Source organism: Mycobacterium sp. DHQP2018-32-09 (genome assembly GCF_058148405.1).
Window position 1 is genome coordinate 55,254 of record NZ_JBYVYK010000007.1, and the last position, 56,717, is coordinate 111,970.

General features: G+C 71.2%; 57 protein-coding genes (2 of these 57 cut by a window edge). 31 read left to right on the forward strand and 26 right to left on the reverse strand.

Annotation, left to right across the window (positions count from 1 at the left end; genetic code table 11):
• The 5 genes in view from AC30CM_RS05405 to AC30CM_RS05425 are tightly spaced (at most 20 nt apart) and all read left to right on the forward strand, a layout consistent with a single transcriptional unit that may run on beyond the window.
• Positions 1-123 carry the final stretch of a glycosyltransferase family protein gene (locus tag AC30CM_RS05405; protein WP_490115801.1) on the forward strand. It extends 933 nt beyond the left edge of the window, so only the last 123 of its 1,056 coding nucleotides appear in the window; the start codon falls outside the window, past its left edge; the stop codon is at positions 121-123.
• 20 nt (positions 124-143) lie between these two features.
• Positions 144-1,211, forward strand: a complete 1,068-nt coding sequence (locus AC30CM_RS05410; RefSeq protein WP_490115875.1) for a glycosyltransferase — start codon at positions 144-146, stop codon at positions 1,209-1,211.
• Positions 1,208-2,200: a glycosyltransferase gene (locus AC30CM_RS05415; protein ID WP_490115802.1), complete on the forward strand. Its 993-nt coding sequence runs from the start codon at positions 1,208-1,210 to the stop codon at positions 2,198-2,200. The genes AC30CM_RS05410 and AC30CM_RS05415 overlap by 4 nt, the downstream gene beginning before the upstream one ends.
• Positions 2,197-3,009, forward strand: coding sequence for a glycosyltransferase family 2 protein (locus tag AC30CM_RS05420; RefSeq protein ID WP_490115803.1), 813 nt, complete (start codon positions 2,197-2,199; stop codon positions 3,007-3,009). Before AC30CM_RS05415 ends, AC30CM_RS05420 begins: the two co-directional genes overlap by 4 nt.
• Positions 3,006-3,650 carry a class I SAM-dependent methyltransferase gene (locus AC30CM_RS05425; RefSeq protein WP_490115804.1) on the forward strand — a complete coding sequence of 215 codons (645 nt, stop codon included), beginning with the start codon at positions 3,006-3,008 and terminating at the stop codon, positions 3,648-3,650. The genes AC30CM_RS05420 and AC30CM_RS05425 overlap by 4 nt, the downstream gene beginning before the upstream one ends.
• Here the strand turns inward: AC30CM_RS05425 and AC30CM_RS05430 are convergent.
• On the reverse strand, positions 3,634-5,394 hold the full coding sequence (locus AC30CM_RS05430; protein WP_490115805.1) for a BCCT family transporter: 1,761 nt from the start codon (positions 5,392-5,394) through the stop codon (positions 3,634-3,636). The two genes, AC30CM_RS05425 and AC30CM_RS05430, sit on opposite strands and share 17 nt — an antisense overlap.
• A 326-nt stretch (positions 5,395-5,720) precedes the next feature.
• Here AC30CM_RS05430 and AC30CM_RS05435 point away from each other — a divergent pair, with 326 nt between their 5' ends.
• Both AC30CM_RS05435 and AC30CM_RS05440 read left to right on the forward strand, forming a co-directional pair.
• A complete protein-coding gene (locus tag AC30CM_RS05435) occupies positions 5,721-6,812 on the forward strand; it encodes an alpha/beta hydrolase fold domain-containing protein (protein WP_490115806.1) in 1,092 nt (363 codons plus the stop codon).
• Between the two features lie 52 nt (positions 6,813-6,864).
• Positions 6,865-7,866: an alpha/beta fold hydrolase gene (locus AC30CM_RS05440; protein WP_490115807.1), complete on the forward strand. Its 1,002-nt coding sequence runs from the start codon at positions 6,865-6,867 to the stop codon at positions 7,864-7,866.
• A 22-nt stretch (positions 7,867-7,888) separates the two neighbouring features.
• Here the strand turns inward: AC30CM_RS05440 and AC30CM_RS05445 are convergent, their stop codons facing one another.
• On the reverse strand, positions 7,889-8,428 hold the full coding sequence (locus tag AC30CM_RS05445) for a sigma-70 family RNA polymerase sigma factor (protein ID WP_490115808.1): 540 nt from the start codon (positions 8,426-8,428) through the stop codon (positions 7,889-7,891).
• Positions 8,429-8,512: 84 nt separating this feature from the next.
• Here AC30CM_RS05445 and AC30CM_RS05450 point away from each other — a divergent pair, with 84 nt between their 5' ends.
• From AC30CM_RS05450 to AC30CM_RS05470, 5 genes are read left to right on the forward strand one after another with little or no spacing between them, the layout of a single operon-like run.
• Positions 8,513-9,403 (forward strand): LysR family transcriptional regulator, encoded by an 891-nt coding sequence (locus AC30CM_RS05450; protein ID WP_490115809.1) that lies wholly within the window; start codon positions 8,513-8,515, stop codon positions 9,401-9,403.
• Between the two features lie 48 nt (positions 9,404-9,451).
• Complete coding sequence (locus tag AC30CM_RS05455) at positions 9,452-9,943, forward strand: MarR family winged helix-turn-helix transcriptional regulator (protein WP_490115810.1); 492 nt, start codon at positions 9,452-9,454, stop codon at positions 9,941-9,943.
• A gap of 28 nt (positions 9,944-9,971) precedes the next feature.
• Positions 9,972-10,415, forward strand: a complete 444-nt coding sequence (locus AC30CM_RS05460; protein WP_490115811.1) for a DUF5313 domain-containing protein — start codon at positions 9,972-9,974, stop codon at positions 10,413-10,415.
• 39 nt (positions 10,416-10,454) lie between these two features.
• Positions 10,455-11,645, forward strand: a complete 1,191-nt coding sequence (locus AC30CM_RS05465; protein WP_490115812.1) for a metallophosphoesterase — start codon at positions 10,455-10,457, stop codon at positions 11,643-11,645.
• Positions 11,646-11,679: 34 nt separating this feature from the next.
• A complete protein-coding gene (locus AC30CM_RS05470; protein ID WP_490115813.1) occupies positions 11,680-11,928 on the forward strand; it encodes a DUF6480 family protein in 249 nt (82 codons plus the stop codon).
• Positions 11,929-11,950: 22 nt separating this feature from the next.
• Here the strand turns inward: AC30CM_RS05470 and AC30CM_RS05475 are convergent, their stop codons facing one another.
• Positions 11,951-12,613, reverse strand: a complete 663-nt coding sequence (locus AC30CM_RS05475; RefSeq protein ID WP_490115876.1) for a potassium channel family protein — start codon at positions 12,611-12,613, stop codon at positions 11,951-11,953.
• 116 nt (positions 12,614-12,729) lie between these two features.
• On the opposite strand from AC30CM_RS05475, the gene AC30CM_RS05480 reads away from it, so the two are divergent.
• Positions 12,730-14,226, forward strand: coding sequence for a potassium/proton antiporter (locus AC30CM_RS05480; protein ID WP_490115814.1), 1,497 nt, complete (start codon positions 12,730-12,732; stop codon positions 14,224-14,226).
• A gap of 29 nt (positions 14,227-14,255) precedes the next feature.
• Here the strand turns inward: AC30CM_RS05480 and AC30CM_RS05485 are convergent, their stop codons facing one another.
• Together AC30CM_RS05485 and AC30CM_RS05490 are read right to left on the reverse strand one after the other, a co-directional pair.
• On the reverse strand, positions 14,256-15,107 hold the full coding sequence (locus AC30CM_RS05485; RefSeq protein ID WP_490115815.1) for an alpha/beta fold hydrolase: 852 nt from the start codon (positions 15,105-15,107) through the stop codon (positions 14,256-14,258).
• 38 nt (positions 15,108-15,145) lie between these two features.
• On the reverse strand, positions 15,146-16,159 hold the full coding sequence (locus AC30CM_RS05490; RefSeq protein WP_490115816.1) for a CobW family GTP-binding protein: 1,014 nt from the start codon (positions 16,157-16,159) through the stop codon (positions 15,146-15,148).
• 123 nt (positions 16,160-16,282) lie between these two features.
• Here AC30CM_RS05490 and AC30CM_RS05495 point away from each other — a divergent pair, with 123 nt between their 5' ends.
• The 9 genes from AC30CM_RS05495 (at position 16,283) to AC30CM_RS05535 (ending at position 24,023) form a co-directional block, all read left to right on the forward strand.
• On the forward strand, positions 16,283-17,011 hold the full coding sequence (locus AC30CM_RS05495; protein ID WP_490115817.1) for a cutinase family protein: 729 nt from the start codon (positions 16,283-16,285) through the stop codon (positions 17,009-17,011).
• A 53-nt stretch (positions 17,012-17,064) separates the two neighbouring features.
• Entirely contained in the window at positions 17,065-18,216 is a 1,152-nt protein-coding gene (locus AC30CM_RS05500; RefSeq protein WP_490115818.1) for a zinc-binding dehydrogenase, read from the forward strand.
• Entirely contained in the window at positions 18,216-18,719 is a 504-nt protein-coding gene (locus AC30CM_RS05505) for a hypothetical protein (RefSeq protein ID WP_490115819.1), read from the forward strand. Before AC30CM_RS05500 ends, AC30CM_RS05505 begins: the two co-directional genes overlap by 1 nt.
• Positions 18,720-18,766: 47 nt before the next feature.
• Positions 18,767-19,420 (forward strand): thioredoxin-like domain-containing protein, encoded by a 654-nt coding sequence (locus AC30CM_RS05510; protein WP_490115820.1) that lies wholly within the window; start codon positions 18,767-18,769, stop codon positions 19,418-19,420.
• Positions 19,417-20,070: a DUF305 domain-containing protein gene (locus AC30CM_RS05515; RefSeq protein ID WP_490115821.1), complete on the forward strand. Its 654-nt coding sequence runs from the start codon at positions 19,417-19,419 to the stop codon at positions 20,068-20,070. Before AC30CM_RS05510 ends, AC30CM_RS05515 begins: the two co-directional genes overlap by 4 nt.
• Positions 20,071-20,166: 96 nt before the next feature.
• A complete protein-coding gene (locus AC30CM_RS05520) occupies positions 20,167-21,387 on the forward strand; it encodes a L,D-transpeptidase (protein WP_490115877.1) in 1,221 nt (406 codons plus the stop codon).
• A gap of 8 nt (positions 21,388-21,395) precedes the next feature.
• Positions 21,396-21,773, forward strand: coding sequence for a BlaI/MecI/CopY family transcriptional regulator (locus tag AC30CM_RS05525; RefSeq protein WP_490115878.1), 378 nt, complete (start codon positions 21,396-21,398; stop codon positions 21,771-21,773).
• Positions 21,773-22,690: a M56 family metallopeptidase gene (locus AC30CM_RS05530; protein WP_490115822.1), complete on the forward strand. Its 918-nt coding sequence runs from the start codon at positions 21,773-21,775 to the stop codon at positions 22,688-22,690. Before AC30CM_RS05525 ends, AC30CM_RS05530 begins: the two co-directional genes overlap by 1 nt.
• Positions 22,691-22,775: 85 nt before the next feature.
• Positions 22,776-24,023: a DUF7373 family lipoprotein gene (locus AC30CM_RS05535; protein ID WP_490115823.1), complete on the forward strand. Its 1,248-nt coding sequence runs from the start codon at positions 22,776-22,778 to the stop codon at positions 24,021-24,023.
• A 9-nt stretch (positions 24,024-24,032) separates the two neighbouring features.
• Here the strand turns inward: AC30CM_RS05535 and AC30CM_RS05540 are convergent, their stop codons facing one another.
• Positions 24,033-25,421: a protein adenylyltransferase SelO gene (locus tag AC30CM_RS05540; RefSeq protein ID WP_490115879.1), complete on the reverse strand. Its 1,389-nt coding sequence runs from the start codon at positions 25,419-25,421 to the stop codon at positions 24,033-24,035.
• 294 nt (positions 25,422-25,715) lie between these two features.
• Here AC30CM_RS05540 and AC30CM_RS05545 point away from each other — a divergent pair, with 294 nt between their 5' ends.
• Entirely contained in the window at positions 25,716-26,186 is a 471-nt protein-coding gene (locus tag AC30CM_RS05545; RefSeq protein ID WP_490115824.1) for an SRPBCC family protein, read from the forward strand.
• Between the two features lie 70 nt (positions 26,187-26,256).
• Here AC30CM_RS05545 and katG read toward each other — a convergent pair whose 3' ends face one another.
• Together katG and AC30CM_RS05555 are read right to left on the reverse strand one after the other, a co-directional pair.
• Positions 26,257-28,485 (reverse strand): catalase/peroxidase HPI, encoded by a 2,229-nt coding sequence (gene katG / locus AC30CM_RS05550; RefSeq protein WP_490115825.1) that lies wholly within the window; start codon positions 28,483-28,485, stop codon positions 26,257-26,259.
• A gap of 52 nt (positions 28,486-28,537) precedes the next feature.
• The gene (locus AC30CM_RS05555; protein WP_490115826.1) at positions 28,538-28,981 is read right to left on the reverse strand and encodes a Fur family transcriptional regulator; all 444 of its coding nucleotides are present in this window, start codon (positions 28,979-28,981) and stop codon (positions 28,538-28,540) included.
• 196 nt (positions 28,982-29,177) lie between these two features.
• Between AC30CM_RS05555 and AC30CM_RS05560 the strand changes: the two genes are divergently transcribed.
• Positions 29,178-29,597, forward strand: coding sequence for a hypothetical protein (locus AC30CM_RS05560; RefSeq protein ID WP_490115827.1), 420 nt, complete (start codon positions 29,178-29,180; stop codon positions 29,595-29,597).
• 15 nt (positions 29,598-29,612) lie between these two features.
• Here AC30CM_RS05560 and AC30CM_RS05565 read toward each other — a convergent pair whose 3' ends face one another.
• A complete protein-coding gene (locus AC30CM_RS05565) occupies positions 29,613-30,749 on the reverse strand; it encodes a hypothetical protein (protein ID WP_490115828.1) in 1,137 nt (378 codons plus the stop codon).
• A gap of 65 nt (positions 30,750-30,814) precedes the next feature.
• Between AC30CM_RS05565 and AC30CM_RS05570 the strand changes: the two genes are divergently transcribed.
• A complete protein-coding gene (locus tag AC30CM_RS05570) occupies positions 30,815-31,222 on the forward strand; it encodes a VOC family protein (protein WP_490115829.1) in 408 nt (135 codons plus the stop codon).
• Positions 31,223-31,230: 8 nt separating this feature from the next.
• Positions 31,231-35,220, forward strand: coding sequence for an ATP-dependent RNA helicase HrpA (gene hrpA / locus AC30CM_RS05575; RefSeq protein WP_490115880.1), 3,990 nt, complete (start codon positions 31,231-31,233; stop codon positions 35,218-35,220).
• Between the two features lie 19 nt (positions 35,221-35,239).
• On the opposite strand, the gene AC30CM_RS05580 is transcribed toward hrpA, so the two are convergent.
• The 4 genes from AC30CM_RS05580 to AC30CM_RS05595 all read right to left on the reverse strand — a co-directional run bounded on the left by AC30CM_RS05580 (position 35,240) and on the right by AC30CM_RS05595 (position 39,799).
• Positions 35,240-36,358: a class II histone deacetylase gene (locus AC30CM_RS05580; protein ID WP_490115830.1), complete on the reverse strand. Its 1,119-nt coding sequence runs from the start codon at positions 36,356-36,358 to the stop codon at positions 35,240-35,242.
• The gene (locus AC30CM_RS05585; RefSeq protein ID WP_490115831.1) at positions 36,355-37,863 is read right to left on the reverse strand and encodes a sodium:solute symporter family transporter; all 1,509 of its coding nucleotides are present in this window, start codon (positions 37,861-37,863) and stop codon (positions 36,355-36,357) included. The genes AC30CM_RS05580 and AC30CM_RS05585 overlap by 4 nt, the downstream gene beginning before the upstream one ends.
• 1 nt (position 37,864) lies before the next feature.
• Entirely contained in the window at positions 37,865-38,083 is a 219-nt protein-coding gene (locus AC30CM_RS05590; protein WP_490115832.1) for a hypothetical protein, read from the reverse strand.
• A gap of 207 nt (positions 38,084-38,290) precedes the next feature.
• A complete protein-coding gene (locus AC30CM_RS05595; protein WP_490115833.1) occupies positions 38,291-39,799 on the reverse strand; it encodes an HNH endonuclease signature motif containing protein in 1,509 nt (502 codons plus the stop codon).
• Positions 39,800-39,908: 109 nt separating this feature from the next.
• Here AC30CM_RS05595 and AC30CM_RS05600 point away from each other — a divergent pair, with 109 nt between their 5' ends.
• Positions 39,909-40,889 (forward strand): LacI family DNA-binding transcriptional regulator, encoded by a 981-nt coding sequence (locus AC30CM_RS05600; protein WP_490115834.1) that lies wholly within the window; start codon positions 39,909-39,911, stop codon positions 40,887-40,889.
• Positions 40,890-40,895: 6 nt separating this feature from the next.
• Here AC30CM_RS05600 and AC30CM_RS05605 read toward each other — a convergent pair whose 3' ends face one another.
• The 9 genes from AC30CM_RS05605 to AC30CM_RS05645 all read right to left on the reverse strand — a co-directional run bounded on the left by AC30CM_RS05605 (position 40,896) and on the right by AC30CM_RS05645 (position 48,687).
• Positions 40,896-42,818, reverse strand: coding sequence for a potassium transporter Kup (locus AC30CM_RS05605; RefSeq protein WP_490115881.1), 1,923 nt, complete (start codon positions 42,816-42,818; stop codon positions 40,896-40,898).
• A 147-nt stretch (positions 42,819-42,965) separates the two neighbouring features.
• On the reverse strand, positions 42,966-43,133 hold the full coding sequence (locus AC30CM_RS05610; protein WP_490115835.1) for a hypothetical protein: 168 nt from the start codon (positions 43,131-43,133) through the stop codon (positions 42,966-42,968).
• A gap of 122 nt (positions 43,134-43,255) precedes the next feature.
• Positions 43,256-43,918, reverse strand: coding sequence for an MOSC domain-containing protein (locus tag AC30CM_RS05615; RefSeq protein WP_490115836.1), 663 nt, complete (start codon positions 43,916-43,918; stop codon positions 43,256-43,258).
• Between the two features lie 9 nt (positions 43,919-43,927).
• Positions 43,928-44,530: a hypothetical protein gene (locus AC30CM_RS05620; RefSeq protein ID WP_490115837.1), complete on the reverse strand. Its 603-nt coding sequence runs from the start codon at positions 44,528-44,530 to the stop codon at positions 43,928-43,930.
• Complete coding sequence (locus tag AC30CM_RS05625) at positions 44,527-45,411, reverse strand: vWA domain-containing protein (RefSeq protein WP_490115838.1); 885 nt, start codon at positions 45,409-45,411, stop codon at positions 44,527-44,529. Before AC30CM_RS05625 ends, AC30CM_RS05620 begins: the two co-directional genes overlap by 4 nt.
• Positions 45,408-46,367 (reverse strand): hypothetical protein, encoded by a 960-nt coding sequence (locus AC30CM_RS05630; protein WP_490115839.1) that lies wholly within the window; start codon positions 46,365-46,367, stop codon positions 45,408-45,410. Before AC30CM_RS05630 ends, AC30CM_RS05625 begins: the two co-directional genes overlap by 4 nt.
• On the reverse strand, positions 46,358-46,831 hold the full coding sequence (locus AC30CM_RS05635; RefSeq protein WP_490115840.1) for a hypothetical protein: 474 nt from the start codon (positions 46,829-46,831) through the stop codon (positions 46,358-46,360). The genes AC30CM_RS05630 and AC30CM_RS05635 overlap by 10 nt, the downstream gene beginning before the upstream one ends.
• A complete protein-coding gene (locus AC30CM_RS05640; RefSeq protein WP_490115841.1) occupies positions 46,821-47,678 on the reverse strand; it encodes a DUF58 domain-containing protein in 858 nt (285 codons plus the stop codon). The genes AC30CM_RS05635 and AC30CM_RS05640 overlap by 11 nt, the downstream gene beginning before the upstream one ends.
• 7 nt (positions 47,679-47,685) lie before the next feature.
• Complete coding sequence (locus AC30CM_RS05645) at positions 47,686-48,687, reverse strand: AAA family ATPase (protein WP_490115842.1); 1,002 nt, start codon at positions 48,685-48,687, stop codon at positions 47,686-47,688.
• Between the two features lie 193 nt (positions 48,688-48,880).
• Here AC30CM_RS05645 and AC30CM_RS05650 point away from each other — a divergent pair, with 193 nt between their 5' ends.
• Positions 48,881-49,567, forward strand: a complete 687-nt coding sequence (locus AC30CM_RS05650) for a GAP family protein (protein ID WP_490115843.1) — start codon at positions 48,881-48,883, stop codon at positions 49,565-49,567.
• An 85-nt stretch (positions 49,568-49,652) separates the two neighbouring features.
• Here the strand turns inward: AC30CM_RS05650 and AC30CM_RS05655 are convergent, their stop codons facing one another.
• The 4 genes from AC30CM_RS05655 to lipE form a co-directional block, all read right to left on the reverse strand.
• Entirely contained in the window at positions 49,653-50,858 is a 1,206-nt protein-coding gene (locus AC30CM_RS05655; RefSeq protein WP_490115844.1) for an acyl-CoA dehydrogenase family protein, read from the reverse strand.
• Positions 50,851-52,041, reverse strand: coding sequence for an acyl-CoA dehydrogenase family protein (locus tag AC30CM_RS05660; protein WP_490115845.1), 1,191 nt, complete (start codon positions 52,039-52,041; stop codon positions 50,851-50,853). The genes AC30CM_RS05655 and AC30CM_RS05660 overlap by 8 nt, the downstream gene beginning before the upstream one ends.
• A 99-nt stretch (positions 52,042-52,140) precedes the next feature.
• Positions 52,141-52,758, reverse strand: coding sequence for a sigma-70 family RNA polymerase sigma factor (locus AC30CM_RS05665; RefSeq protein WP_490115846.1), 618 nt, complete (start codon positions 52,756-52,758; stop codon positions 52,141-52,143).
• Positions 52,759-53,045: 287 nt separating this feature from the next.
• The gene (lipE, locus tag AC30CM_RS05670) at positions 53,046-54,293 is read right to left on the reverse strand and encodes a lipase LipE (RefSeq protein WP_490115847.1); all 1,248 of its coding nucleotides are present in this window, start codon (positions 54,291-54,293) and stop codon (positions 53,046-53,048) included.
• A 98-nt stretch (positions 54,294-54,391) separates the two neighbouring features.
• Here lipE and AC30CM_RS05675 point away from each other — a divergent pair, with 98 nt between their 5' ends.
• From AC30CM_RS05675 to AC30CM_RS05685, 3 genes are all read left to right on the forward strand, one after another.
• Positions 54,392-55,417 (forward strand): DUF1295 domain-containing protein, encoded by a 1,026-nt coding sequence (locus tag AC30CM_RS05675; RefSeq protein ID WP_490115848.1) that lies wholly within the window; start codon positions 54,392-54,394, stop codon positions 55,415-55,417.
• Positions 55,414-56,520 (forward strand): FAD-dependent oxidoreductase, encoded by a 1,107-nt coding sequence (locus AC30CM_RS05680; protein ID WP_490115849.1) that lies wholly within the window; start codon positions 55,414-55,416, stop codon positions 56,518-56,520. Before AC30CM_RS05675 ends, AC30CM_RS05680 begins: the two co-directional genes overlap by 4 nt.
• Positions 56,521-56,582: 62 nt before the next feature.
• Positions 56,583-56,717, forward strand: partial view of a PP2C family protein-serine/threonine phosphatase gene (locus AC30CM_RS05685; protein WP_490115882.1) — the beginning only. The gene runs 1,053 nt beyond the window's last position; the window shows 135 of its 1,188 coding nt (coding positions 1-135); the start codon lies at positions 56,583-56,585; its stop codon lies off the right edge, out of view.

The window sequence follows — 56,717 nt, forward strand, 5'->3', positions numbered from 1 at the left end:
GCGGCCGGTAGGCCGGCGGGGGTGGACCACTCGTGGCGACGCGCCCGGGCGGCGCAGCGAGCGTCCGTCAGAGCCGCCTCGACGCGGATCTATCGCGAGGTGCTCGCCGGGGTCGCCGCGTGACGGCGCCACGGCGCATCGCCATGCTGGCCTCTTCGCGTCATGCCGTGCGCCAGCCGTTCGCCGGCGGCATGGAGTCGTTCGTGTTCGAGTTGGCGCGGGCGCTGACGGCCAAGGGACACCGTGTCAGTCTGTTCGCGGCCCCGGGGTCGGACGCCGACCTGCCGTGTGAGGTGCTGCCCGTGCACACCTTCGCGATGAGCGAGATCTCCCGGGCCGAGCTGCACTCGCCGGAGTGGACCGTGCACGAGACCCACGCCTACCTGGCGGTGATGCTCGACCTGGCGGGCCGCCTCCGCGGTGACTTCGACGTGGTGCACAACCACAGCCTGCACTACCTGCCGTTGGCGATGGCGCGCACGATCCCGGCCCCCATGGTGACCACGCTGCACACCCCGCCGCTGCCGTGGCTGGAGCAGGCGGTGGCGCTGCCCAGCGGAGTGCACAGCGCGTTCACCGCCGTCAGCGCGTTCACCGCACGCCAGTGGGAGCCGATCACCGGCGACGTCGCGGTGGTCCCCAACGGCGTCGACCTCGCCGCGTGGCGGCCGGGCCCCGGCGGCGAGTACGCCGTGTGGACCGGGCGGCTGGTCCCCGAGAAGGGCGTCACGACGGCCATCGCCGCTGCCCGCCGAGCCGGCATGCCGTTGCGCGTGGCCGGTCCCATCGGCGACGGGCACTACTTCGACACCGTGGTGGCACCGGAACTCGGCGACGACGTGCGGTACTGCGGACACCTGCGCCAGGCCGAACTGAACGCGCTCGTCGGCGGCGCGTGCGTGGCGCTGGTGACACCCGCCTGGGAGGAGCCCTACGGGCTGGTGACGGCCGAGGCGCTGGCGTCGGGCACCCCGGTGGCGGCGCTCGCTCGCGGTGGCATCCCCGAGATCCTCGACGAGTCGTGCGGCCGGCTGGTGGGTGACGACGACGTGGACGCGCTGGCGAAGGGCATGCTCGAGGCCGCGTCGCTACCCCGGTCGGCGGCGCGGTTGCGGGCCGAACGGCACTGCTCGCACGCCCACATGGTGGACCGCTACGAGGCGCTCTACGAGCGGCTGATCCGTGACCCGCAGGCGCGGGTCCCGGCATGATCGGGTACTACGTCCACCACCACGGCCGTGGTCACCTGAACCGGGCGCTGGCCATCACCCGGCACCTCGACGAGCAGGTGACGTTCCTGTCGTCGTTGGCGCGCCCGGACGATCTCGACGCGCGGCACGACTGGCTGGCGTTGCCGATGGACACCCCGGCCGGGGGCGCGCCGGCGCATGCGGCCGTCGTCGATGCGACGGCCAACGGGCGACTGCACTGGGCGCCGCTGCACGTGCCCGGGTTGGCGCGGCGGCACGCGATCATCGCGCAGTTCGTCGACGCGCGACAGCCGCGGCGCATCGTCGTCGACGTGTCGGTGGAGGTGGCCATGCTGGCCCGCCTCTGCGGCGTGCCCGTCACGTGGATGGGCATGCCGGGGGAGCGCGACGACCCGATCCACCGGCTGGCCCTCGACGTCGCCGACTCGGTGATCGCGCCATGGTCGGAGCGGGTGTATCACCCGTCGTGGCTCGCCGCCCACCGGGACCGCACGCACTTCGTCGGGTCCATCACGCGTTTCGACGGCAGGCAGGTGCCCGCTCGGTCGGACGGCCCGCCGACCGCCCTGCTGCTCGCCGGTGCCGGCGGGACGGCGGTCGCGGAGTCCGCGCTCGAGGAATTGCAGTCGGTGGCACCAGAATTCGAGTGGGTGGCAGCCGGCGGTGCGGGGCCGTGGCTGGAGGACCCGTGGCCGGTGATCGGCGGGGCCGACCTGGTGGTCTGTCACGCCGGCCAGAACGTCGTCGCCGACGTCGCCGCGGCAGGCGTCCCGGCGGTGATCATCCCGCAGGACCGGCCCTTCGACGAGCAGCACGCCACGGCGTCGGCGCTCGCCGCGGCGGGTATCGCGGTGACGGTACCGCGGTGGCCGGCCGTCGAGGAGTGGTCGTCGTTGATCGGCCGAGCCCTGGCGCTCGATGCGTCGCGTTGGCGCCTGCTGGACACCCGTGGCGCCGCCGCGCGCGCCGCGGCGGTGGTCGCGGCATGACGGCGGTGGCGTTGGTGACGGTGGTACACGGCCGCCACGAGCACCTCCGACGTCAGGAGATCGGCATCGCGGCCGGTACACGTGCCCCCGACGCCCGCGTCGTCGTGGCGATGGACGACGACGCCGTCGCCGCGCTGGTGCCGCACGAGGCCACGGTGCTGCCGTGCGCGCGGGAGGCCGGCCGGTTGCCGCTGGCGCGGGCCCGCAACCTCGGCGCCCGGGATGCGTTGGACCGTGGTTGCGACCTCCTGGTGTTCCTGGACGTCGACTGCATCCCGGACCCGACCATGCTCGAGCGGTACGTCGACGCCCACCGCCGCGCGGGCGGGCCCGCCCTGCTGTGCGGTCCGGTGACCTACCTGCCGCCCACCGCCGCCACCGAGGATCCCGATGCCCTTGCCGCGCAGCGCGATCCGCACCCGGCGCGGCCCAGCCCACCCGACGGCACCGTGGTGTCCGACGGCGACCACGACCTGTTCTGGTCGTTGTCGTTCGCGGTGTCGGGCGCCGGATGGCAACGCATCGGCGGGTTCTGTGAGGACTACACCGGGTACGGCGGCGAGGACACCGACTTCGGCGCGACGGCGGCGCAGCGGGGGGTGCCGCTGCACTGGGTGGGTGGGGCGCACGCCTACCACCAGTTCCACGCGGTGTCCGATCCGCCGGTGGAACACCTCGCCGACATCGTCGCCAACGCCCGTGTCTTCCGGGCCAGGTGGGGCCGATGGCCGATGCCGGGGTGGCTGGACGCATTCGAGGAGCGAGGCATGATCGAGAGAAACGGCGAGCACATCGAGGTGGCAACGTGACCAACACACCCAAGACACCCAACACACCCAAGACACCGGGCGACTTCGCAGGCGAGGTGGCGCACTGGTCGGACGTCCCCGGCTGGTTCGATTGGCGCGCAGGACAACTCGAGGCCATCGCGGCATTCGGCGACGGCGCGACGATCGTCGAGGTGGGGGTGTACCTCGGCCGCAGCCTGCTCTCGCTGGCCGAGGTGGTGCGTGAGTCCGGCAAGCAGATCACCGTCGTCGGCGTGGACACGTGCCGCGGCAGCGGCGCCGAGGGGCCTGCGGGCATCGACGCTCACGGCCCGGCTGCGGCCAGTGGCGGCGGCACGTTCGCCGGGTTGCTGCACCGCAACGTGCTGGCGTGCGGGGCGGCCGACGACGTGCAGGTGATCATCGGGTCGTCGACGACGGTCAGCCGACTCTTCGCCGACGGGTCGTTGACGTGGGTGCACGTGGACGCCCGGCACGACTACGACAGCGTGGCCGCCGACATCGACGCCTGGGCGCCCAAGGTCGCGCCCGGCGGATGGCTCACCGGCGACGACTACGACGAGTGGAACTGGCCGGAAGTCATTGCCGCCGTGCGTGACCGGGCACCGGACGCCCAGCGGTGGCTGGACCGTCAGTGGCGCTGGGTCAAGCCTGGTTCTTGAGCGGCTCGTCGTCTCCGACGGTGTGGGTCTCCACCCGGTGATGCCGAGTCACCAGGTCGAAGTCCTCGCCGTACTCGCCTGCGGCGTGGATGACCGCCCGTTCGACGACCTCCGTGCTGCGGCGCTCGACGTGCACGATGCGGTCGTCGCGAAGGTCCTTGTACAGCGCCACGCACAGCAGGGTCATGACGAAGATGAACGGCACGGCCGCGACGATCGTCAGATCCTGTAACCCGGTGAGGGCATCGGCGCCGCCGCCTCCGATGATCAGCATGATGGCGGCCACGGCCCCGGTGAGCGCACCCCAGAAGACCACGGTCGACCGGCGCGGATCGTGTGACCCGCGTTCGGACAGCGAGCCCATGACGATGGACGCGGCGTCGGCCCCGGAGACGAAGAAGATGGCCACCAGCACCATCACCAGCACCGTGGTGATCTGCGCCCACGGCATGGTGTCGAGCAGGTGGAAGAGGGCGCCGGTGCTGTCGACGCTGCCGTCGGCGCCCACCATGTCACCGACCGTCCGTTGGCGTTCGATGGCCGCCCCGCCGAAGATCGCGAACCACACCAGGCTCACGGCGGCCGGGACCAACAGCACGCCCGTGACGAACTGCCGGATGGTGCGGCCACGGCTGATGCGGGCGATGAACATGCCGACGAACGGCGTCCACGACACCCACCAGGCCCAGTAGAAGATGGTCCATGCCGACAGCCAGCCGGCCAGCGCGTCGTGGCCGTTGGCGTCGGTGCGCGAACTCATGGCGACGAAGTCGCGGACGTAGTCGCCCAGGGCGCTGGGGATGAGGTTGAGGATCAACAACGTCGGCCCGACGACGAAGACGAACACGGCGAGCAGCAGCGCCAGCACCATGTTGATGTTGGACAGCCACTGGATGCCGCGGGCGATGCCCGAGACCGCCGACAGCACGAAGGCGACGGTCAACACCGCGATGATGGTGACCAGCAGCGGCGTGCCCACGGTGCCCGCCCAGCCGTTGAACTCGAGGCCGTCGCCGATCTGCAGCGCGCCGAGGCCGAGCGAGGCGGCCGAGCCGAACAGCGTGGCGAAGATGGCCAGGATGTCGATGACCTTGCCCGCCGGTCCGTTCGCCCGATCGCCGAACAGTGACGTGAACGCGGCGGACAGCAGTCCCGGCCTGCCCTTGCGGAACATGCCGTACCCGATCGCGAGACCCACCACGGCGTAGATGGCCCAGGGGTGCAGCGCCCAGTGGAACAGCGTCGTGGCCATCGCCGTCTGGAACGCCTCGTCGGACTGGGCCTCGGTGGTGCCGGGCGGCGGGGTCACGAAGTGGGTCAGCGGCTCCGCGACGCCGAAGAACATCAGCCCGATGCCCATGCCCGCACTGAACATCATCGCGATCCACGACGTGGTGCGGAACTCCGGTTCCTCGTCGTCGGCGCCCAGCGGGATGCGCCCGTACTTGCTGGCCGCCAGCCACAGCACGTAGATGACGAAGAAGCTGGCCGCGAGCACGAAGAACCAGCCGAGTCCCTTGATCACCGAGCCCTTGGCGCTGGCGGACACGCTGGACAGTCCGGCGGTGTCGACGATGCCCCACACGACGAACGCGATGGCCATGACGCCGGTGACCCCGAACACCACCCAGTCGCGCCCGGGGTTGCTGACCTGGGGCTCCACGGGCTGGGTGATGGGTGCCAGCGGGTTCTCGTCCGGGGTGTCTCCCGATGAGACGGCGGCGTCGTCCGTGTCGAGCGACATGTTCGGTTACCTCGCATCCTCGTAGCGGCTCGGAGAACGTAGTGCCTCGGAGAACGTGATTGCAGCACCGAGGTGTGGGTATGCCCACAACGCTCGACGCCTACACGCGTGGGGCCGCAGTGCCACGTCGCGAGCAACCGGGTGCGGGCTCGTGGGGAGCGGGTCGCAGCCATCCGCGGCGCGACATTTCCGCATGGCGCGCACCGAAGTCAAGTCGCGTATCCCCGGTCTGGGCGACGAATCCGTGGCGGAGATCAAGTTTGGGTGCGGATCCCATCGGGTACAGGCGGTCAGCGGTTCCCCATTCGCCAAGGAGTTGGTCCAGCGTGCGCACTCCCCACCCCACCGACGTGGTTCTCGCGGCCACCAGGCTGTACAGCGGTCTGCCCGTCGTCGGCAAGCACCTCGAACCGTTCGCCGGTCTGACTGCCATGGCGCTCTACGGCGGTCACTACGCGCCGACGGCGCTGCGGTCGGCGATCGCGCGGCGTACCGCCCCCGTCGGGGCGGCTCCCGTGGGCGTGCCCGAGGTGACCCCGAGCCGGATCCCGCCGTACGTGGCGTTCCGCGGCCAGCGGCGGCGATGCCTGCACCGCAGCGGTGTCCGGTACGGCGACCACCCGGCCCAGGTGCTCGACGTGTGGCGCCGCCCCGATCTGGAACCCGGTGCTCCCGTGCTGCTGTTCGTCCCCGGTGGCGCGTGGGTGCAGGGCACCCGCGCCGTGCAGGGGCACACGTTGCTCGACCACCTGGTCAAGAAGGGCTGGGTGTGCCTGACCATGGACTACCGGGTGTCGCCGGTGCACCGTTGGCCGCGTCACGTCGCGGACGTCAACGCGGCCATCGCGTGGGCGCGCGCCAACGTCGACCGCTTCGGCGGCGACCGCGACTTCGTGGCGATCGCCGGGTGTTCGGCGGGCGGGCACCTGGCGGCGCTGGCGGGGTTGACCCCTGGAGACGAGCGGTTCCGGGGCGAACTGACCGCCGACGCCGACACCACCGTCGACGCCGTCGTGGGCATCTACGGCCGCTACGACTGGCAGGATCGGTCGACGCCGATGCGGCGCAACTTCCAGTCGTTCCTCGAACGCGTGGTGGTGGGACGCAGTCAGCGACGGCACCCCGACGTCTACGAGGCCGCCTCGCCCATGGCGCGCATCCACGCCGATGCCCCGCCGTTCTTCCTGATCCACGGCGAGCACGACGCGATCATCCCGGTGGACGAGGCGCGGGCGTTCCGCGACGCGTTGGGTGCGGTGTCGCGAAACCCGGTGCGGTACCGGGAGGTTCCACGCGCGGGCCATGCCTTCGACCTGGTCGACACGTCGCATGCGAGGCGCTGCGCCGTGGAGGTGGCCGACTTCCTCGACGGTGTACGCGTGCACCACGAGGGCGCCCGCGTGTCCGCTGCCGTGTGAGGCTGCCCGGGCGCGACTGAAGCTCCCGGGGACGTCGTGCGTTGTGCACGACGTGATCACGAGACGAGATTTCACCGCACTGCTGGGGTTGGCCGCGGCCGGGACCGCGACGCTGCGTGCGGCGCCTGCAGCCGCGACACCGGGCGGGCACACGGAGTTTCGCAGCCTCCGCCAGGTCGACGCGGGCCCACTCACCGTCGGATACGCGGAGGACGGCCCTGCCGACGGTCCGGTGGTGATCCTGCTGCACGGCTGGCCCTACGACATCCACGCCTACCTCGACGTGGCCCCGATGTTGGCGGACAGCGGGTTTCGGGTGATCGTGCCGTACGTCCGCGGTTTCGGCAGCACGACCTTCCGCTCGGCCGACGCCATGCGCAACGGGCAGCAGGCGGCGGTGGCCGGTGACGTGGTGGATCTGATGGACGCCCTCGGCATCCCCGATGCCATCCTGGCGGGGTTCGACTGGGGCTCGCGGTCGGCCGCGATCGTGGCGGCCCTGTGGCCGCAGCGGTGTCGGGGCTTGGTCGCCGTCAGCGGGTACCTCGTGGTGGACCGGGCCGCGCAGCGGTTGCCGTTGGCCCCGCGCGCGGAATACGGCTGGTGGTACCAGTACTACTTCGCCACCGAACGAGGTGAGCGCGGCTATCGCGACAACACCCGGGACTTCAACGAGTTGATCTGGCGCCAGGCGTCGCCGCAGTGGTCGTTCGACGAGGCCACGTATGCCCGCAGCGCGGCGGCGTCCGCGAACCCCGACCACGTGGCGGTGGTGGTGCACAACTACCGGTGGCGGCTGGGACGGGCCGACGGGGAACGGCGCTACGACGAGCTGGAGCGTCGGCTCGCGGCGCGACCGCCGATCACCGTCCCGACGATCACGGTGGCCAGCGACTTCGACGGACCAGCCAGGGACGGTGCCGGGTACCGGGCGTCGTTCACCGGCCGGTACGCCCACCGGGTGCTCGACGGGATAGGCCACGACGTGCCGCAGGAGGCGCCGCGCCAGTTCGCCGACGCCGTGGTGGACGTGGCGGGTTGGGCCGCCGGATGAGCCGGCGGTGGGCGGGCGTCACTCAGGCAGCGGCCAGCGCGGCGCGCAGCAGATGGCGTCCGCGGTGGGTCCGCGACATCACCGTGCCCACGGGAATGCCTTCCAGCTCGGCGATCTCGCGGTGGGAGAGCTGGCGGACGTCGGCGTAGTAGACCGCGGCGCGCAGCGCCGGGGCCAGGTCGGCGAACGCGCGGGCGAGGCGGGGGTCGCAGAGCCGGTGCAGCGCTTCGTCCTCGGCGGACGGGTGTGCGGCACCGGAAGGCGCTGCCGCGTCGTCGAGCACGTCCACCAGGGTCTCGGCGGGCCGACGTTCGGTCTTGCGGTGGGCGCTGATCCAGGTGTTGACCAGGATGCGAAAGAGCCACGCGCGCAGGTTCGTTCCCGGCTGGAAGCGGTGCAGGTGCAGCCACGCCTTGGTCAGCGTCTCCTGCAGTAGGTCTTGCGCGTCGTGGTGGTTGCCGGCGTAGCGGCGGGCGGCGCGCTCCAGGTCGGGGACGAGGGGCAGCACGTCGCGGTCGAAGTCCGGGAGGGGAGTGGTCGGGGTGGCAGGCGAAGGAGGCATGTCCCCATGACAGCAAGGGGAGAACATCGCGTCCAACGATCGTTTTCGATGCCTGTCATCGCCCATCGCGATAGCATGCGCGGCATGGAGTTGCGGCAGTTGGAGTACTTCGTGGCGGTCGCCGACGAGATGAGTTTCACCCGCGCGGCGCAGCGGGTGCACGTGGTGCAGTCGGCGTTGTCGACGTCGGTCAAGAAGCTCGAGGAGGAACTCGACGTCGCGCTGTTCGACCGCTCACGTCAGCAGATCCGGCTCACGCCCGCCGGCGAGGAACTGCGCCACCATGCCCGCGGGCTGTTGCGCGCAGCGCGGTTGGCCAAGGACGCGCTCACCGAGTATCGGGGGAGGCTGACCGGGACCGTGGACTTCGGATCCCTGGTGACCTTCGGCCGTCTCGACGTACCGAAGGTGCTCGGCGAGTTTCACGCGGCGCATCCGTTCGTGCGAATGAGCCTGCGGCTCAGCCAGATCGGATCATCGGCCTATCTGACGTCGATCGTCGACGGCGCATTGGACCTAGCCCTGGTGTCGGCGCCGCACCGCTTTCCGGTGGGCGTCGACACCGACCTGCTGGCCGAGGAGCCGATGCTGTTCGCCTGCCGTCCCGACCACCGGTTGGCGGGCCGCAAGCGGGTGGCGCTGCGCGACCTGGCCGACGAGCCCATGGTCGGTTTCCCGGAGGGGTTCGGCATCCGGCGTCTGGTCGACGAGGCGTTCGCCGAGGCGGGGGTGATGCCGCGCACGCTCTACGAGGTCCCCGGTGACTACACGGCGTGGGCGGCGTTGGTGCGCAACGGTTTGGGGACGGCCTTCATGCCGATGAGCGAGGTACGACGCTTCGACGGGCTGCTGGGCCTCGAGTTGACCGAGCCCATCATCTGGCGCATCTACCTCGCGCGGCCCACGCCGGACCGCATCGGCCCGGCCGCTGCACGCCTGGCCGACATGCTGGTGGAGGCGGCGCGCGCGGTGTGACCATGCAGACATTGTTAGTGCCCTAACCATTTGGGTACGATCGGTCTCGTGACCCCGCCCACCGTCGCCGACGTCGACCCGCTCGCCCTCGAACAGCAGGTGTGCTTCGCGCTGGCCGTCACCAACCGCGCGGTGCTCGCGGTCTATCGCCCCCTGCTCGAACCCCTGGGACTGACGCATCCGCAGTACCTGGTGATGCTCGCGCTCTGGGATCACGACAAACGGGATCACGGCCACGAGGACCTGCTGTCGGTCAAGCAGATCGCCACGGCGTTGCAACTCGACTCGGCCACGCTGTCCCCGATGCTCAAGCGGCTGGAGTCGCTGAACCTCATCACGCGCACCCGCAGTGTCACCGACGAACGCACCACCCGGGTGGGCCTGACCGACGCCGGTAGGGCGCTGCGCGCGCAGGCCTTGAGCATCCCGGCCGCCGTCGTCGAACGCCTCGGCGTCGACCTCGACGAACTGCACGACCTGCGCCGCGTGCTGACCCGCGTGAACGCCGCCGCGCTCGCCGCCGGTGCGCTCGCCAGCTGACCACCACCATTCTCACGAGGAGCGAAAGATGGCCGCCGACACCCCGTCTCGAACCACGTCACGAACGACGCCGAACCTGTTCCAGTACCTGACGTACTGCTACGGGCGCAGGCTCCCGGAGTCGATGAACCGTTGGGTGGCAGAGGATCTCGCCTCCCAGGGCGCGGTGCGCCGGCACATGATCCGGATGGCCATCCCGCCGCTGCTGGTGTTGGGCCCGTTCTGGTTGATCCCCGCCTCGTTCTACGTCCACCTCGAGATGACGGCGCCGATCTACGTGTGGGCGCTGCTGATGGCACTGGCGCTGAACAAGGTCTGGCGTCGGCATCGGCTCGCCCAGCACGGACTCGACCCCAACCTCGTCGACGTGATCAAGCGCAAGCGCGACGCCCAGATGCACGAGGACTACGCACGGCGCTTCGGCCCCCGACCCGAAGAGGCCAAGTGGCAGTCCAACAGCAGTCCCTTCTGACCCGGTCCCCGCTGCCCTCGCGCAGGTACGCTCGCGCACGTGCAGGACACTCCGGCTGACGAGGTAGCGGCCGTCGCAGAGCAGCCGGGTAGGCGGTGGGTGCGGCTGGCGACCGTGACCACCATCCTCGCGGTCCTCCTGGGCGTCCCCTGGTGGCTCCTGGTGCTGGCCGGTCCGCGCTGGCCCGTGGCCGTCGGGCTCGCCGGAACCGCGGTGTTCGCCGCCGTGTTCGTCGCCATCCCGGCGTCGATGATGCTGGGGCACGGCCGCAGACACTCCGACCGGGCCGCCGTCCTCGGGGACTCCCTGCTCGGTGCCGCCTGGGTGGTCTTCACCTGCGCGGTGCTCGGCCAACTGCTACGGCCCGTGCTCCTCGTCGCCGGCGTCGACGATCCGATGCGGTCGCGCATCGTCGCCGCCGCCGTGATCGCCACGGCCGCGGTGGTGCTGGCGTGGGGCCACTACGCGGCCATGCGCGTCCCGCACGTCGAGCGGCGCGACCTGAACGTCGACCGCCTCGGCGCCGGACTCGACGGCCTGCGCGTCGTCGTCGTCACCGACACGCACTACGGGCCGATCGACCGCGCGCGGTGGAGCCGGAAGGTGGTGGCCCGCGTCAACGACCTCGACGCCGACGTCGTCTGCCACGTCGGGGACATCGCCGACGGCACCCCCGCCCAGCGGGACGTCCAGGCGCGCCCCCTGGCCGACGTCCGCGCCTCGATGGCGCGCGTCTACGTCACGGGCAACCACGAGTACTTCAGCGAGGCGCAGGGCTGGCTCGACTACATGACGTCGATCGGCTGGGAGGCGCTGCACAACCGGCACCTGGTGGTCAGCAGGGGCGGTGACCGCCTGGTGATCGCCGGCGTCGACGATGCCACCGCCCGCGGGTCCGGGGTGGCAGGCCACGGCGCCGACCTCGAGGCCGCCCTGGCCGGTGCCGACCCCGCGGACCCCGTACTGCTGTTGGCCCACCAGCCCAAGCAGGTCGCCCGCGCCGCCGCGGCAGGCGTCGACCTGCAACTGTCCGGGCACACCCACGGCGGGCAGATCTGGCCGTTCAACTTCCTGGTGCGGCTGGAGCAGCCGGTCGTCGCCGGTCTGAGCAGGCACGGCGAGCGCACCCAGCTCTACACCAGCCGGGGGACCGGGTTCTGGGGTCCGCCGTTCCGGGTCTTCGCACCCAGCGAGATCACGGTGCTGACGTTGCACGCCCTGATGCGTTAGGCGTGCGATCGCGCCATCGGGGTATCCACCCGGCATGACAGCCCTGCCCGACGACCCCGATCCGAGCCGGACCCCCGGCCTGGAACCAGGAGGCGGCGTCCTTCCCGGCGATACCCCACCCGACACCGACCAGACGTCGGCGACCGCCAACAAGGATCCCGTGGTCCGCCACAAGCTGTCCCCGGCCGGAGCCACCGGCATCTCGGCCATCGTGGTCGTCATCGTGATGTTCGCGATCATCGCCGTGCTGCTGTCGGTGTACCTGGCCCACAAGTACGGCTAGCGAGGCCGCGGCTGGCGAACCTTCAGGTGGCGCTGTGGATGGCAGCCCGGATGGAGGGCTGCAGCGTGCTGTCGGCGACGAACACCATCTCGTCGCCGGCCTCCAGCACGTGCTGATGACGGGGCAGCAACACCTCGCCGGCGCGCACGATCGTCACCAGCGCGGTGTCGTGCGGCAGCCGTAGGTCGGCCACGCGCTGGCCCACCAGGGGGTTGTCGGCGGGCAGGGTCAACTTGGCGACCTCGGCGCGGCCCTCCTTGAGACCCATCAGCCGCACCAGGTGCCCCACGTCGATGGCCCCTTCGATGCCGGCCACCAACGCCCCCGGCGTCGACACCGCCACGTCGATGCCCCACGACTGCCCGAACAGCCATTCGTTGCGCACGTCGTTGATGCGGGCCACCACCCGGCGGACGCCGAACTCGGACTTGGCCAGCAGGCCGATGACGATGTTGGCCTTGTCGTCGCCGGTCGCCGCGATCAGCACGTCGCACGTCTCGACGGCGGCCTCCTCGAGAGCCGACAGTTCGCAGGCGTCGGCCAGCAGCCAGTCGGCGTGCACCACGGTGTGCGGTTCGAACTTGCGGCGGTCACGCTCGACGAGCAGCACCTTGTGGCCGTTGTCCAGCAACTCCTGCGCCACCGACCGGCCGACGTTGCCCGCCCCGGCGATCGCGATCCGCATCGTGCGCTGCGCCACGGCACCATCCTCCCCGATGCGTGCGCTTGAAATACTGGCACCGCGATACTGGTGCCCCAACCCGCCGATCCCGACACCGACCCCACCGACGGAAAGCCGGAATGAGCCTGCACGAGCTGTACCTCGTCCTGTTGACGGGTGGGCTCGTGCTGTTGGCGAGCATCGTCGGAACCCGCATCGCCACCACGGTGGGCTTTCCCAGCCTGTTGTTCTTCCTGTTCGTCGGCGTCGCGATCGGCGAGGACGGGCTGGGCCTGCAGTTCGACGACGCGGAACTGGCGCGCAACGTGTGCACCGCGGCGCTGGCGATCATCCTCATCGAGGGCGGTCTGACCACGCGGTTCGCCGACATTCGCAAGGTGCTCGCCCCGGCGGGCGCGCTGGCGACCGTGGGCGTGGTGACCAGCACGTTGATCACCGCCGTCGGGGCGCACGTGCTGCTGCGCATGGACTGGCAGCTGGCGCTGCTGCTCGGCGCCATCGTGTCCTCGACGGACGCCGCCGCCGTGTTCTCGGTGCTGCGGGTGCTGCCACTGCCCCGGCGGCTGGCCGGACTGCTCGAGGCGGAGTCCGGCTTCAACGACGCGCCGGCCGTGATCCTGGTGCTGATGTTCAGCATCGTGCCCTTCGTGTTCGACGCCGAGGGTGCCGTCACCGGGATGCTGTTCGAACTCGTCGCCGGTTCGGCGCTCGGGCTCGCCGTGGGTTACCTCGGCGCTGCGGCGCTGCGGCGGATCGCGCTCCCGGCCTCGGGGCTCTACCCCATCGCGACGTTCGGCCTGGGCCTGGTGGCCTTCGCCGCCGCGGGGGCCCTGCACGCCAGCGGGTTCATCGCCGCCTACCTGGCCGCGGTCCTGCTGGCCAACTCCGGGCTGCCGCACCGCTCGGCCACCCGGTCGTTCGCCGAGGGGCTGGGCTGGCTGGCCCAGATCGCACTGTTCGTCCTGCTGGGTCTGCTGGTGGATCCCAGCGACCTGCCACGCGACATCGTGCCCGCCATCGTGATCGGTCTGGTGCTGCTACTGGTCGCACGACCGGTGTCGGTGGTGCTGTCGCTCTTCGGGTTTCGCGTCCGCTGGCGCGAGCAGGTGTTCCTGTCCTGGGCGGGGTTGCGCGGCGCGGTGCCGATCGTGCTGGCGACGTTCCCCATCGTGGCGGGGGTGCCGGGTGGCGACCGCCTGCTCAACATCGTCTTCGTCCTGGTGGTGGTCTTCATCCTCATCCAGGGGCCGACGCTGCGTCCCGTCGCGCACCTGCTGGGGCTGATCACGCCGGAGTCGACGCGCGAGATCCAGGTGGAGGCGGCGCCGTTGGACGTGCTGGACGCCGAACTGCTCACGATGCGGGTGCAGCCCGCGTCGCGACTGCACAACGTGACGATCGTCGAACTGCGGCTGCCCGATCCCGCGGTGATCACGCTCATCATCCGCGACGGCACCACGTTCGTGCCGCTGCCGGACACCCGGATCGAAGCGGGTGACGAACTGCTCATCGTGACGACGAGCAAGACCCGCGCCGCGGCGGAGGCCCGGCTGCGCGCGGTGAGCCGCCGCGGCAAGCTGGCGCACTGGTTCGACGAATACGGCGCCCCCGACTGACGGCGGCGGGAACGGCTAGGTCACGACAGCTAGGCCGCCGCGTGCCCGATCCTTCGGGACAGGATGGCGGCGACGTCGTCGGGCCGTTCCTCCACCACGTAGTGCTGACCGTCGCGCAGGATCTCGGCCCGCACGTCGCGCCACCCGAAGTCGGTGCGCAACTCCGACGCGGTGTCCACGAGGGCGGGACCGAACACGTGCTCGCCGCCGACCAGGGTGAGGGGCACGTCGATGGGTCCGCGATGGTCGACGTTGTGCCAAATGTTCTGCGGCATGGCGCGATACACCTCGAACGCGGCGTGCAGGTGCGCGTCGTCCCCGTAGGCGGCCGCGTAGTGCTCGACGTCGGACGGGCTGAAGACACCGTCGCCGCGGGTACCGACGTCGAAGAAGTGGCTGAAGTACTCGGCCTCGCGGCCGCGCACCAGCTTCTCCGGAAGGTCGGGCACCATGTGGAACTCGGCGTGCCACAGCTCCACGTCGACGTCGGGGTTGACGAAGCGCGACGTGCCGGGGATGAGCGTCTCGAGAATCGTTGCGCTCAGCGTCTCGTCGGCATACGACCGGGCGTAGGCGTAGGCGACCCAGCCGCCGATGTCGTGCCCCGCGACGTGCACCGGTCCCAGGCCCAGGCGCTCGACGAGGCCGTGCACGTCGGCCGCCAGGGTGGCGGCGTCGTACCCGTCGTCGGGGGCGTCGGACCCGCCGACGCCGCGCAGGTCCACCGCGACCGTCGTGTAGGTGGAGTCCAGGCGGGCCATGACGTCGCGCCACTCGTACCAGTCCTGCGGAAAGCCGTGCAGCAGCACCATGGTGGGACCGCTGCCGCTGCGGACGTAGTGCATCCGCACGCCGTCGACGTCGATGGTGTGGGACTCCATGAGCCAGTACTACCCGTTTTCGCGGGAATCTTGCCTCGTCAAACGCTAAGTTGACGATATCGTTGTAAACGCCGGAGGCCGACGGCCGCCGAGGTGGACGGCGCGGGCGCCAGCGCCCGCTCGAGCCGCTCCCGCACCGCCGCGGTGTCGACGTGCGTGCCGATGGCGACGAGGTTGTTCGCCTGCGCACCGGCCGCGGCGGAGCGCACGTGGATGGACGTGCCCACCAGGTTGACGACGTAGCGACGCACGCGGCCCGCCGCACGCACCGCGACGGTGCCCTTCATGCGGTACACCCCGGCGGGCGGTTCCTCCAGCAGGTCGATCACGGCCCCCGCCTCCACGCAGCCGTCGGCGAGCACCGTGACCGAGTCGGCGTGGACGTGGTCGGGATGGTCGGCGTGGGCCTCCACCAGCAGGTCGCGGAACGACAGCTGCCCCGTCTCGGTCGCGTCGCCGATGTCGTACAGCAACCGGGGGTCGACGCGGCCGTTGGTGACGCCCACCACGTGTGCGTCCGGATTGCGTTCTCGCACACGCGCTTCGATGCGTCGCAGCGCTTCATCGCGGTCGCCGGGGACCTGGTCCAGCTTGTTGACGACGACGAGTGACGCCGCGGCGTACCGGGCGGGCGGGGCGGCGGTCACCGTGTCGACGGTGTCGAAGTGGGTCAGGGCGTCGATCACGTCGACCACGCCACCGGGGCGCACCCGCTCCACGCCGCTGAAGCGGATCAGCCGCGCGATCGCCACCGGGTCCGCCAGCCCGCTGGCCTCCACGATGATGGCGTCCAACGCGAGCTTGGGATCGGCGAGTCTCTCGAGCGCCTCGTCCAGGCCGCCGTCGTCGGGCAGGCAGCAGATGCACCCGCCCGTGATCGACGCCGGCTCGTCGACCTGCCCCGTGACGAGGCCGGCATCGACGTTCAGTTCCCCGAAGTCGTTGATCACCACGCCGATGCGGGCGCCCGGCGTGCGCAAGACGTGGTTGAGCAGCGTGGTCTTGCCCGCGCCCAGATACCCGGTGAGGGCGATGACGGGGATGGGTTCCACGGCGTCGCAGTCTAGAGCCCGGACCCGACGGCCCGAATCCAGCGCCGCGGGAATGCGCGCGGCCGTGCGGCGGTTGGCCAAGATCAGAAGCCAATCCAGGCCACGCCAGTAGGGGAGACGGTCATGTCGGGACGTACCGAGTCAATGCGCACCGGCGGCCGTGTCGCCGCCGCCGTCTTCGCCCTGGTCGGAGGTGGCGTGCTGGGCGCCGCAGGCCTGGCGCAGGCCGCACCCGCGTCCGCCGACTCGTGCGCCGACGTGGAGGTGGTGTTCGCACGCGGCACGGCGGAGCCCGTCGGCGTCGGAAGGGTGGGTCAGGGTTTCGTCGACTCACTGCGAAACGACCTGCCGGGCAAGAAGATCGACGTCTATGCCGTGAACTACCCGGCGTCCTACGACTTCCTGAAGGCCACCGAGGGCGCCGCCGACGCGAGTGCGCGGGTGCAGTCCATCGCGGCGACGTGCCCCAACACCGCGATCGTGCTCGGCGGCTACTCGCAGGGCGCCGCGGTGGTCGATGCCATCACCTCGCCCCCGGGCTCGCTGTTCGGCTTCGCCGCTCCGATGCCCGACCCAATCGCCGATCACGTCGCCGCCGTCGCGGTGTTCGGCAACCCGTCCAACAAGATCGGTCAGCCGCTGCCGCAACTGAGCCCGCTCTACGGCGCCAAGGCCGTCGACCTGTGCAACGGCGCCGACCCGGTGTGCTCGCCGGGCGACGATCGCGCCGCGCACAGCCTCTACGTGCAGGCCGGCCTGACGGATCAGGCAGCGGCCTTCGCCGCCGACCGCGTCCGCGGGCACTCGGCCCCGGCGGCCGTGGCGCAACTCGCCTCCGGCGTGGCGCCCTGACCCGGCAGCGGTAACCCCGTCGCCCGCGGACCCGGCCCGGGCATACTGACCACGTGAAGGCCGTCAGCTGTACGCGTGGAGAACTCACGGTGGTGGACCTGCCCGACCCGCGCCCCGCGCGCGGGCAGCTGGTCCTCGACGTCCGGCGCTGCGGGATCTGCGGGTCCGACCTGCACGCCAAGGACCACGCCGACGAACTCACCGAGGTGATGGCCGCGGTGCACTACGACGACTTCATGCGGGGCGACACCCCCGTGGTGATGGGCCACGAGTTCTGCGGCGAGGTCGCCGACCGCGGTGCCGGCGTCCCCAAGGAGTTCGCGCCGGGCACCCTGGTGGTGTCCTTCCCGCTGCTTCGCGCCGACGGCGGCGTGCACCTCACCGGCCTCTCGCCGCGCGCCCCCGGCGCCTACGCCGAGCAGGTGCTCGCCGAGGCGTCGATGAGCTTCGTCGTTCCCAACGGGTTGTCCGCCGACGTCGCCGCGCTCACCGAACCCATGGCCGTCGCCCTGCACGCGGTGCGACGCAGCGGGGTGGGCAAGCGCGACGTCGCCATCGTGATCGGGTGCGGACCCGTGGGGCTGGCGGTGATCTGCCACCTCAAGGCCATGGGGGTCGACACCATCGTCGCCAGCGACTTCTCGCCGGGGCGACGGGACCTGGCGCGACGCTGCGGCGCACACGTCGTCGTCGACCCGGCGGTGGACTCGCCGTATGCGACGTTCGAGAAGCGGCGGGGCGTCATCACGTCGGCGCCCGCGCTCTACGAGTTGGGCATGTCGTCGATGGAGAAGCTGCGCCGCGTTCCCGGATGGCAGCACCTCTACCGCATCGCCGACAAGCTGGGGGCCGCGGGCCCCAAACGCCCGGCGATCTTCGAGTGCGTCGGTGTTCCCGGCATGCTCGACGGCATCGCCGCCGCGGCGCCGCTCGGGGCACTCGTCACGGTGGTCGGGGTGTGCATGGGCGAGGACCGGTTGCGTCCCGCCATGGCCATCAGCAAGGAACTCGACCTGCGGTTCGCGTTCGGGTACACACCGCTGGAGTTCCGCGACACCCTGCACCTGCTCGCCGACGGCAAGCTCGACGCGGCGCCCCTGGTCACGGGAACGGTCGGCCTCGACGGCGTCGCGGACGCGTTCACCGCGCTGGGCGATCCCGAGGCGCACGCCAAGATCCTGATCGATCCCCGCCGGGCGGGATAGTGGGCCGGCGCCTCGTCGCCGTGCCGGCGGTCGCGGTGCTCCTGCTGCTGGCCGGCTGCGCCGGCTCCGAGGACGCCGCACCCACGGCCGAGCCGACGTCGACCAGCACGCAGCCGGGGCCGCCCCGCGGCAACGGCGTCGACAAGTTCCCGCTGGGGCCCGGCCGCCACACCGTCGACGACGACGCCGGCTGGGTGTTCTTCCGCACGCCCGCCGGGCAGGGGTGCGGCATCGCCCCCATCGGCCGCGTCGTCGGCTGCGACTTCGTACCTGCCGGCGCGCCCCCGGGCACCGATCAGACGGTGATCGAGGACGACCGGCCCGCGGTGTACCGGCAGACGAGCCCGCGGTTCACCCGCGACGTCGAGGTGCTGCCGCCTGGCCACCGCCTCACCAACGGTGCCACTCGCTGCGCCGTGCTCGACGACGGCGCCGTGCAGTGCGAGATCAAGGGCGGCGCGCACGGTTTCATCGTCTCGGCGACCACCGGGGTGCTGTGGTGACCATCGCACGCGCCAGGCACGAGTCCCGGCGCGGTTAGGGTGGAGCGGTGGGACGCAACCGACTGCTGATCGCCGCCGCCGCCGTCGTCGTGGTCCTGGTGGCGGGCGGCGTGGCCTGGGTGACGCTCGGACATCGCTCGTCCGGTGGCGAGCAGCGGGCGCCGGACACCGCGGCCGCCGACCCCTCGTCGTCCATTCCCGGCGTCGTGCGCGAGGACTATCCCGCAGGCCACCACGTCAACGCCCAGCAGCGCGTTGCCTACGACCACCTACCGCCGTTCGGCGGTGCACACGACGCGGTGTGGGCGACCTGTACGGGCATCGTGTATCCGCGGGCCATCCGCAACGAGAACGCCGTGCACTCGCTGGAGCACGGCGCCGTGTGGATCACCTACGACCCGAATGCGCTGCAGCCCAACCAGATCGAGAGCCTCGCGATGCTCGTCGACGGGCAGCCCTACACCATGATGTCGCCGTACCCGGGGCTCGACAGCCCGCTGTCGGTGCAATCCTGGGGCCACCAGCTCACGCTCACCGACCCGTCCGACCCGCGGCTCGTCGAGTTCATCGAGAAGCTGCGACTCAACGAGAACACCTACCCCGAGCCCGGAGCCAGTTGCGCGTCACCGTATTTCGACGTCGACAACCCGCCGCCGTTCGATCCCAGCCCGCCGGGACCCGACGCGGTGCCGGTCAAGTGAATCGCGCCGCACGCGTCTGGGCCGCCGTCGGCGCGGCGGTGCTGCTGCTCGTGGGCGTCGGGCTCGGCGCGTTGCTCACACGCGGCGGCGACGCACCGACCGCGACGGCAGGCCCCGTCGACGTCGGCTTCTCCCAGGACATGTCCGTGCACCACGCGCAGGCCGTCGACATGGCGACCACCGAACTGACCGGCGGATCCGACGAGCGCATCAAGAACCTGGCGTTCGACATCCTCACCACCCAGCAGAACCAGATCGGGCGGATGCAGGGCTGGCTGACCGCCTGGGGCCGGCCGCTGCTACCCACGGGCGGCCACATGGCGTGGATGGGCCCAGATGCCCCAGGTGCCCACGAGGGGCACGGGATGGCTGGGATGGACGCCATGGCGAAGATGCCCGGGATGGCCACCTCCGCGGAACTGGCCCGGTTGCGGCAGGCGGAGCCGACGGCCAAGGACGTGCTCTTCCTGCAGTTGATGCTGCGCCATCATCAGGGTGGTGTCGGCATGCTGGAGGCCGCCGAACGCGATGCCGAGGCCGGGTACGTACGCGACCTGGCCGCGCAGATGCTCGCGACCCAGACGTCGGAAAGTGCCTTGATGACACGGTTGTTGGCGGATCGCAACGCTCCCGTGCTCCCGATGAACTGAGTGCCGCGCGTTCCCGCCATCTACTATGTGGGTACGTAGATCGTTCGACCCTGGAGACCCACCGTGACCACGCATCACCGGCAGCGCCTGCTCGGGATGTTCGCCATCCTCGTGATCGGCGTGCTCGTCGCGGTGTTGCAGAGCGGCTCGGCGCCGACCGACGACGCCGCGACCACCAAGCACGGCGTCGCGTTGCCGCCCCTGTTGCCGCCGGCGCTGCAGATCACGCCGCGTCCGGGTGCCACGAACGTCGCCCCGGTCGGCGAGGTCGCCGTCACCGCGACGGCCGGCACGCTCACCGACGTCCGCATGACCAACGAACAGGGTCGCGTGGTGGCCGGGCAACTCAGCGCCGACCGCACCGCGTGGAAGCCGGCCGAACCCCTCGGCTACGGACGCAGCTACACGCTGGCGGTCACCGGGCGCGGCACCAACTCCACCACGGTCACGCGCACCACCGACTTCACCACCGTCACCCCGCAGAACCAGGCGGACGTCTCGTTCAACACGACGCTGGGCACGTCGTTGGTCGAGGGCGGCACCTACGGCGTCGGCACCGTGATCGTGGCGCAGTTCGACCGCCCCGTCACCGATCGCGCAGCCGCGCAGAATCACCTGGTGGTCACCACCGATCCGCCGGTCGAGGGTGCGTGGACGTGGATCGACGATCGCAAGGCGCACTGGCGCCCGCGCGAGTACTACCCGGCGGGCACCGCGGTGACGATGCGGGCCAACGTCTACGGCACCGACCTGGGCTCCGGTGTCTACGGCGCGCAGGACCGCAGCACCAGCTTCCGGATCGGGCCCTCGCACGTCTCGATCGCCGACGACGTGACCAAGCAGGTCAGCGTGTACGTCGACGGTCGACTGGTGCGCACCATGCCCACCTCGATGGGGCGGGGCGGCACCGAGGTGCACGGCGGCAAGACGGTGTCGTACTGGACGCAGCCCGGGGTCTACACCGTGATGGAGAAGGCCAACCCCGTGATCATGGACTCGTCGACGTACGGGGTGCCGGTGGGCGCGGGCTCCGGGTACCGGCTCACCGTGCCGTACGCCACGCGCATCAGCCCCGACGGGATCTACCTGCACCAGCTCGAGGACACCCGCTGGGCCCAGGGCAACACCAACGTGTCCGCGGGATGCCTGAACCTCAACGCCGAGAACGCCAAGTGGTTCTTCGAGCTGTCCCAGCCCGGTGACGTCGTCGAGGTGCGCAACACCGGCGGCAAGCCGCTCGAGCAGTGGCAGAACGGCGATTGGAGCGTGCCGTGGGAGACGTGGCTGGCCGGCAGCGCGGTGTCCGGACGAGGGTGACGCGCCCCATGCAGCAGCGGGGCTTCGGCGACCTGGAGGCGGTGGTCATGGAGCGCGTGTGGGAGGCCGGGGACCAGGTGACGGTGCGCGACGTGTTCGGCGAGCTGTCGGCGATGCGCGAGATCGCCTACACCACGGTGATGTCCACGATGGACAACCTGTTCCACAAGGGGTGGCTGGACCGCGAGCGCGACGGCAAGGCCTACCGCTACTGGGCGACGATGACGCGCGAGGAACGCTCCGCGAACCTGATGCGGGACGCGTTCCAGGCCGGTGGCGACGCCGATCTGGTGTTGACGTTCTTCCTCGACCAGATGAGCCCGGAGGAGTCGGCGCGGCTGCGGGCCGCGCTGCGCAAGACGGAGCGCCGGCGGTCGGGTCCGTGATGACCGCGACCTGCCTACTGGCGTACGCGGCAGTGCTGACGTTCGCGGTGCCCACGGTGCTGACGCGGGTGACGGGCCGCGGCATCAGCCCGCGGTTGTCGGTCGGGGTGTGGCTGAGCGCGATCGGGCTGGCCGTCGCGGCGTGGCTGGGTGCCGGCGCCGGCATGGCCGCCGAACTGTTCGAGGCGCACGGTTCGGCCGCGGCGGCACGGCTGTGCGTGGACCTGCTGCTGGCCGTGCACCACCTCGGCTGGGGTGGTGACGTGATCCTGGCCGTGCTGGTGGCCACCGGGGTGGCGGCGTCGGCGGTCGTGGCGCGCCGGCTGCAGCGCACGCTGCGTGAGTTCTGGTTGCGCAGCAACGAACATGCCAGCGCTGCAAGGATATTGGGAAGCCCGAACCGCCATCCCGGAGTCGTGGTGATGCCCGCCGCGCGTGCCGCGGCGTACTGCGTCGCGGGTCAGCCGGACGCCATCGTGGTGACGACGGCCGCGGTCGACGCGCTGCCTCCCGCACAACTCGACGCCGTCGTCGCGCACGAACGGGCCCACCTCGCGCAGCGGCACCCGCAGCTGCTGATGGTGCTGCGTGCGTTGGCCGCAGCGCTGCCACGGTTGCCGCTGTTCCGTGCCGCCCCGGCCGCCGTGGAACCCCTGCTGGAGCTGTGGGCCGACGACGTCGCCGTGCGCAGGTGTGGCCGGGAGGTCCTGCTGGACGGGCTGGTGGCGCTGGCGGGTCAGCCGAGGGCCCCCGGAGGTGCCCTGGGGGTCGGGGACGTCGCCGTGGCGCGGCGCGCGGCGCGGCTCGCCCGGCCGGACGGGGCCGCGGCACTCCTCCGGCAACGGGTCTCGCTGACCGCCACGCTGGTGCTGTTCGTGTGCCTGCCGGGTGTGCTTGCGTGGCTGTGCTATTGGTGAGGGCCGCCGACACTCCGCACGATGACGGTTCCCTGGCGTGTCGTGTCAGCAACCGTAGTCTCGAGAGCAACGAGGGGAGTCGCGAGTGCGCAACGGTCTGAGGCTCGCGGCAGTGGCGTCGAGCGCAGTAGTGATGTCGTGCGCGGTGGTGCTGACCGGCTGCGCGGGCGGCCAGAAGCCGAACGCCGAGCAGAGCAGCGGCGCCACCGCGACCACCAGTGACACCACCACGACCACCACGCCGCCGCCGGCGATCGTGAGCCCCAGTGCACTGGACCCCGGTCGGTTCCCCACGCAGCCGCGGCCGCCGCTGGGCACCGCGGGGTCCCCCGAACGAGGTGCCGTCGTCGACGCCCAGCACCTCGCCGACTACGTGGTGGGTCCGTGGGAGGTCGACGAGGCCATCACCAGCCCCTACCTGTCCACCACGTTCCTACTCGGCAACGCCGGAGGACTCGAGCAATTGGGGCCCACCCAGCTGTCGGAGGCCGCCGGGCGCCACCGCATGGTGAACGGCTTCGCCTCGGCGCGCCAGGCGGAGGGCAAGTCCGTCCTCGTCAACGCCGTGCTGCGCTTCCCGGACCCCGAGGCCGCCAAGGCCGCCGCCGCGGACATGAACATCGCCGCCACGCAGGTGCGCATCCAAGGGGAGACGCCACTGCCCACCGACATCCCCGCGCACGCCGACACCCTCGCCACGACCTACCCGTTCACGCCGTCCGGCGCCCCGGTGCCCTGGGCCGCCGTGCGGGCCTTCACGCCGCACGGGCCGTACGTCACCATGCAGGTGGCGCAGTCGGCCGAGGGAGTCGACGGAGCGAAGGGGCTGGCCGCCAAGGCCATCGACGCGCAACTGCCCCGCATCGACGGGTTCGCCCCGGCACCCGCGGACGCGCTGGCCGGGGTCCCCGTGGATCCGACGGGTCTGCTCGCCCGCACCCTCCCGGGAGGCGAGGACACCGCGGCGACGAAGAACGCCGTCTACGGCCGCGCCGGTGCCCTGCACTTCCAGAGCAACCCGTCCGGGTCGTCGGACCTGTTCAAGGACAACGGGGTCGATGCCGTCGCGATGGCCGCCACCAACGTCTACCAGGCCCGTGACGAGGCGGCGGCCGCGCGGGTTGCCGACGCCTTCGGGGTGGAGGTCGACACGCAGGGCGTCACGCCCGCCGACCCGGTGCCGGGGTTGCCCGCCAGCCGCTGCCTCACCTTCCCGAGCGGCTTCTACTGCGTGGCCCCCGCCGCGCGGTACGCCATCGAGGTGCAGGGTGCCGATCTGCCCACGGTGCACCAGCAGGTCGCGGCGCAGTACGTCACGCTCACGGCGCGCTGACCCGCACCCTCACGTGCCGCAGAACGTCCGGTAGTTCACGAAGTCGTCCGGGGCGGGCTCGGCGTAGCGGCCCAGCCCGGGCCGCTCGTCGAACGGCGCAGTCGTCACCTCCACCAACCGCTGCACGGGGCCGACGTCGCCCGCCGTGGCCGCCGCCAACGCCTCTTCGACGAGGTGGTTGCGTGGGACGTAGATGGGGTTGACGCGCTGCATCGCCGCGGCGTCGGGACCCAACGCACGCCACCGCGTCAACCAGGCGTCGAACCCGGCGAGGTCGGCGAACAGCCCCCGCACCGGTTCGGCAGCACCGTTCGCGGCGGCGCCGAGGAACCGGAAGAACGACGTGAAGTCGACGCGGTTGGCGGCCATCAGCTCGAGGACGTCGGTGACCACCGCATCGGCCCCGGCGGCCCCGGTGATGCCGAGCTTGGCCCGCAGGCGGGTGTTCCACGCCTCGTCGTAGCGCGGCGCGAAGCCCTGCAGCGATGCGGTGGCCAACTCGATCGCGGTGTCCGGGTCGTCGTCGATGAGGGGCAGTAGCGTCTCGGCGAACCGCGCCAGGTTCCACGCCGCGATCGCGGGCTGGTTGCCGTAGGCGTACCGCCCGGCGTGGTCGATCGAGCTGAAGACGGTCGCGAGGTCGAATGCCTCCATGAATGCGCACGGCCCGTAGTCGATGCTCTCGCCGGAGATCGTCATGTTGTCGGTGTTCATCACGCCATGGATGAACCCGACGGACATCCACCGGGCGACCAGCTCGGCCTGGACGGCGGCGACGGACTCGAACAGGGCCAGGTAGGGGCGGGGCGCGTCGGCGACCGCCGGGTGATGCCGGGCGATCGCGTGATCGGCGAGTCGCCGCAACAGGCCGGCGTCCCGGGTCAGCGCCGCGTACACGAAGCTGCCGACGCGCAGGTGGCTGCCGGCCACCCGCGTCAGCACGGCGCCGGGCAGCGGGGTCTCCCGGTAGACGTCCCGGCCGGTGGCGCAGACCGCGAGCGCACGCGTGGTCGGGACGCCGAGCGCGTGCATGGCCTCGCCGATCACGTATTCGCGCAGCATCGGACCCACCGCCGCCAGCCCGTCACCGCCGCGGGCGAACGGCGTGGCGCCCGAACCCTTGAGGTGCAGGTCGCGCAGCCCGTCGGGGGTCCGAACCTCGCCGAGCAGCAGGGCCCGGCCGTCGCCGAGCCGTGGCACCAGCCCGCCGAACTGGTGTCCGGCGTAGGCCTGCGCGACGGGACGGGCCCCGTCGGGAACGGCGTTGCCCACCAGGAAGCGCACGCCGTCGGGCGTCCGCAACCACGATGCGTCCAGGCCGAGCTCGGCGGCCAGTGCGTCGTTGAGCAGCAGCAGTCGCGGTGCCGGCGCCTCGAACGCCTGCCACTCGACGGCCATCTCCGGCAGCTCACGCGCGAAGAGGTGGTCCAGGACCAGGGTGTCGGCGGGAGTGCTCACCCCTTCGAGCGTACTCAGGCGACGACGTGCGGGGCCGACGAGCGGAGGGTCCACCATCGGGTGGGCCTTCGTTGGACGGTGTTGTCGACTGCAAGCATTATCGCCCAACGTGATTCGCCATCCCGCCGGCCGTCGGCGCTGGCGTGAAGACCCGTTTGGCAGCCCGCCGAGCGGGTAGCCGACGGTCCATCGCACGGGCACGGCCGGTGGCCGATCGAGGAAGGGAGCACGACGGTGGCAGAACCGGACGAAGCCACGAGTGGCCTGGTGGTGACGAGAGAGACCACGGCGCCACGGTCGCGGGTGTGGGAGGTGATGGCCGACGGTTGGACCTACTCGCAGTGGGTCGTCGGCAACAGCAGGATGCGCGCCGTGGATCCGCACTGGCCCCAACCGGGAAGCACCATCCGGCATTCCGTCGGGGTGTGGCCGTTGCTGCTGGACGACAGCACCGTGGTGGACGAGTGCGTGCCGCTGGAGCGGCTGGTCCTGATCGCCAACGGCCGACCCCTCGGGAAGGCCCGGATCACGTTGCGACTCTTCGACACCGACACCGGGTGCCGCATCGAGATGGCGGAGGTGCCGGTGAGCCCGCCGATGAGCTGGCTGCCCGACCGCGTGGCCCTGGCCGCGGCGCTGCCGCGCAACCGCGAATGCACCTGGCGGCTGGCCGCGCTCGCCGAACGCAGGTCACCGGAGGACTGATCGCGGCCCGCCCGGACACGACGGCGCCCGCGGACCGAGGGGTCCACGGGCGCCGCGTGTTCGACGGCGGTTACTTCTTCAGATCGAACCGGTCCGCCTCGGTCACCTTGACCCAGGCTGCGACGAAGTCGTCGACGAACTTGCGCTGGTTGTCGTCCTCGGCGTACACCTCGGCGACGGCGCGCAGCACCGAGTTCGACCCGAACACGAGGTCGTTGGCCGTTGCGGTCCAACGCTTCTGGCCGGTGGCGCGGTCGACGCCCTCGTAGACGTTCTCGCCCGTCTCCGCCGACTTCCACTGCGTGCTCATGTCGAGCAGGTTGACGAAGAAGTCGTTGGACAGCACACCCGGCCGCTCGGTGAACACGCCGTGCTTGCTCCCGCCATGGTTGGCGCCGAGTGCGCGCAGGCCACCCACCAGCACCGTCAGTTCCGGCGCGGTGAGGTCGAGCAGGTAGGCCTTCTCGACCAGCAGCTGCTCCAGCGGCGACTTCTCGCCGGCACGGACGTAGTTGCGGAAGCCGTCGGCCTGCGGTTCGAGCACCGCGAACGACTCGACGTCGGTGTTCTCCTGCGTGGCGTCGGTGCGGCCCGGGTGGAACGGCACGGTGACGTCGAAGCCGCCGTCCTTGGCCGCCTTCTCGATGGCGGCGTTGCCCGCGATGATGATCAGGTCGGCCAGCGAGACGTTCGTGCCGGACTCCTGCTGGATCTTCTCCAGGACGGGCAGCACCTTCGCCAGCTCCGCGGGCTCGTTGGCCTCCCAGTTCTTCTGCGGCTCCAGGCGCAACCGGGCACCGTTGGCGCCGCCACGCTTGTCCGTGCCGCGGAAGCTCGACGCCGAGGCCCAGGCGGTCTTGACGAGCTGCTGCACCGAGAGACCGGACTCGAGGACCTTGGCCTTCAGCGCCGCCACGTCGGCGTCGGAGATCAGCTCACCCTCGACCGGCGGGACCGGGTCCTGCCACAGCTGCGGCTCGGCCACCCAGGGGCCGAGGTAGCGGCTGACCGGACCCATGTCGCGGTGCAGCAGCTTGTACCAGGCCCGGGCGAACGCGTCGTTCATCTCCTCGGGGTGATCCAGCCAGCGCCGTGTGATCTCGCCGTAGATCGGGTCGACCCGCATCGAGACGTCGGTGACCAGCATCGTGGGCTTGCGCGGCGGGCCGCCGAACGGATCGGGGATGGTGGCCTCGGCGTCCTTGGCCTCGAATTGCCAAGCGCCGGCGGGGCTCTTGGTCAGCTCCCACTCGTTGCCGTACAGGATCTCCAGGTAGCCGTTGCTCCACTGCGTGGGCGTCGCGGTCCAGACGACCTCCAGGCCGCTGGTCACCGTGTCGTTGGCGTTGCCGGAACCGAACGGGCACTTCCAGCCCAGACCCTGCTGCTCGATGGGCGCACCCTCGGGCTCGGGGCCCACGTTGACGTCGGCGGCGCCGTGGGTCTTGCCGAGCGTGTGGCCACCGACGATGAGCGCGGCGGTCTCCTCGTCGTTCATCGCCATCCGGCCGAACGTCTCGCGGATGTCGTGCGCGGCGGCCAGCGGATCCGGCTTGCCCTCCGGCCCTTCGGGATTGACGTAGATCAAGCCCATGGTCGTGGCGCCGTAGGGCTCGCCGAGTTCGCGGTCGCCGTCATTGGTGCCGTTGTAGCGCTTGTCGGTGCCCAGCCAGGTGTCCTCCTGGCCGTAGAGCACCTCCTCGGGCTCCCAGATGTCCTCGCGGCCGAAGCCGAACCCGAAGGTCTTGAAGCCGGCCGACTCCAGGGCGACGTTGCCGGCGAACACCAGCAGGTCGGCCCACGAGATCTTGCTGCCGTACTTCTTCTTCAGCGGCCACAGCAGGCGACGGGCCTTGTCCAGGTTGGCGTTGTCGGGCCAGCTGTTCAGCGGGGCGAAGCGCTGCGCGCCCTGGCCGCCGCCACCGCGGCCGTCGTAGATGCGGTAGGTGCCCGCGGCGTGCCAGCTCATCCGGATGAACAGGCCGGCGTAGCTGCCGTAGTCGGCGGGCCACCAGTCCTGCGACGTGGTGATGAGTTCGAGCAGGTCGCTGCGCAGGGCCTCGACGTCGAGCTTGGCGAACGCCTTGGGGTAGTCGAAGTCCTCGCCGAGCGGGTTGCCCTTGGCGGGCTGCTTGTGCAGCACGGAGACGTCGACCTGCTCCGGCCACCAGTCGCGGTTGGTCAGCGGCGCATGCCCCTTGGGGTGCGGCGCGTCGATGATCGGGTTCTCCGACTCACTGTTGCTGGCGGTCGTGGAATCGGAGTGGGGAGGACGGGCATCGGACGTATCGGATGACACGAGATTCCTTTCATCAATTGGGTGATGGGGCTGCTGCGATCACGGGATGTGATCAGGAACTTCGAGCGGTGGTGGCGTCGGCGATGCAGTCGGGGCACAGGCCCCAGTAGATGACTTCGGCCTCGTCGATCACGAAGCCGCGGTCGTCGGAGGCGCTCAGGCAGGGGGCGTCGCCGACGGCGCAGTCGACGTCGGCGATGGTGCCGCAGGTCCGGCACACCACGTGGTGGTGGTTGTCGCCGACACGGGTCTCGTAGCGCGCCAGGGAGCCGTTGGGCTGGATGCGGCGGACGAGGCCGGCGGCGGTGAGGGCGTTGAGCGCGTCGTAGACGGTCTGGTGGGAGACGTCGGCGGCGTACTGCCGGGAGGCGCGGATGATGGCGTCGGTCTCGGCGTGCGCGTTCTCGCTGACGGCCTGGAGGACGGCCAGCCGAGGACGGGTGATGCGCAGGTTCGCCTCCTGCAGCATCCGTCGGAAGTCCATCGCGTCTGACATCCCCATGAGTGTGACCCCTGGACTTGAATAATTCAAGGAAACGTCGGAAAACGTTTGGGCAAACCATCCCAACTGCCCTATGCAAGGACCGGCGGCGACCGCGACGGACCCAGGATCGCGGTCGGGCTGCCGAATCCACCGCGGTGCACCAGAATGGCCCGGACGCAGGTCCTCATCGACGAGACGGAGGGCGCCGATGCCGAACGGGGCCGCCCTGGGGCGCCGCGCGTGTGCCGTGCTGGCCGCGAGTTCGGCCGTGCTGCACGCCTTTTCGCTCGGACACGCGGAGAGCACGTGGATGCTCGCGGTGTCGGTCGCCATGATCGGGGCCTGTCTGTCCTGTGCCAGGGACCTGTGGCGCCGCGGCACCACCCGCGCCTGGGTGCTCGTCGCGTGCATGAACGTCGCGATGGTGGCGCTGCACCTGCCCATGGCTGCCGGACGGCACGCCGCCGGACTGCACCATGGCCCCACCGGCATGCCGACGGCCGTCCCCGTGGCCTTCCCCATGGCTCTGGCCACGGTCCTCGCCGTCGTCGAGGTGGTCGCGGCCACGGCGGTGCTCTGGCAGCGCAGCCGCGTCACGGCGCACCAGATGCTGGCTGGCGGGACCTAGCCGTCCTCGGTGTCCCTAGGGTGCGGCGATGACGTCGATGGCGTCGACCCCGGCCTGCACCGGCAGGCGCCGCCCGCTGTCCTCGACCACCAGCGTGCCGGTGGCCTCGCCACCCGGCCCGGGCGCAGGCCCGCCCTGCGGCACGATCAGCGCGCGCTGCCCCGGCACCACCTGCTCGGACTGCAGGGCGACCGTGCGCGGGTCGGCCGACACCAAACCGGCACCGGCGAGCTGCCACACCAGGGGGGAGTACGAACTCGGCGGGTCGCACTGCCAGGTGGCCAGGCTCAGCGACATCGGCTGACCCTGCTGCCACCACAGACGCAGCACGCGCGAACTGATCGCCGACGCCGCGGGGGCGACGTCGTAGGTCTGCTGCGCGCCCGCGGCATCGGAGAAGACGACCGCGGCGTCACCGCACACGTCGCTGGTGGCGCGGTACAGCGCGTAGGCCAGGCTGCTGCCGTCCGGGCTCAGCACCGCCGCGCCGACCGGGGCGTCGGCCTGGCCCAGCGGGGCGGGTGGACCGTTGCCGCGCACCGCGTACAACGTCTCGGGTCCGCCCCCCGGTTGCCCCCCGGCCTGCGACGTACCCTCGGGGCGCGCCAGGATGGCCGTGCCGCCGCGCGCGGTGAGCAGCGCCGCGGGCCCCGCCTCGGCGACGGCGGGTAGCTCGACCAGCTGCCGCAGCATCGGCCGGGCGTCCTGGGCGGCCAGGTCGGCGGTCATCAGCCGATTCGGCTGCTCCCACCACACGACGGTGGCGGCGCCGCCGGTGCCCAGCGGCGTCGCGGCCGGCACGGCGACGGTGCGCGACTTCTTGGTGGCGACGTCCAGCACCACCAGCCCGTCCCGGCCCATCGCGAACACGTACTTGCCGTCCTCGGTGACCAGCGGGTCCGCCGACGGCGCGAACGTCCCCTTGGCGCTGGCGACCTTCTCGGTGCCGTCGACGACGCCGATCTCGGTGGCCGAGCGGTAGGCCACCAACGGCCCATCGGACGCCGCCGGAGCGGTGGTCGAGGGTGCGGCCACGCCGGGCGGGCCGGTGGGGACCAGCGGCACGTTCGGCGCCGACGTGCTGCATGCCGAAAGGAGCAGGCCGACGCCGAGGATCACGGCCGCCCGTTGGCTTCGAAGTCGCGTCCTCATTGGCTCCATGTAAGCCGAAGACTCCGCGAAGGTGAGAATCCGCTGGCCGTGCGAAGGTGGGACGCGTGGCCTCCCATCCAGACGCACGCCCCGACGAACCCGGCGTCGGTCGCCTCGGCGCGACCTCCATCGACTGTCCCGATCCCGACGCACTGGCCGATTTCTACGCCGCGCTGCTCGGCATGCGCCTGCTGTTCCGGACGCCCGACGGCGGCATCGTGGCGATCACCGACGGCGCGCAGACCCTGGCGATGATGCGGGTGCCCGACCATGCGGCCCCCACGTGGCCCGAACCCGGACGGCCGCAGCAGATGCATCTCGACGTGTCGGTGGCCGATCTCGACGTCGCGGTGGCGCGCGCCGTGGAGCTGGGCGCCCGCGAACACGGATTCCAGGCCGACCCCGCGCGCTGGCGCGTGCTGGTGGACCCGGCGGGCCATCCCTTCTGCCTGACGACGGTCGGTCCGGCCTGACGCCTATCCTGGCCCGAGTGTCCGAATCGCCGCCCGATGCCCGGCCCGACGCCCGGCCCGACGTCCGTGCTTTGCGCGGTCGGCTCGACGGGCTGACGCTGCGCGACGCCGCCCGGCTGGGCCGTACGCTGCGCCGGACCCGCCACGTGACCGCCGAACAGCTCGACCGGCTCGAGCGTCAGTTCGTCACCGCGGAGGCGTTGGTCGCCACGCGCGCGGCCGCCGTTCCGCAGATCACCTACCCCGACCTGCCGGTGAGCGAGCGCCGCGACGACATCGCCGCCGCCGTCCGCGACCACCAGGTGGTGGTGGTCGCCGGCGAGACCGGTTCGGGCAAGACCACCCAGCTGCCCAAGATCTGTCTGGACCTCGGCCGCGGCGTGCGCGGCACGATCGGCCACACCCAGCCCCGCCGACTGGCGGCCCGCACGGTCGCCCAGCGCGTCGCCGACGAACTGGGCAGTGAACTCGGCGACGTCGTCGGCTACACCGTGCGGTTCACCGACCAGGCGAGCGACCGCACCCTGGTCAAGCTGATGACCGACGGCATCCTGCTCGCCGAGATCCAGCGCGACCGTCGGCTGCTGGCCTACGACACGCTGATCCTCGACGAGGCGCACGAACGCAGCCTCAACGTCGACTTCCTGCTCGGCTACCTCCGGGAACTGCTGCCCCGCCGCCCGGATCTCAAGGTCATCGTGACCTCGGCGACCATCGAGCCCGAACGCTTCGCGGCGCACTTCGCCCACGACGGGCGGCCTGCGCCCATCGTCGAGGTGTCGGGCCGCACCTACCCCGTGGAGATCCGGTATCGCCCGCTCGAGGTCCCGGTCGCGGACCCCGACGGCGGGGTCGGCACCGATCCGGACGACCCGGACGACGACACCGGCGTGACGAACGGTGAGGTGCGCGACGTCACCGAGGCCATCGTCGACGCCGTACGCGAACTCGAGGCCGAGCCGCCGGGTGACGTGCTGGTGTTCCTGTCCGGGGAGCGCGAGATCCGCGACACCGCGGAGGCGTTGCGCGACGCCCTCTCCGGCGACGTGTTCCCCACCGAGGTGCTGCCGCTGTACGCGCGTCTGCCCACCGCCGAGCAGCAGAAGGTGTTCACACCCCACGCCAACCGGCGGGTGGTGCTCGCCACCAACGTCGCCGAGACGTCGTTGACGGTGCCCGGCATCCGCTACGTCGTCGACCCGGGAACCGCCCGCATCTCGCGGTTCAGCCGCCGCACCAAGGTGCAGCGGCTGCCCATCGAGCCCATCTCCCAGGCCTCGGCGGCGCAACGCGCGGGCCGCTCGGGCCGCACCGCGCCCGGTGTGTGCATCCGCCTCTACTCCGAGCAGGACTTCGCATCTCGGCCCCGCTACACCGATCCGGAGATCCTGCGGACCAACCTGGCGGCGGTCATCCTGCAGATGGCCGCATTGGGACTCGGCGACGTGGAGGCGTTCGGGTTCCTGGATCCGCCGGATGCCCGCAGCGTCCGCGACGGCGTGGCCCTGCTGCAGGAACTGGGCGCCTTCGACCGCGAGGCCGCCATCACCGACGTCGGTCGCCGGTTGGCGCGCCTGCCGCTGGATCCCCGCATCGGCCGGATGATCCTGCAGGCCGACGTCGAGGGATGCGTCCGCGAGGTGCTCGTGCTCGCAGCCGCCCTGTCGATCCCCGATCCGCGGGAACGGCCGACCGACCGTGAGGAGGCGGCCAAGCAGAAGCACGCCCGCTTCGCCGACGAACACTCCGACTTCGTGTCGTTCCTCAACCTGTGGCGCTACGTCTCCGAGCAGCGCACCGAGCGCTCGGGCAGCTCGTTCCGCAGGATGTGCCGCGAGGAGTTCCTGCACTACCTGCGCATCCGCGAATGGCAGGACCTCACCGGTCAACTACGAAGCATCGCACGGGATCTCGGCATCCGCGAGCAGGACGAGCCGGCGGATCCCGCGCGGGTGCACGCCGCGCTGGTGTCCGGGCTGCTGTCCCACGTCGGGCTGCGGGAAGGCGACGGCAAGGAGCGGCCCCGTGGTGGCCGGGCGGAGTATCAGGGGGCACGCAACTCGCGGTTCGTGCTGGCGCCGGGATCGGTGCTGTCGCGCAAGCCGCCGCGCTGGGTCGTGGTCGCCGACCTGGTGGAGACCAGCCGATTGTTCGGCCGGGTGGCGGCCCGCATCGAGCCGGACACCGTCGAGCGCGTCGCCGGAGACCTGTTGCAGCGCAGCTACAGTGAGCCGCACTGGGATGCCCAGCGGGGTGCGGTCATGGCGTTCGAACGCGTCACGCTCTACGGTCTGCCGTTGGTGCCGCGCAGGCGGATCGGCTACGCGCAGGTCGACCCCGTGCTGTGCCGCGAGCTGTTCATCCGGCATGCCCTCGTGGAGGGCGACTGGCAGACACGGCACCACTTCTTCCGTGACAACGCCCGGCTGCTCGCCGAACTCGCCGAGGTCGAGGAGCGGGCCCGGCGCCGCGACCTGCTGGTGGGCGATGACGAGATCTACGCCTGGTATGACTCCCGGGTGCCGGCAGACGTCGTGTCTGCCAAGCACTTCGATGCGTGGTGGAAGAAGCAGCGGCACCGCACCCCGGAACTGCTGACGTTCACGCGTGCAGACCTGCTGCGCGCTGACGGCGAGCAGGATCAGCCCGATGCGTGGCGCAGCGGCGACCTGTCGCTGCCGCTGACCTACCGCTTCGAACCGGGAGCCGAGGACGACGGCATCACCGTGCACGTCCCCGTCGAGGTCCTGGCTCGGCTCGGTGGCGACGAGTTCGCTTGGCACGTGCCGGCCTTGCGCGAGGAGCTGGTGACCGCGCTGCTGAAGTCACTGCCGAAGGAGCTGCGCCGCAACTTCGTTCCGGTTCCCGACACCGCGCGCGCCGTCCTGCCGGATCTCGCACCCGGCGACGAACCGCTGCTGGTGGCCCTGCAGCGGGAACTGCGCAGGCGCAGCGGCGTGGTGGTACCGCTGGACGCCTTCGACCTGGACAAGTTGCCCCCGCACCTGCGCGTCACCTTCGCCGTCCAGGGCGCCGACGGCGCCGAGGTGGCGCGCGGCAAGGACCTCGAGCGCTTGCAGCAGGACCTGGCCGTGCCCATGCAGCGGGCGGTCGCCGACGCCGTCGCCGGCGGCCTGGCCCGCACCGGATTGCGTTCGTGGCCAGAAGATCTCGACGAGATTCCACGGTCGGTCGAGAACACCCACGCCGGACACGCCGTGCGCGGATACCCGGCGCTGGTGGACCACGGGTCGAGCGTCGCCCTGGAGGTGTTCGCCTCGGCGGCCGAGCAGCGCGCGCACATGCCCGCGGGCGTTCGCAGGCTCCTGCGGCTGGACGTGCCGTCGCCGGCCAAGGCCGTGGAACGCGCCCTGGACCCGCGCACCCGCCTGCTGGTCGGGGTGAATCCCGACGGTTCGCTGCCGGCGTTGGCCGAGGACTGCGCCGACGCCGCCGTCGACGCGATGCTGGCGGCGCCGGTGTGGACCCGCGGCGAATACCAGGCGGCACGCGCCAAGGTGGCGGGTGCCTTGGTACCGACGACGCTGGACCTCGTCAAGCGGGTTGCCACCGTGCTGGCCGCCGCGCACGAGGCGCGCGTGGCGATTCCGGACCCGGTACCCGCGGCGCAGGCGGCCGCGGTGGCCGACGTCCGGACGCAACTGGACCGGCTGCTGCCCGCCGGTTTCGTCACCGCGACGGGCGCCGCTCGGTTGCCGAGCCTGACGCGCTACCTGACCGCCATCGCCCGTCGGCTCGAACGGTTGCCCCACGGCGTGGCAGCCGATTCCGAGCGGATGGCCCGGGTGGCGCGGGTGCAGGCCGAGTACGACCAGTTGCTGGCGGCGCTCCCTCCCGGCCGGGAGCAGGAGGCCGACGTGCGCGACGTCGCGCGGCAGATCGAGGAGTTCCGCGTGAGCCTGTGGGCGCAGCAGTTGGGCACGCCCCGACCCGTCAGCGAGCAACGGATCTTCAAGGCCATCGACGCCATCGGCTGAACGTCGTGACATGACACCGTCACATGCGCAATGCCTCCGCGATCAGCGCGGCCTGGGCGATCACGGCGTCCTGCCACGGCTGCAGTTGGTGGGCAGGCGAGGCGTCGAAGCTCGTCGCGAACGGATCCGGTACGCCGGTCTGGTGGCCGGTGAGCGCCTCCAGGACGGCCAGGCCGCAGAACGGCACGTGCACCGGCGAGTAGCCGCCCTCGTGCGAGAACACGATGCGACCCCCGCAGACGTTCTCGGCCAGGCCCACCAGGGCGTTGGCCATGTCCCGGAAGCCGCCGGAGGTCACCGTCATGCACCCCAGGGGGTCCACCGGGCTCGCGTCGAATCCGCTTGCGACGAACACGATGTCGGGGCGGAACCGGGTGACGGCGGGGACGGCGACCCGTTCGATGGCGGCCAGGTACGCCCCGTTGCCCGAGCCGGCAGGCAGCGCGACGTTGACGTTGGTGCCCTCGGCGCCCGGACCGCCGGTGGCGGAGACGTCGCCGGTGTCCTGCGGGAACAGCCGATCCTGGTGCAGGGACACCGTGAGCACGTCCGGGTCGTCCCAGTAGATCGACTCGGCCCCGTTGCCGTGGTGGACGTCGTAGTCGACGATGGCGACCCGCCGGACGCCGAGATGGGCGCGCGCGTACTCGATGGCGACGCCGATGTTGGAGAAGATGCAGAAGCCCATGCCGAGGTCGCGTCGGGCGTGATGACCTGGCGGCCGCACCAGCGCGTAGGCGTTGTCCACCGCGCCGGTGAGCACGGCCTCGGCGGCGGCGATGGTGCCGCCTGCGGCCAGTCGCGCGATGTCGAAGGAGCCCGGCCCGAACGGCGTGAACCCGTCGCCCCCGTCGCCACCGCGGTCGGCGCTCTCGCGTTCGATGCGGTCGACGTGGTCGGCGGTGTGCACCCGCAGCAGGTCGTCCCGGGTGGCCATCCGCGGTGCGATGCGGGTGATCTCGTCGACCATGCCGGACACCTCGACCAGTCCGGCCATCCGCGACTTGGACTCGGCGCTCTCGAACGTCATGTGCGGCTGGTTGTAGCCACCTGCGGGGTAGATGCCGACGTGGGTGCCGGTGTCGTGCCAGGCGTAGCGTTCGTGCCAGACGTATCCGGTGCGGCGACGCGCGGTCATAGTGGTCGTCCTGTCGTGTCGGGCAGCGGGGCTGCGGGGTGGCGGAGGGAGTCGAAGAGTCCGTCGACGCGGCGGCGCTCGTCGGCCGACGGCGGCAGTGCGTAGGACACGACGACGTACACGGCGACGTTGACGGCCAGCGCAGCGACCCCCGAGGTGAGCCCGCCCAGTGCGGGGATGGCGATCGGGTAGACCAGCTGCAGCACGCACGCGGTCGCGAACCCGACCACCATGGCCGCCGACGCGGCCACCGCATTGCCGCGGCGCCAGAAGATTCCGAGGAACACGGTGGGGGCCAGCTGCACGATTCCCTGATAGGACACCTGGGCCAGTGCCACCATGCCCGAGGACAACACGTCGGTGGTCGCCACCGCCACGGCCCCGGCCAACAGCGTCAGGACGCCGACGGCGATCTTGCCGGACCGGACGTCCTCGACTCGGGCGCCGCGGGCGACGCCCACGACGTCGTTGGCGATCTGCGTGCCCAGCGCCTGCAGGTTGGCTCCGACGTTGCCCATCGTGGCGGCGAGCACGCACACTCCGGCGACGGTGAGGACGACGGGTCCGCCGACGGCGGCCACCAGGAACCAGACCTCGTCGGGCGCTTCGGCGACCCCGGGCAGCGTCGAGGCCGCCACCGCGAGCAGACACAGCGCGGACCCGAAGATCAGCAGCAGTGGCGAGGCGAGCACCGCGGCGCGCTTGATGGTGTGGGTGCTGTTGGAGGTGAACAGCCGGACGAAGATGTCGGGCCAGCACCAGCCGCCCAATGCGCCGGTGGCGACGAGGGCGAACAGGTACAGCGGGCCGTCCTCGCTGCCGGGCCCGGGCAGCGTCAGCAGAGCGGGGTCGACGTCGCCGAAGCCGTGCCCGTTGGTGAGCAGCCAGGTGAGCAGGCCCAGGATCAGCGCCGTGCCGAGGACGTAGGCGACGATGCCCTGCACGAAGTCGCCGATGACCAGGCCGCGGGCACCCAACCGGACCGTCCACCACTGCCGGACGACGATGACGGCGATCCCGATGAGGACTGCGCCGGCGGCCGGGACGGTGCCGAAGGACAGGTACTCGAAGACCAGGGTGAGTGACTGCATGCCGAGCACGATCCACGGGAACGACGCGATGATGCCGATGGCAGCGGCGATCACCCGGACCGGGGTGGACCCGTAGCGCAGCCCGAGCAGGTCCGCCTGGGTGCGCAGGTCGAACCGTCGGCCCCATTCGTGCACCGGCTCGGCCAGCAGGAACATCAGGACCACGGCCAGCAGCGAATAGGTGACGAAGTAGAAGCCGATGGCACCGGACTTGGCCGCGAGCCCGGCGAAGGCGATGAAGATCGTGCCGGGTAGCCAGGTGTTGACGAACGCCATGGCCGAGAACATGGGACCGAAAGAGCGCCCGGCGGTGGCATATTCGCTGAAGTCGGCGCTGCCGCGGGTGTGCTGTAGGACGACGAACAGCGCGATCATGAAGATCGCGACGCCGCCGTAGCCGATGACCACGTTCACGTCAGCGCCTCCCGGCCTTGGCGTCGACGAGGTACATCGCCACCACCGCCAGCACGCCGAGGGTGCCGGTGACGAGGAAGTACCAGATGCCGTAGCCGCCGACGATCCACGTCAGCGGCGGGAACAGCAGCAGCACGAACGTGGCGATCGCCAGGACGTTGACGGTCGTCGTCCGTCCGCGACTGCGGTGCGGTGGGCCGGTCCGGTCGGGCTGGTGCATCGCCGCCTCCTCTGTGCCGGAACGTTCCGGCACATGTGAGACTCGCGTCACGGCGCGCGGATGTCAAGCCCCCGCCGCCGGTTGGATCCGAGTGGACCGGATGGAGGTCCGACGGCGACCCGTGATCTCGTGGGGCCGGCCGCAGGCCGCCTCCGGCGGGGATGTGGTCCGCCGGGAGCCGTCACCTGCCGTTGTCGACGATCGCCGTCATGGCGAGCCCATGTGTGGCAGATGGTGCTCGCGCGCCCACGCATCGGCGTCGGTGCGCTCGCCCGCCTCGATGCCTTCGCTCGGAGACTTATGTGGCGAATCTCCTGCCGCGCAGCCGCTTTCCCCGCCACCCGGTGGTGGGTGGAGTCGTTCGGGGTGGTGGTAGGTGTTCACCCGGGTTTGGCCGCGGTCCAGCAGTGGGGGTGGGTGCCATTCGACCTCGTGGCGGGCGTTGATGCGGGTGGTCCAGCCGTCGGTCGTGCCGACGAGGCGGTTGTCCGCGCCGCAGGCGAGGGCGTTGTCGTTGACGTTGGTGTTGCCGCCGGCGGCGAAGTCCTTGGCCGCATGGTGGACTTGGCAGCCGTAGGCGGGCACGGTGCAACCGGGTTTGGTGCAGCCCCCGTCACGGGTGATCAGGGCGAGGCGTTGCACGACGGTGGCGGTGCGGCGGGTCTGGAAGAGGTCGAGGACCTTGCCGGTGGCGTCGTCGAACAGGGTCAGGAATCCCGTGGTGGTGGATTGGGCGGCCAGCTGCAGCATCTCGCGGCGGGTGAGCACGGTGCCGCCGCCGGTGACCCCGACGCCGGCACGGGACTCCAGATCGGCGAGGGTGGTGCGGATCAGGATCGCGGTGGGAATCCCGTTGAGCCGGCCCAGATCCCCTTTCTCCAACGCCGTGCGGTGGAGGAACGCCAACGCGTCGTGACGCCGTTGACTCAGGGTGCGGTCGTCGGCGTCGATCTGGGCCTGGCTCGGTGTGCCAGAGGTGCACGGGTTGGTGTCGGTAGGGTTGCACATGCCGGGGGCGGCGAACTTCGCCAACAGCACCTCCAGTGCGGCCCAGGCCGCGGCGGTCATCACCACGTTCACCGCCACGGTGCCGTCGGCGGCCTGCTTGCCGACGGTCATGCCGCGACGCCGCACCCCGTCCTCGTCGGCGGGTTCCGGCCCGTCTTGATCGAGCAGGTACAGCGCACGCGTGAGATCAGTGGCCAACTGATGCGGCGCCACGGTGGTGGCCGCCCGCGCCCACGCGACCTCCAACCCCGACCGCTGCACGGGGTCGACGTGGCCGGGGATCTTGGCGACGGCGTCGCGGATCACGGTCACGTGGTCGGCGTTGATCACCCCGTGCGCCACCGCAATCGCGGTCGCGGGCAGCGTGGGTGGCATCGGCTGCCCGGTCAGGGACTTTCGGGGCCCGAGGTCGGCGGCGACGGCGACGCGGCGTTTGGCTTCCCTGGGGTGCAGGTTGAGCCGGGTCTGCAGTGCATCGGCGAGACTCTTGGCGCCCAACTGCGATGGCGGGGTGTCGGCATCCAGGGAAGTGATCAGTCGGTGCTCGAGCGCGGGGATGCGACAGCGGTGGGTCTCCAGCTCGGCGAGGAGCTCCACCCGCTCGGCGGCGTCGAGTGATTCGAGGTCACAGGCGGCCAGCGCGTCGACGGCGGCGCGCAACGCTGCCACCGCCTCTGCCACCGCCCCGCCCACGATCCCCGCCCGCACGCTTCGAACATACATTCGAGGTCTGACATCGCGGCCGAGTCGGTTTCCTGGCAAGGTCCTCGTCGAGCGAGTGGCTCGGCGGCTGCCGACGGTGGCTACCATGACGCCCATGGCAGCGCGGCGGGTGACGATCGTCGAGATCGCAGCCCACGTGGGGCTGTCCAAGACGACCGTGTCCGACGCCCTGCACGGCGGTGGGCGGGTGTCGCGCGCCACCGCGGACCGGGTGGCGGCCGCCGCCCGCGAACTCGGCTACGTGTCCAACCGCGCCGCCCGACAGCTACGGGGCCGCACCGTCGGCGCGTTCGGCCTCTACATCCCGCCCGTCGCACGCAATTTCAGCTTCTACATGGAGTTCGCCTTCGGTGCCGCCCACGGCTCGGCCGAACACGACGCGGATCTGACGCTGTTCGCCCGCGACGCCGCCGTCGGCCCCCGGCACTTCCAGGTGGACGGCGTGGTGGCGGTGGATCCGCTGCCCGGCGACCCGATGCTCGAACGCCTCGTCGAGGCAGGCATCCCCATGGTGACCGCAGGTCGCCCGCCGGCCGAGCTGGCGGATGCGGTGCTGGCGGTCATCGAGGCGCCGCACTCCGAGCTGGCGCGCACCGTGCTCGACCACCTCCGCCAAAGTGGTTTCCGGCGACCGTCGTTCATCGGATCCGACCAACGGTTCTTCTCGTCGTGGGCCGACGACGTCCAGCAGAGCTACCTCGACTGGTGTGCCGCACACGACGTCACACCCGACGTGCACGCCTGCCCGCTGGGCGCCTCCGCCGACCAACTGGAGGTGGCGGTGCGGGCGGCCGTCGAAGGCGCGGGCGCCGACGCCCTGGTGTGTGGACCCCAGGGATTCGCGGGCCGGTGCCAGACCATCCTGGAACGACTGGGCATCGAGGTGGGGCCCGAATTCGGATTGGCCGCGTTGAGCAGTGATCCGGCAAGTGAATTGGACAACCCGCGCCTCACCGCGGTGGACCTGTCGCCGTGGGAGTTCGGCCGCCAGGCCGTCGGCGTGCTCTCCGCCGCGATCGCCGGCACCGCCACCGGCCTGCACCGCTTCGAGAAGGTGCGCGTCCGCACGGCGTGACCCGGCTCAGACCTCCAGGCGCGCACCCACGATGACCGTGCGGTCCACCGGCAGGTTGAAGTGCGCCGCGGCGTCGGCGGCGATGTAGGACGTCGCGACGAACAGTCGTGTCCGCCAAGGCGCCATCGACGGCTCCCGGCACACCACGAGTTCCAGGTTGGACAGGAAGTACGAGGCGTGCTCCAGGTCGATCGCGCCGTCGGTCTCCTCGGGGTCCAGCAACCGCAGCGTGGCAGGCACGTCGGGTCGCTCCATGTAGCCGAAGCGGGCACTGACGAAGATGATGCCGTCGTCCTGCGGGCCCAGGTCGTCCACCGTGATGCGTTCCGAGTCCGGAACGCGCGGAACGGGTTCGGTGTCCAGCGACAGGATCACGACGTGCTCGTGCAAGATGCGGTTGTGCTCGACGTTGGTCCGCAACGACAGTGGCGCCGTCTCGGCACCGCGATTGAGGAAGATCGCGGTGCCCGGGATGCGGGTCAGGGGCGGGTCGTAGTGCAGCAGGCTGTCGACGAACGGGCGCAATGGTCCCTCCACCGCATAGCGCTTGCGCGTCACGATGCGCTGACCGCGCTGCCACGTCGTCATGACGACGAACGCGACGACGCCGATCAGCAGCGGCAACCACGCGCCGTGCACCAGCTTGGTCATGTTCGCCGCGAAGAACAGCAGGTCCACCGTCAGCAGCGCACCGCCGCCCAGGATCACCGCCCACAGCGGCCACTTCCACCGCGTGTGCGCGTAATACAGGAACAGCGTCGTCGTGATGGTGATGGTGCCCGTGACCGCCATGCCGAACGCATAGGCCAGCGCCTCCGACGACCGGAACGCGAACACCAGGATCAGCACGCCGACCATCAACAGCCCGTTGATCCACGGCACGTACACCTGGCCGATGGTCGACGCCGACGTGTGTGCGATACGCAGCCGCGGCAGATATCCCAGCTGCGCCGCCTGTGAGGCCACGCTGAACGCGCCGGTGATGACCGCCTGGGAGGCGATCACGGTGGCCGCGGTCGACAGCACGACCAGCGGGAGCAGCGCCCAGCCCGGCGCCAGCAGGAAGAACGGGCCGCTGATCTTGGATTCATCGGAGAGCAGCAGTGCCCCCTGCCCGAAGTAGCTCAGCGTGCACGCGGGCAGCACGATGCCCAGCCAGCCGATGGTGATGGCCTTGCGGCCGAAGTGGCCCATGTCGGCGTAGAGCGCCTCGGCGCCGGTGACCGAGAGCACCACGGCGGCCAGTGCGAAGAACCCGATGTGCACGTGATGGGCCATGAACGTCAAGGCGTACCAGGGGGAGAGCGACTTCAGGATCTCCGGCTCGTGGCCGATGCCGATGGCCCCCAGCGCCCCGATGGTGACGAACCACAGGATCATCACCGGGCCGAAGAACCGTCCGACGAGCGCCGTGCCGCGGCGCTGGGTGGAGAACAGCGCCAGGATGATCACCGCGGTGATCGGCACGATCCAGTCGGCCATGTCCGGTTCGACGATCTTGAGCCCCTCGACCGCCGACAGCACCGACATGGCCGGGGTGATCATGCTGTCGCCGAAGAACAGCGCGGCCCCGAAGATGCCAAGCGCGGCAAGGACGTAGGTGGTGCGGCGGCCGCGACCGTGGGCGTGTTGACGCAACAGCGTGATGAGCGCCATGATGCCGCCCTCGCCGTTGTTGTCGGCGCGCATCACCAGGGTCACGTAGGTGAGCGTGACGATCACCATCACCGACCAGAAGATCAGTGACGTGATGCCGTAGACGTTGTTCTCCGACAGGGGGACGGGATGCGGATCGCCCGGGTTGAACACCGTCTGCATGGTGTAGATCGGACTGGTGCCGATGTCACCGAAGACGACGCCCAGCGCGCCGATCACGATGCCGGTGGACAACCGGGGGACGTGCGTACTGGGTGCCGCACGCTCGGCGATGGCGGTCACGGCGTCTCCCTCGGTCGGCGGGTGGCGCGGTGATCGTATGCCACCACCTCGGCGGCCGAGGCCGCACTCGCGGGCCGGACACGCAAAAGGGCACCCAGTTTCCTGGGTGCCCCGCGTCGAACCCCGTGACGCCGAAGGTCAGCGGCTCTGGTGCACGCTCGTGTCGACGTGCGGCGCGCTGGCCGAGGTGTTGATCTGGTCGAGCCACGTGTGGTGGTCGATGCCGGCCTGAGCGGGCGCGGCGAGTCCGAGGACCGCGGCAGCCATGCCACCGGCGACGATCGAGGCGAAACCGAACTTCTTCATTGCTAGTCACTCCCTATTGACTTGTGTTCCCACTGCGTTTGACGTGTTTCCACGACGTTCCGTTCCACCTGTTTCGTGGAACCCGCTTGGTAGAACCCGGGACCGACCGTGTTTCATCCGCGTTACGAGGTGACGGTGCCCACACGCTTGCGGGCCTGCCGCTTGAGCGGCTCGGGCAACGCGTCGGCGACCAACAGGCCGGGCATCAGATCCGGCTCGAGCATCACCGCCCGGTAGACCGTCGCGATCGTCACGCCGTGATCGGGCCGGTGCACGACCTCGACGGCGTCGCCCGCCCGAACGCGGCCCGGTTCGATGATCCGCAGGTAGGCCCCGGGTGAGCCGCCATGGGTGAAGGTCTTGATCCAGCCCGGTATGCCGAGGCGCACCTCGAACGTCTTGCACGGGGTGCGGGGCCGCGTGACCTCCAGCACCAGACCGCCCGAGCCGATGCGCCACCGCTCGCCGATCACGGCGCCGGTGACGTCCACACCCGAGGTGGTGACGTTCTCGCCGAACGCCCCGTTGGGCAACTCCCGGTCCAGCCGATGCTGCCACGCGTCGAGGTCCTCGCGGGCATACGCGTACACCGCCTGGTCGTCACCGCCGTGAAAGCGCTTGTTGCCGATGCTGTCACCGACCAGCCCACTGCCGAGGCCGCTGCGCATGGACCCCGGCGGCCGCACCTCGACCGGGCCGTCCACGGGCCGCTTGTCGATGCCCGTCGTGGCCGCACTCACTCCCGGCCCGACGTGCGCGGTGTTGACCGTCAGAACGCTCGCCATGCGACCAGATTACGGTGCGCCGCGCACGCCTGCCGCGTCGCCGAGCAGTTGCCCCAGCTGGTCCAGGGGCGCGCCGGGGGCCAGCACGCGCGGCGTGTCGCCGGGCTCCGGTGCCGCCCCAGCGGCGGCGGCGGGCGGCGGCGGTCCCGCGGGTGGCGGTGGGGGCGGGACGGGTGGCGGCGGCAGGGGACGTTCCAACGTCGCGATCTTGGTCTGCAACCGGTCGGCCGACGTGGCCAGGACGTCCCGGCGCTGCGGGTCGGGGTCGGCGTTGCCGGCGAAGCACGCATCGGGCGCCGCGGTGACCGTGGCCAGTGCGGCCCGGTAACGCCGCAGCGCACCCGGCCCGTCGCCGGCCGCCACCGACTGGTCGCCGCGGGTCTCGCCGACCAGCGCCAGGTCGACCGCGGCGGGACACGATCGGGCAAGGTCCAGGGCCCTGGCGAACTGTCGCTCCGCGGCATCGAGGTCACCGTCGGCCACCGCAGCCGTACCCGCCTGCACCGCATCCGCCGCGCGCCGCTCCTGCCACGTCACCCCGCACAGCGCCACGATGCCCGCGATCACCAGCAACACCACGGGCGCAGACCACAGCAGCAACCGGCGCCTCACGGCAGCACCACCCGGGCCCTGGCCGCCCGCACCTCGCGCAACGTCAGCACCAGTTCGACGAGTACCAGCAGCGCCGCGAGTATCGCAGGCCCCCAATAGAGTTCGGTGGGCTGCGCCGCACCGGTGAGCGCACCGGGATCAGACGGCGGGTCGGCGTCGTCGAACATGGCAGCGTCGCCCGACGCCACGTAGGGCACACCCAGTTGCCCGGCGACGGCGCGTAATGCGGGCTCGGTCTGCGCCGGTCCGTAGCCGACGACGGCGCCACCGTCGACGGACCCCTCGACCAGGTTGAACTCCCGCTGCGGGACCTCGCTGCCCGGCGCGCCGGCACCGAAGTAGAACACCAGGTTCTGCGCGCGCGGGAACTGCTGTCGCGCACCGATCAGCTGATACCGCAACACGTTTCCCGCCGCACCGGCGTTGGCCTGCGTCACCTCCTGCTCCGAGGGCGGCGACGGCGTCATGGCTCCCAGCACGGGCCGCAGACTCCACACGTCGGCCGACAGTGGCCATTCCAACCGCGGCGTCGACGAGAACGCGATGACCGCGACGCGCGCGGCGGGATAGCGGTCCAGCACCGACTCGACGTCGGTGCGCGTGCGGTCCACCTCGTCCGCCATGGCCGGCGAGCGGTCGATCACCAGGAACACGTTGGGCTGCCCGTCGGCGGCGCCTGCCGGCGTGGCCCGCTCGTCGTCCCCGAGCACCGGACGCGTCGCGGCGAGCAGCAGCAGGCCCGCCGCGACCGTCATGCCCGCCCAACGCCACGTCCTTGCCGACGACCGGCGCGCCCGCCGCCACCCCGCGCCGCACCCCACCGCCAGGGCCACCGCGACGATGGCCAGGACGACGGGATGCACGATCGGATGAAACGTCATGGCCGCCACCCGGTGAGCGGGATCAGTGCCAGCCCCGCCAGCGCGACGAGCGCGATGCCGAGTGGAGCGTCGGGGGTATCGGGGGTGGAGGCACGCACCTGCGGCCCGGATCGGTCGGTGGGCGCCGGTGGGTGTTCCCGAATGTCCTGGAGGGCGCCGGCGACCCCCGATGCGAGACGGTACGAGCGGCCGCCCGTCGCCGCCGCCAGATCGGCGAGGCCGGGATTGGGGGGATCGCTGGTCACCACGTTGACCTGCACGCCGGCCGCGCGGACCAGGTCACGCAGTCGCTCGGCGTCGAACACCGCGGGTCGATCGTCACCGGGCAGGGTCCCGGGACCCAGGTACACCAGCGAACGGCGTTGGGCGCCGACGGCCTCGAACCCGGGAAAGCCGGTGATGCACAGCGCGAGCACGTCGTCGACGTGCGGCGCGTAGTTCGCGTAGGCCACCGCGGGCGCGAAACCCGTTGCAGCGAAGCTGGAGTACTCGGCGAACCGGCCGATCGCGAATTGGTGATCGCGGGTCATGGGCACCACGCGGCGGTTGAGCGACGTCAACCCGATGCGCTGGGTGTCGAACGACGGGATCAGTCCGGCGAACCAGCGCATGGCCGCGGCCACCGCCGGGTCGTCGGGCGTGGCCCCCGCACACACCATGACGTCCTCGGGCTGCGCCGTGGCGGTGTCGAGCGCCGCGGTCGGCAGCCCTGTGGGCCGCGCCGCGGTCACCACCGACGCCGTCAGCGCGATGCCCAGCAGCGCCACCGTGGCCACCGTCGCGACGGCGCGTCGGCGCGCCGCCCGAACGTAGGCGGGCAAGCTGGTCAGCCGAGACACGTTGGCCAGCGGTCGCACCGCACCCTGCCGGCCCACCGATCCCAGCATCGCCACCACGATGCCCGCGGCCAGCGCCACGCACGCCGCGATGACGACCCACCACCACCTCAACTCCACGACAGGATCAACTCCTCGGTGGCGGCGCTCAGCGCGCGGGCATCCTCGCCCGACCGATCGTTGAACTGAACGTCGTTGATGCGAGCCAGGATCGGGGCGGCCGGCGCCAGCACCCCGTCGGCCATCTCGTCGACCTGCAGGTACCGCGCCGGCGTCCCGGTGACGTGCTGCAGGAAGCCGCGTAGCGCAGTGCTCAGCTCGGCGCCCGCCGCCGCCGCGGTGATCTCCCCGCGCTCGCAACGCTCGCCGATGCGACGGACCTCGCGGGCGAAGCGCCGCCGTGCCACGGACTCGCGGGTGCGCGCCAGCATGCCGGGCGGCCGCTCCGAGGTCCTGGGCCGGGTCCACGCGAACAACCAGGCGTACCAGACGATCAGCGCCACGGCCAGCGCGGCCGCAGCCCACAGCCACGTCGCGGGCACCGGATCCGGCCCGGTGACGAACCGCAGCAGGTCATCCGGCACGCGCGAACACCTCTGCCATGCCGATCAGGCCCGCGCGCACGCCACGACTGCTCTCCACCAGCGCGTACGGCACACCGTGCGAGTTCATGGTGTCCCGGAGTCGTTGTCGGCGTTCGTTTTCGGCCTCCTCATAGGCCCGCACCACGTCGCCGCCCAGATCGCCGAGCAGGCGCGCGCCGGTGGTCACGTCGACCCCCGGCACGTCGTCGGCCACGGCGGAGTGGTCGACCGTCATCGCCCACATCACGTCGTGGCGACTGCGCACGCGCCGCAGCAACTCGTCGGTGTCGTCGTCGACGTCGGGTTCGCTGGAGACCACGACCACCAGGTGGGGGCGTCGCACGTGCTCGGCCACCCACCGCAACTGCGTCATGACGTCGCTGGGCCCCGGACGGCGCGTCGCATGGTCCAGGTAGTGCTCCAGTAGGTACTCCACGTGGGTCTCCCCGCGGCGCAACCGGATGTCCACGCTGCCCCTGGCATCGCCGAACACCATGCCGATCTCGTCGGCGCGACGCAACGTCACCAGCCCCAGTGCGCCGATCATCGTCGCCGCGACGGCGCGCTTGCGTTCCCCCGTCGGCGTCACCGCGGACATGTCGACACCCGCGTCGGCCACCACCAAGATCTTGTGGTGCTTCTCCGAGACGAAGCGCTTGATCAGCACGTCGCCGGACCGGGCGGTGGCCTTCCAGTCGATGTCGCGCACGTCGTCACCGCGCACGTAAGGCCGCAGGTCGTCGAATTCCAAACTGCGCGAGTGGATCAGCGCATACCGACCGCCGTCGAGTAGGCCGCCGACGTCGCGTCCGAAGTGCGCCCTGGCGCGGTCGAGATGCGTGCCCACGAGCGCGTCAGGGGACCGGGACGGCGCGCACCACGGCGTCGACCACCGTATCGGCGGTGATGCGTTGGCTGGCCGCCTCGAAACCGAGGATCAGACGGTGCCGCAGCACGCGGTGGGCAAGCGCGGCAAGGTCTTCGGGCATGACGTGGCCGCGCCCGCGCAGCAGCGCCAGCGCCCGGGCGGTGCGGCAGAAGGCGATGGTGGCCCGCGGGCTGGCCCCGTACTCGACCAGCCGGGCCAGGCCTGCGGGCAGGTGTTCGTCGGGGAAGCGGGTGACCTCCACCAGGCGGCTGGCGTACGCGATCAACGCGCGGTCCATGTGCACCGCCGCGGTGACCCGCTGGGCATGACGCACGTCGTCGAGACCGACGGCGGGCGGCGTGCGATGTTCGCGGTCGAACAGCCCCGCATCCATGCGGGCGATGACCTCGACCTCCTCGTCGGCGGTCGGGTAGCCCACCAGCTCCTTGAGCATGAACCGGTCGGTCTGTGCTTCCGAGAGGGGGTAGGTGCCCTCCTGGTCGACGGGGTTCTGGGTGGCGATCACCAGGAACGGCTCGGGAATCGGATACTCGACGCCGGCGATCGTGGTCTGCCGCTCCTCCATGGCCTCCAGCATGGCGCTCTGCGTCTTGGCGCTCGACCGGTTGATCTCGTCGAGGAGCACCAGGTTGGCGTGCACCGGGCCCAACTGCGTGGCGAACGAGTTGGTGCGCGCCTCGTAGATCTGTGTCCCGAGGATGTCGCTGGGCAGCAGGTCGGGCGTGCACTGGATGCGGCGGAACTCCCCGTGCACGGATTCGGCGACGACGCGGGCCGCGGTGGTCTTGGCCAGGCCCGGGACGCTCTCGATCAGCAGGTGACCCCCGGCGAGCAGGGCCACCAGCATCGACTCGCGCAGATGCAGTTGGCCCACCACCTTGGCGGAGAACGCCGAGGCCACCGCGTCCACGGTGCGCAGGGCGGTGTCGAGATCGGCACGGTCGAGTTGGCTGCGGGCTGCTGTCATGACCGATCGTGATTACCCGGATGTCCGCGTTTCACGCCCGCGCGTCCACTCCCCACCCGGCGCTCCCGGTCTCGGCGCGTCGCTTGCCGAGGCGTGTGCGGTCGAGGGGCGCCGCCGACGACGCTCAGCCGGGATGCGGCAGGAAGGTCTGCATCTGCAGGGGATACCCCAGGTCGGTAGGTTCATGGGCGTCATGCTGGCTCTCCTGTTGCCCCTGGTCGGGTTCGCGTTCCTGGACTCGCTGAACGTGCTCAACCTCGGCGTCACCACCGCAGTGGTCTACGACAGCAGGCTCAGCAGGCGTTCCCCTCTGCCTGCCGGGGTCAGCTTCATCCTGGGCGTGTTCGTCGCGGCCACCACGTTCGGCATCGTCACGGTGTTGGGGCTGAACTTGCTGAGCCAGCGCGCCGAGTTCGACGTGACGCCGACCGTGCGGTACTGGGCGCAGCTGGTGCTCGGACTGGTGCTCGTCGCGGTGGCGGCGTTCACCGGCGGCTCCCGCACCATCACCCCGCCGGCGTGGGCGTTGCAGGCGGCACGCCGCAACCCGTGGCTGTTCGGCGTGGTGGGTGTGGTCATCGGCTTCGGACAGGCGCCGACGTCGGTGCCCTACCTCAGTGCGCTGGCGCTGCTCTCGACGCACGCGGCGCTCGATGCGGTGTGGCCGGCCGTCATCGTCGTCTACTGCGCGGTCGCGCTGATCCCGTCGATGCTGGTGCTGGGGCTCTCGACCGTGCGGACCATCCGCTCCCGGCGGATCCAGCACCGCATCGTGCGCGCGCTCACGCGCTTCGGGCCGCCGGTGGTGCGGACCCTGTTCCTCGTCCTCGGGGTGGCGCTGGTGGTGGGCGCGCTGGTCAACTACCGAGTGCTGTGGTGAGTCGCCGCGCCCCAGTCTCCCCGCGAGCAGACGCATGTGTCCGCGAAACCCGAGGTGAACGCGGACACATGCGTCTGCTCGCGGGTCAGGCGCTCAGCCCGTCGGCGACGCGCGGGGTACGTTCCGGCGTCGCGGAGTCGAGCACCATCGCCGCCACGCGATCGCGGTGCTGCTCGGCCGAGCCCAGCAGGGCGGCATCGGTGACCGCCCGCTTGAAGTACAGGTGCGCCTGGTGTTCCCAGGTGAACCCGATGCCGCCGTGCACCTGGATGGCCGTGGTGGCCACCCGTGACAGCGCCGCCGAGCACACCGCCTGGGCGATGGCGGTCGCCAACGCCGGATCGTCGGAACCATCCGTCAGCGCCCACACCGCGTGATACGCCGTGGAGCGGGCGTGCTCCACCTCCACCAGCAGATCCGCCAGCGCGTGCTTGACGGCCTGGAACGATCCGATGGGCCTGCCGAACTGCCAGCGGGTCTTGGCGTACTCCACGGTGAGGTCCAGCAGATGCGCTGCGGCGCCCACCTGCTCGGTCGCCAACAGCGCCCTCGCCACGTGCTCGGCGTGCTCCAGCACCCGAGGCGCCTCCTCGGGCCCGGCGATCACACGCGCCCGTGCGGAAGCGAATTCGACGTTCGCCTGATCGCGCGTCTGGTCCATCGTCGCCAGCCGCGTCCGGGTGACCCCGGGCCCGGTCGCGTCGACGGCGTACAGGCCCAGCCCGTCGGCCGACGTGGCCGCCACCAGGATCTCGTCGGCGTAGCTGCCGTCGACCACCTGCGGCACCGAACCCGTCACCGTGTCGCCCGACGCGGTGACGCCATCGCCGAACGCGAACGCCGCCGTGCGGTCGCCCTCGACGAGGCCGGCCAGCAACTCGTCGCGCGCCGTTCCGGAGGGTGCCGCCACCAAGGCCGGAATGGCCAGGAACACCGTGCCGAACACCGGTCCGCAGGCCAGCGCCGCGCCCAGGCACTCGACGGCGACGGCCTGGTCGATCAACGAACCGCCGACGCCTCCATCGGCTTCCGGGACCGACAGGCCGAGGATCCCGAGTTCGGCGCCCAGACGACGCCACAGCGCGGGGTCGTGCGGCGGATCGGCGGCCATGATGCGGCGCACCGCCTGCTCGCCGACGTGCTCGGCGCAGAACCGGCGCACTGCGGCACGCAACTCGCCCTGCTCCTCGGTGAACACGTACTCCCGCTGCGCGTCGGCCGTCCCGGTCACCTCGGTCTCCTCAGCCACTTCAGCCACCCTGTTGGGCTGATCCGCAAGCTCCTCAGCCACGCGGCACCTCCTTCCACGGCATGCCCGCATCGGCACGCAAGTCACCAGGGAGACCGAGGATGCGTTCGGCCAGGATGTTGCGCATCACCTCCGAGGTGCCGCCCTCGATCGTGTTGGCGCGGCTGCGCAGGAACCGGCGCTGCACCGGTCCGCGCCAGTCCGCCTCCGAGCGGGGTTCGTCGGAGAAGTCATAGCTCTCGTAGAGCAGTCCCTCCGGGCCCAGCAGGTCCATGCAGAACTGGTAGATCTGCTGGTTCAGCTCGGCCCCGACCATCTTGCCGATCGACCCCTCCGGCCCGGGACCACCGACGGTGGCCGCGGCACGTGAGCGCTCCGACGTGAGCCGCTGCGCCTCCGAGCGCAGCCACAGCTGCGTCAGCCGGTCGCGCAGCACGGGCGTCTGCAGATCCGGGCGCGACGCCCACAGCGACACCGCCTCGGCGATGGTGCCCGCACCGCGGCGATTGCCGCTGCCGCCGAGCGCGCTGCGTTCGTTCATCAACGTGGTCATCGCGACGTTCCACCCGTTGCCGACGTCGCCCAAGCGGTGGGCGTCCGGGATGCGCGCGTCGGTGAAGTACACCTCGTTGAACTCGGCCTGCCCGGTCAGCTGCCGCAGTGGCCGCGTCTCGACGCCGGGACCGTGCATGTCGACGACGAAGTACGTCAATCCCTTGTGCTTGGGGACGTCGGGATTGGTGCGGGCGAGCAGCAGACCCCAGCGGGCCCGGTGCGCCAGGCTGGTCCACACCTTCTGGCCGTTGATCACCCACTCGTCGCCGTCGGGCACCGCCGACGTCGCCAGCCCCGCCAGGTCCGAACCCGCACCCGGCTCCGAGAACAGTTGGCACCAGATGTGCTCGGTGGTCGCGAGCGGCCGCAGCCATTCGCGCTTGACGTCCTCGGTCTGCGCGTGTTCGCGGATGGTCGGAGCGGCCATGCCGTACCCCATCGGATTCAACCCCAGCGGCACCGGACCGCCCGCACCCTGCAGGATCGTGTCGGCGACGGCCTGCAGGCCGCGGGAGACGCCGATGCCGCCGAGGCCCTCGGGAAAGTGCACCCACGACAGCCCGGCGTCGTAACAGGCACCGAGGTACTCGGTGATGGGGACGGTCTTCGGATCATGCTCGGCGACCACCCGCGTGGCGAGGTCGGCGACCCGGTCGGCATCGTTGCGCATACGGCCACGATAGGAAATCGACACCCGTCAAGATAGCCCCGCAGCGAAACTGGCCCGTCCGGGAAGATTCCCGCTGGTCGAGCCGGGAGACGACGCCGTTCAGGCAGACCGGGGCGCCCCGTGGCCGTCGACATCGCAGCGGCCGGCCAGCCTCGCGCGCAGTCGGCGGCGGCCCCGGAAGAGGCGCGAACCCACCGTGCCGACCGGGATGTGCAGCATCTCGGCGACCTCGGTGTTGCGGTATCCCTGGACGTCGGCGTAGTACACGATGACCCGCAACTCGAGCGGCAGTGCACGCAGCGCGGCCTCGGCCTCACCGGGAAGTGATTGCAGCGCCTCGGATTCCGCGGACGGCAAGCTGGCGTCCAGGCCGGCCTGGCTGGTCAGCTGCGGATCGGTGAGGTCGCCGTGGAGCCGCTCGGCGGGGCGCCGTAGGGACGACCGGTGCCCGTCCACCCAGGTGTTCGCCATGATGCGGTACAGCCAGGCCCTGACGTTCGTGCCCTCCCGGAAGGTGCCGAACGACACCCATGCCTTGATCAAGGTGTCCTGCACCAGGTCCTCGGCGTCACTGCGCTGATGAGTCAGTCCGAGGGCATGACCGAGGAGGTACGCACCGTGCGGCAGCACCTCGTCGGTGAACCGGCGGGTGTCGGGCCGCTCGGTCTGCTCGGACGGGGCGGTTCCGATGACGTCGGATGGATCTAGGGGCAGCATCTACCGTTCCCTTTCGACGGCGACGACGTCCCTGCCGGGCGCCGTGGCCGCTGCACTCCGTGGTCGCGGAACGGGTGTGGGTTCCACCCGGTCACGCGTCGCGGACGTGCAGTTCGCATGGAGCGAGTGCTCGCCTCCGACACCGCCGTTGGAGTCGGATCGCACTCGCCGTGACGACGTCAATGCTCGTCTCGGCGCGTGAGCGTCACATGGAGATCTCGTGGAGATCGGATGGAGATCGTTGGGGTGCACCGCCACTGCGCGGGCGACCCGGCCGAATCGATCGGCTACCGCGCGTGAGGGATCTCGGCGTTGATGGCGTCGAGCAGGGCGGGATGGCGGTTGGCCTCGCGGTGCCCGCCGGGCTTGCCGCTGCTGACGATGCCGACCGACAGCCGGCGATCCGGGTCCGCCCACACCGCGATGTTGGTCAGCCCGGTGTGGCCGAAAGCGCCACTGGCACCCTTTCCGAACGGTCCGAAGTGCTTGGAGCCCAACATGTATCCGGTTCCCCACCGCATGGGCTGCAAGCCGGTGGCGATGTCGGGTCGCAACCGTCGCGCCTGCCGCGTGGCGGTGTGCAGGGTGCGGGGTGAGAGCACGCGCACCCCGTCGAGTTCGCCTCCCCGACAGAGGATCTCGGCGAACCGGGACAGCTCGTCGGCCGTCGACACCGTGCTCGACGACGGGATGACGCTGGTGAGGAACGCCGGGGTGTTCGAGAACGGGATGATGCGCTGCGGTGTGCCGCCGACGGCGATCGTGAACGCCTTCGCCATGGGCGCAGGCATCGGCGGGCCCGTGACGTGGCTGGGCGCCACCAGTGGAACGTCCTGGGGTGCCACACCGTAGTTGGTCCAGCGGAACCCCAGTGGTTCCAGGATCTCGGTGGCGAGGATGTCGCGGATGTTGCGGCCGGTGGCCGCCGAGACGATCTCGCGCATCAGCGGACCCCACGTCAGCCCGTGGTAGAGGTGCACCCGGCCAGGCGCGTGGATGGGTTTGAGCTGCCCCAGCATCTCCCGGGCGTACGCGCTGTCGTCCATGCGCTTGAGGTCGGGGCGCGGACCGGTGGCGAACGGGACGCCCGCACTGTGGGTGACCACGTGCCGGATGGTGGTGCGGTCCTTGCCGTGGCTGGTGTAGCTGGGCAGGTACTCGCACACGCGGTCGTCGAGCGAGAACGCGCCGCGCTCCACCAGCATGTGCACCACGGTGGTGGTGATGGCCTTGGCCGCCGAGTAGACGCAGAACGGGGTGTCGGTGCGCACCGGAACGCGTTCGGCATCGGGCGACTCGCCGGGGCCGTTGCCCCAGGCGTGCCCGATGGCGCGGTTGAGCACGGTGCGGCCGTCGACACGCAGACACACCTGGATGGCCGGGTGCATGCCGGCGGCGTACCAGTGCCGGGCGGCGTCCCAGATCCGCTCGACGGGCGCCGCGCCCACGCCGGAGTGGTCCTCGGCGCCGACGTCGGTGACGGCCGCCAGGTCGGAGGGCACGCGGATGCGCCAATCGGCAGGTGCGTCGGACACGTGGCCAGGGTAGGCGACGGTGGTCGCGGGCCGGGAAATCCGCCACCGCACGCAACTAGAACGTGTTACAGTTTCGCCTTCCGAACCCGGGGGAGAGCATGACCAGGGCCGAGCCGTCCGCGCGATCCAAGGGGGCGTCGCTGGCGATCGTCACCGTCGCCTACGTGGTGGCCGTCGGTGTGGGCGTCGTCTGGCTGTGGTGGGGGCCGAGCACCGGACGGCCGTGGCTGGACTCCCTGATCGCCGACGTGCTGGCGACCCTCGTCGTGTTCGCATTCAGCCGGGCCTACCGCAACTCCAGCTTCTACGACGCGTACTGGAGCGTGATCCCGCCGCTGCTGCTCGCCTACTGGTGGCTGAGCGCCGACGGCACCGTCGACCCCGTACGCGGCACGCTGCTGGCGATCGTCGTGGGCTACTGGGCCGTGCGCCTCACCGGCAACTGGGTGTACGCGTTCCCCGGACTGCACCACGAGGACTGGCGCTACCCGATGTTCCGGGAGAGGGCCGGCCGCTGGGAGTTCGGTGCCGACCTGGTGGCCATCCACCTGATCCCCACGCTGCAGGTGTTCCTGGGGATGGTCCCGGCCTACGTCGCCGTGACGCGTCCCGGTCCTGGCGTGCCGTGGCTGGCGGTGGTGGCGTTCGTGATCGGCATGGCCGCCGTGACCCTGGAGTTGGTCGCCGACGTACAGATGCACCGATTCGCCGCGGTCCGCGCGCCGGGTGAGGCCATGCAACGCGGGGTGTGGGCGTGGTCGCGGCATCCGAACTACTTCGGCGAGTTCGGCTTCTGGCTGTCGGTCGGCCTGTTCGGGATGGCGGCGGCGCCCACGTCCTGGTGGCTGCTGGCCGGTGCGGCCGTGATGCTGGCCCTGTTCCTCGGCGCGAGCATCCCGATGATGGAGGAGCGCAGCCTGGCGCGTCGCCCCGAGTACCGGCAGGTGATGGAGCGGGTGTCGACGTTCGTTCCCCGGCCTCCGCGGCCGGAGCGGAACGGTGGGCCTCCGCGGCCGGAGCGGAACGGTGGGCCTCCGCGGCCGGAGCGGAACGGTGGGCCTCCGCGGCCGGAGCGGAACGGTGGGCCTCCGCGGCCGGAGCGGACCGGTGGGCCCCCGCGATGACGCGCGTGGTGATCGCCGGGCTCGGTGACAGCGGCCTGCTGACCGCGATCCGGTTGGCCAAGCACGTCGACGTCGTGGGCATCTCGACCAAGCCGGGACTGCTGAGCGGTCAGGAACTGGGCTGGCGCATCAGCCGACCCGAGCACTGGGCGCGGCACAATTGGATCTCCTTCGACCGCTACCGCGGTCTCGACGGCGTGCGCACCGTGCACGGCACGCTCACCGGCGTCGACCTCGACCGGCGCACCGTCGCCGTGCGCGGTGCCGACGGCGCCGACCGTGACGAACCCTTCGATGCGCTCGTCATCTCGACCGGAGTGACCAACGGTTTCTGGCGCCAGCCCGGACTGCAGACCCGGGCCGAGATCGACGCGCACCTCACGGCCGTCCGCGACCGGCTCGCCGCGTCGTCGTCGGTGATGGTGGTCGGCGGTGGAGCCGCGGCGGTGAGCGCGGCGGCCAACGTCAAGACGACGTGGCCGCAAACCCAGGTCGACCTGTACTACCCGGGCGAGCGGGCCCTGCTTGCCTACCACCCGCGCACGTGGCGACGGATCTGCGCCCAGTTGGACCAGGCGGGTGTGCGTCGACATCCCGGGCACCGTGCCGAACTGCCAGACGGCGACGTCGGCGCCGACATCACCACCGGTCCCGTGCGGTGGAGCACCGGACAGCCACCCGCGACCGCCGACGCCGTGCTGTGGACGGTGGGTCGCGTGCGCCCCAACACCGACTGGCTGCCGCCGGACCTGCTCGACGACGCCGGCTTCGTCCGCGTCACCCCGCACCTGCGCGTGCCCGGCCATCGGGGGGTGTTCGCCGTCGGTGACGTCGCGGCGACGGATCCGCAGCGCAGCTCGGCGCGCAACCGGGCCGACGGCTTGCTGGCGCACAACGTCCTCGCCGAACTCGCCGACCGGCCGCTGAAGTCCTACCGGCCGCCCCGCACCCGGTGGGGATCGGTGCTCGGCATCCAGCGCGAGGGACTGGAGGTATACGCCCCCAATGGCCGGGCCTTTCGGGTGCCGGCCTGGGCGTTCGAGAACGTCCTCGTGCCGTGGATCGTGCGACGCGGCATCTATCGCGGCGTGCGCGACGCATAGCCGAACGTCACCTCGGTATTGTCATTGCATCGTCACTTCCGTTCACATGGCACGCCGTGCTCATGCTCCCTGACTTCGACCCTGCCGCGCCTGGGCGCGCACTGTCGTTGCTGCTGGTCGAGGACGATCGAGCGGACGCCCTCCTCGTCGAGGAGCTGATCGCGGACTCCTCCGCAGACATCCGGGTCGTCTGGGTG

What these genes read in the sequence shown, in the direction of transcription:
- AC30CM_RS05660 (WP_490115845.1), bottom strand. Translation starts at nt 52,041, where the DNA reads ATGCGCAACGATGCCGACCGGGTCGCCGACCTCGCCACGCGGGTGGTC.
- AC30CM_RS05565 (WP_490115828.1), bottom strand. Translation starts at nt 30,749, where the DNA reads ATGAGGACGCGACTTCGAAGCCAACGGGCGGCCGTGATCCTCGGCGTC.
- AC30CM_RS05680 (WP_490115849.1), top strand. Translation starts at nt 55,414, where the DNA reads ATGACGCGCGTGGTGATCGCCGGGCTCGGTGACAGCGGCCTGCTGACC.
- AC30CM_RS05480 (WP_490115814.1), top strand. Translation starts at nt 12,730, where the DNA reads ATGAGCCTGCACGAGCTGTACCTCGTCCTGTTGACGGGTGGGCTCGTG.
- AC30CM_RS05540 (WP_490115879.1), bottom strand. Translation starts at nt 25,421, where the DNA reads ATGGCCGTCGAGTGGCAGGCGTTCGAGGCGCCGGCACCGCGACTGCTG.
- AC30CM_RS05470 (WP_490115813.1), top strand. Translation starts at nt 11,680, where the DNA reads ATGACAGCCCTGCCCGACGACCCCGATCCGAGCCGGACCCCCGGCCTG.
- AC30CM_RS05450 (WP_490115809.1), top strand. Translation starts at nt 8,513, where the DNA reads ATGGAGTTGCGGCAGTTGGAGTACTTCGTGGCGGTCGCCGACGAGATG.
- AC30CM_RS05665 (WP_490115846.1), bottom strand. Translation starts at nt 52,758, where the DNA reads ATGCTGCCCCTAGATCCATCCGACGTCATCGGAACCGCCCCGTCCGAG.
- AC30CM_RS05555 (WP_490115826.1), bottom strand. Translation starts at nt 28,981, where the DNA reads ATGTCAGACGCGATGGACTTCCGACGGATGCTGCAGGAGGCGAACCTG.
- AC30CM_RS05495 (WP_490115817.1), top strand. Translation starts at nt 16,283, where the DNA reads ATGTCGGGACGTACCGAGTCAATGCGCACCGGCGGCCGTGTCGCCGCC.
- AC30CM_RS05580 (WP_490115830.1), bottom strand. Translation starts at nt 36,358, where the DNA reads ATGACCGCGCGTCGCCGCACCGGATACGTCTGGCACGAACGCTACGCC.
- AC30CM_RS05415 (WP_490115802.1), top strand. Translation starts at nt 1,208, where the DNA reads ATGATCGGGTACTACGTCCACCACCACGGCCGTGGTCACCTGAACCGG.
- AC30CM_RS05475 (WP_490115876.1), bottom strand. Translation starts at nt 12,613, where the DNA reads ATGCGGATCGCGATCGCCGGGGCGGGCAACGTCGGCCGGTCGGTGGCG.
- AC30CM_RS05560 (WP_490115827.1), top strand. Translation starts at nt 29,178, where the DNA reads ATGCCGAACGGGGCCGCCCTGGGGCGCCGCGCGTGTGCCGTGCTGGCC.
- AC30CM_RS05445 (WP_490115808.1), bottom strand. Translation starts at nt 8,428, where the DNA reads ATGCCTCCTTCGCCTGCCACCCCGACCACTCCCCTCCCGGACTTCGAC.
- AC30CM_RS05615 (WP_490115836.1), bottom strand. Translation starts at nt 43,918, where the DNA reads ATGGCGAGCGTTCTGACGGTCAACACCGCGCACGTCGGGCCGGGAGTG.
- AC30CM_RS05600 (WP_490115834.1), top strand. Translation starts at nt 39,909, where the DNA reads ATGGCAGCGCGGCGGGTGACGATCGTCGAGATCGCAGCCCACGTGGGG.
- AC30CM_RS05590 (WP_490115832.1), bottom strand. Translation starts at nt 38,083, where the DNA reads ATGCACCAGCCCGACCGGACCGGCCCACCGCACCGCAGTCGCGGACGG.
- AC30CM_RS05410 (WP_490115875.1), top strand. Translation starts at nt 144, where the DNA reads ATGCTGGCCTCTTCGCGTCATGCCGTGCGCCAGCCGTTCGCCGGCGGC.
- AC30CM_RS05610 (WP_490115835.1), bottom strand. Translation starts at nt 43,133, where the DNA reads ATGAAGAAGTTCGGTTTCGCCTCGATCGTCGCCGGTGGCATGGCTGCC.
- AC30CM_RS05525 (WP_490115878.1), top strand. Translation starts at nt 21,396, where the DNA reads ATGCAGCAGCGGGGCTTCGGCGACCTGGAGGCGGTGGTCATGGAGCGC.
- AC30CM_RS05430 (WP_490115805.1), bottom strand. Translation starts at nt 5,394, where the DNA reads ATGTCGCTCGACACGGACGACGCCGCCGTCTCATCGGGAGACACCCCG.
- AC30CM_RS05520 (WP_490115877.1), top strand. Translation starts at nt 20,167, where the DNA reads ATGTTCGCCATCCTCGTGATCGGCGTGCTCGTCGCGGTGTTGCAGAGC.
- AC30CM_RS05530 (WP_490115822.1), top strand. Translation starts at nt 21,773, where the DNA reads ATGACCGCGACCTGCCTACTGGCGTACGCGGCAGTGCTGACGTTCGCG.
- AC30CM_RS05625 (WP_490115838.1), bottom strand. Translation starts at nt 45,411, where the DNA reads ATGACGTTTCATCCGATCGTGCATCCCGTCGTCCTGGCCATCGTCGCG.
- AC30CM_RS05650 (WP_490115843.1), top strand. Translation starts at nt 48,881, where the DNA reads ATGCTGGCTCTCCTGTTGCCCCTGGTCGGGTTCGCGTTCCTGGACTCG.
- AC30CM_RS05460 (WP_490115811.1), top strand. Translation starts at nt 9,972, where the DNA reads ATGGCCGCCGACACCCCGTCTCGAACCACGTCACGAACGACGCCGAAC.
- AC30CM_RS05675 (WP_490115848.1), top strand. Translation starts at nt 54,392, where the DNA reads ATGACCAGGGCCGAGCCGTCCGCGCGATCCAAGGGGGCGTCGCTGGCG.
- AC30CM_RS05645 (WP_490115842.1), bottom strand. Translation starts at nt 48,687, where the DNA reads ATGACAGCAGCCCGCAGCCAACTCGACCGTGCCGATCTCGACACCGCC.
- AC30CM_RS05485 (WP_490115815.1), bottom strand. Translation starts at nt 15,107, where the DNA reads ATGGAGTCCCACACCATCGACGTCGACGGCGTGCGGATGCACTACGTC.
- AC30CM_RS05420 (WP_490115803.1), top strand. Translation starts at nt 2,197, where the DNA reads ATGACGGCGGTGGCGTTGGTGACGGTGGTACACGGCCGCCACGAGCAC.